The organism is Planococcus sp. SE5232, assembly GCF_050686535.1.
GTDB lineage: Bacteria > Bacillota > Bacilli > Bacillales_A > Planococcaceae > Planococcus.
Genome location: NZ_JBOGCP010000004.1, coordinates 113506 through 170911, shown reverse-complemented (window position 1 = coordinate 170911; position 57406 = coordinate 113506). Strand labels below are relative to the sequence as shown.

Annotated in this window: 57 protein-coding genes (1 of these 57 cut by a window edge); 40 read left to right on the top strand and 17 right to left on the bottom strand. The window is 45.5% G+C overall.

Annotated elements, in window-relative coordinates:
• Positions 1 to 224: the 5' portion of a hypothetical protein gene (locus ACRC6Q_RS14310; protein WP_223637224.1), read on the bottom strand. It extends 88 nt beyond the left edge of the window; the window shows 224 of its 312 coding nt (coding positions 1-224); its start codon is at positions 222 to 224; its stop codon lies off the left edge, out of view.
• A gap of 171 nt (positions 225 to 395) precedes the next feature.
• Between ACRC6Q_RS14310 and ACRC6Q_RS14305 the strand changes: the two genes are divergently transcribed.
• From ACRC6Q_RS14305 to ACRC6Q_RS14295, 3 genes are all read left to right on the top strand, one after another.
• Positions 396 to 533: a hypothetical protein gene (locus tag ACRC6Q_RS14305; RefSeq protein ID WP_298832805.1), complete on the top strand. Its 138-nt coding sequence runs from the start codon at positions 396 to 398 to the stop codon at positions 531 to 533.
• Positions 534 to 629: 96 nt separating this feature from the next.
• Positions 630 to 2261 (top strand): ribosomal protection-like ABC-F family protein, encoded by a 1632-nt coding sequence (abc-f, locus tag ACRC6Q_RS14300; protein ID WP_223637220.1) that lies wholly within the window; start codon positions 630 to 632, stop codon positions 2259 to 2261.
• Positions 2262 to 2349: 88 nt separating this feature from the next.
• Positions 2350 to 3111 carry an STAS domain-containing protein gene (locus tag ACRC6Q_RS14295; RefSeq protein ID WP_431466876.1) on the top strand — a complete coding sequence of 254 codons (762 nt, stop codon included), beginning with the start codon at positions 2350 to 2352 and terminating at the stop codon, positions 3109 to 3111.
• A 349-nt stretch (positions 3112 to 3460) separates the two neighbouring features.
• On the opposite strand, the gene ACRC6Q_RS14290 is transcribed toward ACRC6Q_RS14295, so the two are convergent.
• Positions 3461 to 3781 (bottom strand): winged helix-turn-helix transcriptional regulator, encoded by a 321-nt coding sequence (locus ACRC6Q_RS14290; protein ID WP_223637216.1) that lies wholly within the window; start codon positions 3779 to 3781, stop codon positions 3461 to 3463.
• 130 nt (positions 3782 to 3911) lie between these two features.
• On the opposite strand from ACRC6Q_RS14290, the gene ACRC6Q_RS14285 reads away from it, so the two are divergent.
• Positions 3912 to 4760 (top strand): VOC family protein, encoded by an 849-nt coding sequence (locus ACRC6Q_RS14285; RefSeq protein ID WP_431466875.1) that lies wholly within the window; start codon positions 3912 to 3914, stop codon positions 4758 to 4760.
• Positions 4761 to 4801: 41 nt separating this feature from the next.
• Here ACRC6Q_RS14285 and ACRC6Q_RS14280 read toward each other — a convergent pair whose 3' ends face one another.
• Entirely contained in the window at positions 4802 to 5062 is a 261-nt protein-coding gene (locus tag ACRC6Q_RS14280; protein WP_223637211.1) for a hypothetical protein, read from the bottom strand.
• 142 nt (positions 5063 to 5204) lie between these two features.
• Here ACRC6Q_RS14280 and ACRC6Q_RS14275 point away from each other — a divergent pair, with 142 nt between their 5' ends.
• From ACRC6Q_RS14275 to ACRC6Q_RS14265, 3 genes are all read left to right on the top strand, one after another.
• Complete coding sequence (locus tag ACRC6Q_RS14275; protein ID WP_223637208.1) at positions 5205 to 6275, top strand: NAD(P)H-dependent flavin oxidoreductase; 1071 nt, start codon at positions 5205 to 5207, stop codon at positions 6273 to 6275.
• Positions 6276 to 6372: 97 nt separating this feature from the next.
• Positions 6373 to 7209 (top strand): DUF368 domain-containing protein, encoded by an 837-nt coding sequence (locus tag ACRC6Q_RS14270; RefSeq protein ID WP_431466874.1) that lies wholly within the window; start codon positions 6373 to 6375, stop codon positions 7207 to 7209.
• Between the two features lie 254 nt (positions 7210 to 7463).
• Positions 7464 to 8591 carry a CAP-associated domain-containing protein gene (locus tag ACRC6Q_RS14265; protein ID WP_223637202.1) on the top strand — a complete coding sequence of 376 codons (1128 nt, stop codon included), beginning with the start codon at positions 7464 to 7466 and terminating at the stop codon, positions 8589 to 8591.
• Positions 8592 to 8635: 44 nt separating this feature from the next.
• On the opposite strand, the gene ACRC6Q_RS14260 is transcribed toward ACRC6Q_RS14265, so the two are convergent.
• Positions 8636 to 9466 (bottom strand): undecaprenyl-diphosphate phosphatase, encoded by an 831-nt coding sequence (locus ACRC6Q_RS14260; protein WP_431466873.1) that lies wholly within the window; start codon positions 9464 to 9466, stop codon positions 8636 to 8638.
• 146 nt (positions 9467 to 9612) lie between these two features.
• Here ACRC6Q_RS14260 and ACRC6Q_RS14255 point away from each other — a divergent pair, with 146 nt between their 5' ends.
• The 6 genes from ACRC6Q_RS14255 (at position 9613) to ACRC6Q_RS14230 (ending at position 16795) form a co-directional block, all read left to right on the top strand.
• A complete protein-coding gene (locus ACRC6Q_RS14255; protein ID WP_223637196.1) occupies positions 9613 to 10695 on the top strand; it encodes an AI-2E family transporter in 1083 nt (360 codons plus the stop codon).
• 112 nt (positions 10696 to 10807) lie between these two features.
• Positions 10808 to 11251: a MarR family winged helix-turn-helix transcriptional regulator gene (locus ACRC6Q_RS14250; protein ID WP_431466872.1), complete on the top strand. Its 444-nt coding sequence runs from the start codon at positions 10808 to 10810 to the stop codon at positions 11249 to 11251.
• A gap of 3 nt (positions 11252 to 11254) precedes the next feature.
• Positions 11255 to 13873, top strand: a complete 2619-nt coding sequence (locus ACRC6Q_RS14245; RefSeq protein ID WP_431466871.1) for an MMPL family transporter — start codon at positions 11255 to 11257, stop codon at positions 13871 to 13873.
• A gap of 251 nt (positions 13874 to 14124) precedes the next feature.
• Positions 14125 to 14577 (top strand): hypothetical protein, encoded by a 453-nt coding sequence (locus ACRC6Q_RS14240; RefSeq protein WP_223637688.1) that lies wholly within the window; start codon positions 14125 to 14127, stop codon positions 14575 to 14577.
• Complete coding sequence (locus ACRC6Q_RS14235) at positions 14577 to 15035, top strand: GNAT family N-acetyltransferase (protein ID WP_431466870.1); 459 nt, start codon at positions 14577 to 14579, stop codon at positions 15033 to 15035. The genes ACRC6Q_RS14240 and ACRC6Q_RS14235 overlap by 1 nt, the downstream gene beginning before the upstream one ends.
• Positions 15036 to 15145: 110 nt before the next feature.
• Positions 15146 to 16795, top strand: coding sequence for a serine hydrolase (locus ACRC6Q_RS14230; RefSeq protein ID WP_431466869.1), 1650 nt, complete (start codon positions 15146 to 15148; stop codon positions 16793 to 16795).
• Positions 16796 to 17096: 301 nt separating this feature from the next.
• On the opposite strand, the gene ACRC6Q_RS14225 is transcribed toward ACRC6Q_RS14230, so the two are convergent.
• The gene (locus ACRC6Q_RS14225; RefSeq protein WP_006830093.1) at positions 17097 to 17297 is read right to left on the bottom strand and encodes a cold-shock protein; all 201 of its coding nucleotides are present in this window, start codon (positions 17295 to 17297) and stop codon (positions 17097 to 17099) included.
• A gap of 235 nt (positions 17298 to 17532) precedes the next feature.
• On the opposite strand from ACRC6Q_RS14225, the gene ACRC6Q_RS14220 reads away from it, so the two are divergent.
• From ACRC6Q_RS14220 to fumC, 5 genes are all read left to right on the top strand, one after another.
• A complete protein-coding gene (locus ACRC6Q_RS14220; RefSeq protein ID WP_431466868.1) occupies positions 17533 to 18051 on the top strand; it encodes a topology modulation protein in 519 nt (172 codons plus the stop codon).
• A 109-nt stretch (positions 18052 to 18160) separates the two neighbouring features.
• A complete protein-coding gene (locus tag ACRC6Q_RS14215; protein ID WP_223637186.1) occupies positions 18161 to 18874 on the top strand; it encodes a hypothetical protein in 714 nt (237 codons plus the stop codon).
• 106 nt (positions 18875 to 18980) lie between these two features.
• Positions 18981 to 19541, top strand: a complete 561-nt coding sequence (locus tag ACRC6Q_RS14210; RefSeq protein ID WP_223637184.1) for a hypothetical protein — start codon at positions 18981 to 18983, stop codon at positions 19539 to 19541.
• Between the two features lie 324 nt (positions 19542 to 19865).
• Positions 19866 to 21365, top strand: a complete 1500-nt coding sequence (locus ACRC6Q_RS14205; RefSeq protein ID WP_431466867.1) for a UDP-N-acetylmuramoyl-L-alanyl-D-glutamate--2,6-diaminopimelate ligase — start codon at positions 19866 to 19868, stop codon at positions 21363 to 21365.
• 82 nt (positions 21366 to 21447) lie between these two features.
• Positions 21448 to 22833 carry a class II fumarate hydratase gene (gene fumC, locus ACRC6Q_RS14200; RefSeq protein WP_223637180.1) on the top strand — a complete coding sequence of 462 codons (1386 nt, stop codon included), beginning with the start codon at positions 21448 to 21450 and terminating at the stop codon, positions 22831 to 22833.
• 99 nt (positions 22834 to 22932) lie between these two features.
• Here fumC and aldA read toward each other — a convergent pair whose 3' ends face one another.
• A complete protein-coding gene (aldA, locus tag ACRC6Q_RS14195) occupies positions 22933 to 24381 on the bottom strand; it encodes an aldehyde dehydrogenase (protein ID WP_431466866.1) in 1449 nt (482 codons plus the stop codon).
• Positions 24382 to 24603: 222 nt separating this feature from the next.
• On the opposite strand from aldA, the gene ACRC6Q_RS14190 reads away from it, so the two are divergent.
• From ACRC6Q_RS14190 to ACRC6Q_RS14165, 6 genes are all read left to right on the top strand, one after another.
• Entirely contained in the window at positions 24604 to 25266 is a 663-nt protein-coding gene (locus tag ACRC6Q_RS14190; protein ID WP_431466865.1) for a diphthine--ammonia ligase, read from the top strand.
• 6 nt (positions 25267 to 25272) lie between these two features.
• Positions 25273 to 26265 carry a GNAT family N-acetyltransferase gene (locus ACRC6Q_RS14185; protein WP_431466864.1) on the top strand — a complete coding sequence of 331 codons (993 nt, stop codon included), beginning with the start codon at positions 25273 to 25275 and terminating at the stop codon, positions 26263 to 26265.
• A 285-nt stretch (positions 26266 to 26550) separates the two neighbouring features.
• Complete coding sequence (locus tag ACRC6Q_RS14180) at positions 26551 to 26736, top strand: hypothetical protein (protein ID WP_223637172.1); 186 nt, start codon at positions 26551 to 26553, stop codon at positions 26734 to 26736.
• Positions 26737 to 26781: 45 nt separating this feature from the next.
• Positions 26782 to 27054 (top strand): DUF4212 domain-containing protein, encoded by a 273-nt coding sequence (locus ACRC6Q_RS14175; RefSeq protein WP_223637170.1) that lies wholly within the window; start codon positions 26782 to 26784, stop codon positions 27052 to 27054.
• Between the two features lie 84 nt (positions 27055 to 27138).
• Positions 27139 to 28818 (top strand): sodium:solute symporter family protein, encoded by a 1680-nt coding sequence (locus tag ACRC6Q_RS14170; RefSeq protein ID WP_223637168.1) that lies wholly within the window; start codon positions 27139 to 27141, stop codon positions 28816 to 28818.
• Positions 28819 to 29200: 382 nt separating this feature from the next.
• Complete coding sequence (locus ACRC6Q_RS14165; protein WP_431466863.1) at positions 29201 to 29560, top strand: hypothetical protein; 360 nt, start codon at positions 29201 to 29203, stop codon at positions 29558 to 29560.
• A 57-nt stretch (positions 29561 to 29617) separates the two neighbouring features.
• On the opposite strand, the gene ACRC6Q_RS14160 is transcribed toward ACRC6Q_RS14165, so the two are convergent.
• Both ACRC6Q_RS14160 and ACRC6Q_RS14155 read right to left on the bottom strand, forming a co-directional pair.
• Complete coding sequence (locus ACRC6Q_RS14160; protein ID WP_431466862.1) at positions 29618 to 30193, bottom strand: hypothetical protein; 576 nt, start codon at positions 30191 to 30193, stop codon at positions 29618 to 29620.
• Positions 30194 to 30268: 75 nt separating this feature from the next.
• Entirely contained in the window at positions 30269 to 30823 is a 555-nt protein-coding gene (locus tag ACRC6Q_RS14155) for a M15 family metallopeptidase (protein WP_431466861.1), read from the bottom strand.
• A gap of 106 nt (positions 30824 to 30929) precedes the next feature.
• Here ACRC6Q_RS14155 and ACRC6Q_RS14150 point away from each other — a divergent pair, with 106 nt between their 5' ends.
• The 3 genes from ACRC6Q_RS14150 to ACRC6Q_RS14140 are packed head-to-tail and all read left to right on the top strand — an operon-like array spanning position 30930 to position 33071.
• Positions 30930 to 31661 (top strand): NADPH-dependent oxidoreductase, encoded by a 732-nt coding sequence (locus tag ACRC6Q_RS14150; RefSeq protein ID WP_223637163.1) that lies wholly within the window; start codon positions 30930 to 30932, stop codon positions 31659 to 31661.
• A gap of 48 nt (positions 31662 to 31709) precedes the next feature.
• Positions 31710 to 32324, top strand: a complete 615-nt coding sequence (locus ACRC6Q_RS14145; protein WP_431466860.1) for an NAD(P)-dependent oxidoreductase — start codon at positions 31710 to 31712, stop codon at positions 32322 to 32324.
• Between the two features lie 24 nt (positions 32325 to 32348).
• Positions 32349 to 33071, top strand: coding sequence for an alpha/beta hydrolase (locus ACRC6Q_RS14140; RefSeq protein ID WP_431466859.1), 723 nt, complete (start codon positions 32349 to 32351; stop codon positions 33069 to 33071).
• A 557-nt stretch (positions 33072 to 33628) separates the two neighbouring features.
• Here ACRC6Q_RS14140 and ACRC6Q_RS14135 read toward each other — a convergent pair.
• Both ACRC6Q_RS14135 and ACRC6Q_RS14130 read right to left on the bottom strand, forming a co-directional pair.
• A complete protein-coding gene (locus tag ACRC6Q_RS14135) occupies positions 33629 to 34573 on the bottom strand; it encodes an ABC transporter permease subunit (protein ID WP_431466858.1) in 945 nt (314 codons plus the stop codon).
• Positions 34551 to 35474: an ABC transporter ATP-binding protein gene (locus ACRC6Q_RS14130; RefSeq protein ID WP_223637152.1), complete on the bottom strand. Its 924-nt coding sequence runs from the start codon at positions 35472 to 35474 to the stop codon at positions 34551 to 34553. The genes ACRC6Q_RS14135 and ACRC6Q_RS14130 overlap by 23 nt, the downstream gene beginning before the upstream one ends.
• Positions 35475 to 35628: 154 nt before the next feature.
• On the opposite strand from ACRC6Q_RS14130, the gene ACRC6Q_RS14125 reads away from it, so the two are divergent.
• The gene (locus ACRC6Q_RS14125) at positions 35629 to 36048 is read left to right on the top strand and encodes a hypothetical protein (protein WP_431466857.1); all 420 of its coding nucleotides are present in this window, start codon (positions 35629 to 35631) and stop codon (positions 36046 to 36048) included.
• 52 nt (positions 36049 to 36100) lie between these two features.
• Here the strand turns inward: ACRC6Q_RS14125 and ACRC6Q_RS14120 are convergent, their stop codons facing one another.
• Positions 36101 to 36355 (bottom strand): hypothetical protein, encoded by a 255-nt coding sequence (locus tag ACRC6Q_RS14120; RefSeq protein ID WP_223637146.1) that lies wholly within the window; start codon positions 36353 to 36355, stop codon positions 36101 to 36103.
• A complete protein-coding gene (locus tag ACRC6Q_RS14115) occupies positions 36352 to 37509 on the bottom strand; it encodes a class I SAM-dependent methyltransferase (protein ID WP_223637143.1) in 1158 nt (385 codons plus the stop codon). Before ACRC6Q_RS14115 ends, ACRC6Q_RS14120 begins: the two co-directional genes overlap by 4 nt.
• Before the next feature lie 162 nt (positions 37510 to 37671).
• Here ACRC6Q_RS14115 and ACRC6Q_RS14110 point away from each other — a divergent pair, with 162 nt between their 5' ends.
• The 5 genes from ACRC6Q_RS14110 (at position 37672) to cydC (ending at position 44150) form a co-directional block, all read left to right on the top strand.
• Positions 37672 to 39315, top strand: a complete 1644-nt coding sequence (locus tag ACRC6Q_RS14110) for an AMP-binding protein (protein ID WP_431466856.1) — start codon at positions 37672 to 37674, stop codon at positions 39313 to 39315.
• A gap of 218 nt (positions 39316 to 39533) precedes the next feature.
• Positions 39534 to 40262: a hypothetical protein gene (locus tag ACRC6Q_RS14105; protein WP_431466855.1), complete on the top strand. Its 729-nt coding sequence runs from the start codon at positions 39534 to 39536 to the stop codon at positions 40260 to 40262.
• A 111-nt stretch (positions 40263 to 40373) separates the two neighbouring features.
• The gene (locus ACRC6Q_RS14100) at positions 40374 to 40547 is read left to right on the top strand and encodes a hypothetical protein (RefSeq protein ID WP_223637137.1); all 174 of its coding nucleotides are present in this window, start codon (positions 40374 to 40376) and stop codon (positions 40545 to 40547) included.
• 175 nt (positions 40548 to 40722) lie between these two features.
• A complete protein-coding gene (cydD, locus tag ACRC6Q_RS14095) occupies positions 40723 to 42447 on the top strand; it encodes a thiol reductant ABC exporter subunit CydD (protein ID WP_431466854.1) in 1725 nt (574 codons plus the stop codon).
• Positions 42444 to 44150 (top strand): thiol reductant ABC exporter subunit CydC, encoded by a 1707-nt coding sequence (gene cydC, locus ACRC6Q_RS14090; protein WP_431466853.1) that lies wholly within the window; start codon positions 42444 to 42446, stop codon positions 44148 to 44150. Before cydD ends, cydC begins: the two co-directional genes overlap by 4 nt.
• Before the next feature lie 481 nt (positions 44151 to 44631).
• On the opposite strand, the gene ACRC6Q_RS14085 is transcribed toward cydC, so the two are convergent.
• Positions 44632 to 44862 (bottom strand): hypothetical protein, encoded by a 231-nt coding sequence (locus tag ACRC6Q_RS14085; RefSeq protein ID WP_223637131.1) that lies wholly within the window; start codon positions 44860 to 44862, stop codon positions 44632 to 44634.
• Positions 44863 to 45070: 208 nt separating this feature from the next.
• Between ACRC6Q_RS14085 and ACRC6Q_RS14080 the strand changes: the two genes are divergently transcribed.
• The 3 genes from ACRC6Q_RS14080 to ACRC6Q_RS14070 all read left to right on the top strand — a co-directional run bounded on the left by ACRC6Q_RS14080 (position 45071) and on the right by ACRC6Q_RS14070 (position 47918).
• Entirely contained in the window at positions 45071 to 46090 is a 1020-nt protein-coding gene (locus tag ACRC6Q_RS14080; protein ID WP_223637129.1) for a fatty acid desaturase, read from the top strand.
• A gap of 95 nt (positions 46091 to 46185) precedes the next feature.
• Positions 46186 to 47322, top strand: a complete 1137-nt coding sequence (locus tag ACRC6Q_RS14075; RefSeq protein WP_223637127.1) for a sensor histidine kinase — start codon at positions 46186 to 46188, stop codon at positions 47320 to 47322.
• The gene (locus ACRC6Q_RS14070) at positions 47319 to 47918 is read left to right on the top strand and encodes a response regulator transcription factor (RefSeq protein ID WP_223637124.1); all 600 of its coding nucleotides are present in this window, start codon (positions 47319 to 47321) and stop codon (positions 47916 to 47918) included. The genes ACRC6Q_RS14075 and ACRC6Q_RS14070 overlap by 4 nt, the downstream gene beginning before the upstream one ends.
• 44 nt (positions 47919 to 47962) lie before the next feature.
• Here the strand turns inward: ACRC6Q_RS14070 and ACRC6Q_RS14065 are convergent, their stop codons facing one another.
• A complete protein-coding gene (locus tag ACRC6Q_RS14065; protein WP_223637121.1) occupies positions 47963 to 48325 on the bottom strand; it encodes a DUF2188 domain-containing protein in 363 nt (120 codons plus the stop codon).
• Positions 48326 to 48436: 111 nt separating this feature from the next.
• Between ACRC6Q_RS14065 and putP the strand changes: the two genes are divergently transcribed.
• Positions 48437 to 49957, top strand: a complete 1521-nt coding sequence (gene putP, locus ACRC6Q_RS14060) for a sodium/proline symporter PutP (protein ID WP_223637119.1) — start codon at positions 48437 to 48439, stop codon at positions 49955 to 49957.
• 69 nt (positions 49958 to 50026) lie between these two features.
• Here the strand turns inward: putP and ACRC6Q_RS14055 are convergent, their stop codons facing one another.
• On the bottom strand, positions 50027 to 51577 hold the full coding sequence (locus tag ACRC6Q_RS14055) for a BCCT family transporter (protein WP_223637116.1): 1551 nt from the start codon (positions 51575 to 51577) through the stop codon (positions 50027 to 50029).
• A gap of 194 nt (positions 51578 to 51771) precedes the next feature.
• Between ACRC6Q_RS14055 and ACRC6Q_RS14050 the strand changes: the two genes are divergently transcribed.
• On the top strand, positions 51772 to 52485 hold the full coding sequence (locus ACRC6Q_RS14050; RefSeq protein ID WP_223637113.1) for a VOC family protein: 714 nt from the start codon (positions 51772 to 51774) through the stop codon (positions 52483 to 52485).
• Between the two features lie 77 nt (positions 52486 to 52562).
• On the top strand, positions 52563 to 53834 hold the full coding sequence (hflX, locus tag ACRC6Q_RS14045; RefSeq protein ID WP_223637110.1) for a GTPase HflX: 1272 nt from the start codon (positions 52563 to 52565) through the stop codon (positions 53832 to 53834).
• Between the two features lie 226 nt (positions 53835 to 54060).
• Here hflX and ACRC6Q_RS14040 read toward each other — a convergent pair whose 3' ends face one another.
• Entirely contained in the window at positions 54061 to 54318 is a 258-nt protein-coding gene (locus tag ACRC6Q_RS14040) for a hypothetical protein (RefSeq protein ID WP_223637107.1), read from the bottom strand.
• Between the two features lie 63 nt (positions 54319 to 54381).
• Positions 54382 to 56106 carry an ABC transporter ATP-binding protein gene (locus ACRC6Q_RS14035; protein ID WP_223637104.1) on the bottom strand — a complete coding sequence of 575 codons (1725 nt, stop codon included), beginning with the start codon at positions 56104 to 56106 and terminating at the stop codon, positions 54382 to 54384.
• Between the two features lie 206 nt (positions 56107 to 56312).
• Here ACRC6Q_RS14035 and ACRC6Q_RS14030 point away from each other — a divergent pair, with 206 nt between their 5' ends.
• Positions 56313 to 57176 carry a DUF6612 family protein gene (locus ACRC6Q_RS14030; RefSeq protein ID WP_223637101.1) on the top strand — a complete coding sequence of 288 codons (864 nt, stop codon included), beginning with the start codon at positions 56313 to 56315 and terminating at the stop codon, positions 57174 to 57176.
• The last annotated feature ends 230 nt before the right edge of the window (positions 57177 to 57406 follow it).

Genomic DNA, 57406 nt, shown 5'->3' with positions numbered 1-57406 from the left:
ATCATTTCTTTTAAATCTCTTCGCTGGCGTTCTACGGTGACAAGTTTTTCTTTCATGGCTTGCCTTCTCCAAAGCTCTGCGTCTTCGACATCTTCCATTTTTTCAAGCATGTCTATTTCCGCAAGCAGAACCAGTGCCTCGGTTTTTTTGTTTTCGTACTTTTTCAATGCTTTCTCTACTTTTCGGGTATCGTTATCAAAAGTCAATTTAGAGTACATGGACATTTTCTGATCCCCCTTTCCGTTAAAATACCGTTACTTATCGTTACCCCGAATTGAAGGGATTTATACCTACTTTTTAATACGTGTGAATATAAAAAGAATATTCCAACAAAATATTGACGCTATTCTTGCGGAGTTGTATGATGTAGGAAATAGGTCAAGGAGGTGGGTAAGATGAATCGAACTGGTAAGCGCATGACAGAGTGTCAGGAATATCTATACATTCTTCATGGCGTTACTTTCACTGCAGCAGCTGGACGGGAGAAGTCTGTCCTTTTTCAACTAACTGCATCAAGTGGAAATTACCAGTAAGAGACATCTGCCTGCAAACGGATTGTAGCAAAGGCATGCCTCTTGGCGTGCCTTTTTTGCTGTGCATGCGTCTCTTCATCAGAGAGGAAGAGAGTCGTGATCATTAGCCAATTTCAACAAATCATGTGTCATTTTGCGACACAAAAACTATTCAACCAACTCAAAGGGGAAGTGATGCAAGACCAGCGAATCGGTCTTGTTGGAAGAAATGGAGAAGGGAAAACCACTCTATTGAATGTACTGGCTGGAACTTTACAGCCGACTGAAGGGCTCGTGACCTGGAAAAAAGGCTGTACCATTGGGTTGCTGGAGCAGTCGCCTGTTGAACAGGAAGAGCAGACTGTAGAGCAGCTGATGATTGCTGTATTTTCGGAATTGACTCTGTTGCAAGATGAGTTGACAAGGATGGAGCGGCAAATGGAAAATACTTCTCCTGAAGAGATGGAACGTCTGCTGCTGCGCTATGGCATGGTACAGGATGATTTTATTCAGCGCGGCGGCTATGATATAGATGTAAAAATCGATCAAGTACTGAATGGGTTGAAGATCAAGCAACTCAAATTTGAACAATGGGGACATTTAAGCGGGGGTGAAAAAACAAAGGTGGGCTTGGCGAAATTACTTTTGCAGAAGCCCGATTTGCTGCTGTTGGATGAACCGACAAATCACCTGGATCTGGAAGCGATTGAATGGTTAAGTTCATTCATCAGCCATTACAAAGGAACGATTGTCCTTGTTTCCCACGATCGTTATTTTCTGGACGAAACCGTGACGCATATTTGGGAACTGGACCAAGGAGACTTGATTCAATACACCGGCAACTACTCAAGCTATGTCAAAGAACGGGAAGCTCGCCTGCTGATCGAGTTCCAGCAGTACCAGGACCAGCAGAAGAAAATTCAAAAGATGAAAGAAACCATTAAAAGGTTGAAGGAATGGGCCAACAGGGCCAATCCACCGAACGCAGGAATGCATCGGCAGGCGAAAAGTATAGAAAAAGCCCTAAACCGGATCGAACTTCTCGACCGTCCAATGTTATCCAAAAAGCAGATGGCGCTGGATTTTAAAATAGATGGGCGCAGCGGAAAAGACGTCATTGTCCTGGACAGCGTCTGGAAAGGATTCGGGGATCGAATTTTGTTCCATGATGCCTCGATGCATATCCGTTACGGAGAACGAGTTGCGATTGTAGGGTCAAATGGCGCAGGGAAAACAACGCTGCTCAATATGATGATGGGAAAAATAGAGGCAGATGAAGGCGGAGTGAAAATGGGCAGTGGTTTATCGATCGGTTATCTATCCCAGCATACATTAGAGATGGACAGCGGCAGAACTATTCTCGAGGAGTTTCGTGATGCCGTTGCTGTTTCTGAATATGATGCGCGACCGATGCTGGCGAAATTCCTGTTTTTCGGCAATATGGTTTTCCAGCCGGTTCGGCAGCTCAGCGGGGGTGAACGGATGAGGCTTCGGCTAGCTCAGTTGATGCACCAAAACCACAATCTGCTGATTCTGGATGAGCCCACCAACCATCTCGACTTGGAAGCGAAAGAAGTGATGGAAGAGGCTTTAAGTGAATTTCCAGGTACCATTATCGCCGTTTCCCATGATCGGTACTTTCTCGACAAACTGTTTCCCATCACTTATTGGGTGAAAAATGAAACCATCGAACGCTTTAATGGAAACTATTCTATTGCACGGGAAAAAGGCATCGCTGTTATGAAATAATTTTTTTGAAAGAACAGTAATCCTGGTACGGCTGTGGCATAATGTATGAACACGAGTCAGTAAAAATCAGAGGATAAGGTGGAAACACATGCCAGCCATAGGAAAGATCCCGGAAAATATATTCTTACTCAATGCCCTGGATGTTATCGGGGAAACCATCATCATCGCAGATAGTTCTTATACCATCAGATGGATGAACACCGAAGCTTGCCGATTAATGAGTGAAGTTGCTCCTTTGTACGGCATGGCAGACTGCGAAGAAATGATCGGAATGAGTATGGACGCATTCCATGAACGCCCGCAACATCAGAAGCAAATTATGCAGAAGTTGACTGGAGTCCACCGGACGCGCATAACAATCCGTAACCAAGTGATGACCGATATCGTGATAACCCCCATCATGGGCAATGGAAGTGAAGCCGAAGGGTACATCGTCATGCTGATGGACGTCACGATGCAAGCTGAAGAACAGAAACGAAGTGCTCAATTGATCAAGGAATTGTCAATCCCCATCTTGAATATATGGGACAAAACGATTGCTTTGCCCCTAATTGGTGAGTTTGACCGGAGCCGGACAGATCAGTTGATTGCTACGGTTCTACTGGAATGTTCCGAGAAGAAAATCGAATACGTCTTAATCGACTTGAGCGGCATCAAAGAGTTTGAAAACCAGATCCGCTATCAAATCCAGATGATGACGGATACACTGAATTTGATCGGTGCCACATGCATTCTTGTGGGCATCAGTCCAAGACTGGCCATGTCCATTGTTGCATTGGACAATAAGACACGGACCTTCAGTTCAGCCCATGAAGGTTTGAAGCACATCATCCAGTTACAGGCAAACTAAATAAGAGCTTATCCAGTAAATTGGATAAGCTCTTATTTAGTTTAGAGAATTATGATTCAAATAGCTTTAGTGCTTGTCGAGCCTAAACGGCTGTCTACGCATTTCATGTTGTCCAGCTTCAGCGCACAGCTCTTCGGGTCATAAGCCACCCCGGCTATGCGGCACAAAACGCCACTTCGCCGGTCTGTCTTATGCCTGTCAGAGCTAAACTGGCGCTTACGCATTTCATGTTGTCCAGACTCCAACAGCCAGGCTCTCGAGTCGCTTCAGCCTTACCAGCAATGGCAAAGACTGCCATTACCAGCAAGGCTTCCAGCGCTTGTCGAGCCTAAACGGCTGTCTACGCATTTCATGTTTCAGTTGGTTCCACCCATACTTGTGACCAATTTTGGATTTCATCCATAACCGGTTTTAGGGAGAGGCCTTTGTCGGTCAATGCGTATTCAATCCGGACGGGTGTTTCGGGATAGACGGTCCGTGTAACCAGGCCTTGCGCCTCCAGATTTTTCAGGCGTTCAGACAATAGACGGCCGCTGATGCCGATCACTTCAGTTAAATGGCTGAAGCGTTGCGGTCCCGATAATAATTGATAAATAATCAGTCCAGTCCAGCGTTGGCTGAGAAGGGAAATAGCTGTCTCAAAACGGGGGCAAATGACGGAAGTATCCATACTCCTCACTCCTTTCCTATTATAATACCATATATACTAACTACTTTAAAAGAATTAAGTTACTTGACACAGTCTTGTTTTATAAATATAATTGGTTACATAAAGTAACTAAATGAAAAGAGGAATATAAATGAATTTTCATCAGAAACCTGTCACTTATGTAGGCGAAGTAGGACTAAAAGTAATGGACCTTAAAAAAATGAAGCAATTTTATCAGGAGATAATTGGGTTTGATGTTATTTCAGAAGAACAAAATTATGTGGAGTTGGGTTCAGGCGGTAAAGTCCTGGTCAAGCTGGAAGCGGTTGAAGGAGTTACGCCAAAACAAGGCCGTTACGCAGGGCTGTATCATTTTGCGATTCTATTGCCAACGAGAGAAGATTTAGGAAAAATTCTTGTTCATCTTCATCAGCAGGGAATCCAGTTGGGTTCTTCAGATCATTTGGTCAGTGAAGCCTTGTATCTGTCAGATCCGGAAGGCAATGGCATCGAAATCTATCGGGACCGTGAACCCGAACAATGGAACTGGAGCAATGATGAAGTTTCTATGACTGTAGATCCAATTAATGCGCAAGGATTAGTGGAAGCTGCCCAAAGTTCGTCAGAGCCATGGAAAGGAATGCCTGAAACTACTGTAATGGGGCATATTCATCTTCATGTTTCAAATTTAGTGGAGGCAAGAGATTTCTATGTAGAGGCACTTGGTTTTGAAGTGGTATCAAGTCTAGGCGGTCAGGCTCTATTCTTAGCTGATCAGAAGTATCATCACCATATCGGGATGAACGTCTGGAATGGCACCGGTATTCCAGCGTTGCCTGAGAAAGAAGCAGGCTTGCATTACTACACATTGATTATGGAAGAAGAAAAGCGCAAAGAGTTGGGCAAGAAGCTCCAAGCGATGGGAACCGAAATTGTAGAACAGGACAATTATTGGGAAGTCAAAGACCCATCCGGAAATGCTATCCGCCTGCTTGCTTAATAAGGATGAAAAAGCCGACTCGCAATTCGAGTCGGCTTTTGTCATTCCAAGGCTGCTCTGTCACAGCTGTTATCCATGGCGGTAAATGCTGTAGTCGTAAAAGCAGCCTGTGCCGGAATCTCTGCCGTCACCTGGTTTTGTTCCGGTATTTCCGGGAGGTCGTTCTGGCGTGTTTCAATATATGCGTACAGTCTTTCCTGGCTGATCGCTTTTTCCAAAGGATTGCCGTAAAAAGATAAGAGGATCAATCCGAATGCTCCAACAATTAAAGTGATGCCTAAAAGTGAAAGGAATCCCTTCATAGTAAATCCCGCCTTCTCATGTTTACTTACTATACAGAACGATGCGTTCTGCAGAAAAGTTCCCTATTGCTGTATATTACCGTTTACGGGATACTGAAGGCAACAGCAAAATTCAAACAAATCAAGGGCAGGGGGATTATACATGATTTCATTGAAAACACGTATCTGTCAGTTACTCGAAATTGAACATCCGATTATTCAAGCCGGTATGGCCGGGGGCCCAACGACTGTGGAACTGGTGGTGGAAGTCAGCAATGCAGGTGCACTTGGAACTTTAGGTGCGGCCTATATGGCGCCGGATGCGTTACGGAAAGCAATTAAAGAAATTCAGTCAAAAACTCAAAAACCGTTTGGTGTCAATATTTTTGCCGCTCCGGTAAAGGATGATTTTAGCCGTTTAGCAGAAGTGCAGAATGCATTAAGCCCTTTTCGTTCGCAATTGGATATTCTGGAAATACAGTCTTCGTATCAATCGCCGGATTGGAGCGAAGAGCAGTTCGCTATTTGCATTGAAGAAGGCGTCCCGATTATCAGCACAGCTTTCGGCTGTTTATCGGAAGAGCAGATGAAAGCAGCCAAAGAGCACCAGGTCAAAATCATAGCCATGGTCACTACAGTGGAAGAAGCAGAGCAGGCGGAAGCTTCGGGAGCTGATGCTGTCGTAGCTCAAGGGAGTGAAGCAGGAGGGCACCGCAGCACGTTTTCACTCGATAACCACCCGTCAGGTGCCCAGATTGGTACGATGGCATTGGTGCCGCAGACGGTGGATGCTGTTAAAATCCCGGTCATTGCGGCTGGAGGCCTTACTGATGGACGGGGTCTCGCTGCTTCCCTGGTTCTTGGTGCACATGGCGTCCAAATCGGCACCCGTTTTGTCGGTGCCAAAGAATCTGGAGCACATGATGTTTACAAGCAGGCAATATTCGAAAGCAACGAAGAAAGTACGGTAGTGACCAAAAGCTTTTCCGGACGCCCGGCGCGCGGCATCAAAAATCGCTTTATTCAGGAATTTGAAGAAACCGGCATTGCTCCTTTGCCATTTCCTTCTCAAAATACCATCACCAAAGATATTCGGGCAGCTGCCGCAAAAACTGATAATCCAGAGTTCATGTCGTTGTGGGCAGGTCAATCCACACGCGGCCTGACTGAAGAAATAGGGGCGGCTGAAATAGTAAAGACGATTATAGAAGAGGCAAAGAGGATCATAAACTAGTTTTGGCTACCAGGTAAATGCTGAATGTGAAGCTCGAGTTTCCATTTCACACATGCTATACTAGTTAAAGTGATTTTAAGACGAGGAGATTAGACGAATGGAATGGAAGAATATATACCGTGGTATTCTTATGGGAATCAGTGACCTGATCCCGGGAGTAAGCGGGGGGACGATTGCGTTTATTTTAGGGATTTACGACCGTTTATTGGAATCCATCAGCGGATTTTTCAGCCGCGAATGGAAAAAACATCTTGGATTTTTAGTGCCGCTTGGCATCGGGATCGTCATTACGCTGCTGTTATTCAGCCGGGTCATTGAGTATTTATTGGAACAGCATTACGAAGCGACTCAGTTTTTCTTTATGGGGCTGATCATCGGCGTTATTCCATACATTATGAAACAAGCGGAAGTCAAAAAGAACTTTACGGCACGCCACTTGGTTATTTTATTGGTCATTGGCGCAGCGCTAGCGGTCACTGCCTTTATCCCGACTGAGGAAGATTTAGCGCCGATTACATCACTCACGTTGCCGATTTTCTTTTTGCTGTTTTTCTCTGGCTGGTTGGCCAGTATGGCGATGTTATTGCCAGGAATCAGCGGATCGTTTATCCTGCTGTTATTGGGTGTCTATACGACAGCCATCAATGCGCTATCGACGTTGAACATACCGGTTGCTTTGGCTATCGGTGCCGGCGTTATCGTTGGATTCATTGTCAGCAGTAAAGCGATTCAGTATTTATTGGAGCACTTTACCTATGTTACCTACGCAGCGATCATCGGTTTGATTTTGGGATCCCTGTTTGTGGTATTCCCCGGCTTTTCGGCGGATCCAACCACGCTTATCACAAGCCTCGTGACATTCGCGCTGGGTCTGGTATTTACATTGCTTTTCAGTTCACCTAAAAAGACAGCTATTACAGAAGAATACAATTAAGTAAAAAGCGATGCCATCAATTTGATGGTATCGCTTTTTTGTTTGTGGCTGCCTTCGCTTTTCATGTGATCCAGCTGCAACGGCCAGCTCCTCGGGTCATAAGCCACTCTGACTATGCGGCAAAGGACGCCGCTTCGTCAGATCGTCTTATGCCTTTCGGAGCTGAACGGCCGTTTCCGCTTTTCTTTCACAAAGGCTTTTTGCTTTATGGATGATGCGTTTGCGATTAAACTGTAGGGTAAGAGGTGATGCGTGTGCGGAAACTGTTTTGGTTGATGGTTTTGTTGCTGGCCGTTTTTTTTGCGCGCCCGATTTGGGAGGAACCGGTTGGTGAATATGTCGATTTAAGTTTTTTGGATTCTGTTGATCGCACAATTGAGAACATCACCGAAGATCCGGAGGTGTCCCAGGCTTTGGATGGGGCACGCGACTTCACTTCGAGGATTGGCTCTCAACTGCAGTCTTTGGTTGCGTCCAACTCGCTCGAGTTGCCGGAAGCTGTAGCGAAACCGGAGCTGGTTGAAACGGATTCCTTGTTTGCCATCCACAATGTTACGCTTGGTATGGATAAGGACGAGGCTCAAGGGAAACTGGGTATGCCGCTTCGCTTGATGCTTAACGAGTATGGCACTGATTGGCATAGCTACCATCAGGATTATCAAAACTATGTATTATTATCGTATGATCAAGAAGGCAAAGTGAATGGAATGTTCACCAATCAGGATTTGATTTCCTCGACAGAAGGCATTACGATGAATTCCACAAAGTCCGAAGTCCGTTCCTTGCTTGGCGCTCCACTGAAAAGCCTTCAAAAAGGAAATGTTCAATATATACTCGATACCCGCGAAGAATATGATGTTTTTAAGATCGATAATACGTATACGACTATTTTTTATGATATCCACGAAGAGGATACTGTGACAGCGGTGCAGGTGATCCATGAAGATTTGGAAAAAGAACGTTCTGAAATTTACGCCGAGTCGAATGAGGAGTTAAGGGAAGGCTATGAATATCTGCTTTTTGAATTGACTAATTCAGCGCGTATCCAGCGTGACCTTCCACTATTGAAGTGGGACGGACAAGCAATGCTGACAGCCCGGAAGCACAGTGAGGACATGGCGGAAAATCAATACTTCAGCCATACCAATCTGGCGGGAGAGTCGCCGTTTGACCGGATGAATGAAGATGGCATCACATTTTATGTAGCCGGTGAAAATTTGGCATACGGGCAGTACAGCAGCATTTTTGCTCACGAAGGCCTAATGAATTCGATGGGCCACCGGGAAAATATCGTTAAACCGGAGTTTGGATTTTTAGGGATTGGCGCAGCGTTCAATTCAGAGAATCAACCGTATTACACGGCCAATTTCTTTAATCGATAAAAAAAGACGGACTTTCAATAAAATTGAAAGTCCGTCTTTTTTAATTAATTCAGTACGAGCCAGGCCAAAACGACAAGTGGCCCAACAATAAAGCAGTAAATGGCAAAGTACTTCAATTGGCCTTTAGCCATGATGTTCATGAACCATTTTAATGAAAAGTAAGAAGCGATCAGAGATCCAAGGAAAGCCATGGTGTAAGGGCCGGCCATGGTCGCCAAGTTAGCGTCATTGACGATATCCGTGATGCTGAGGACAGCACCGCCCAGACTGATCGGGATGAACAACAGGAAAGAGAAGCGCAAAGCTGTTTCCTGGTTGATGCCTCTGGCCATCGCTGCCACGATTGTCGCACCGCTTCGGCTGATGCCAGGAATAAGTGCCACTGCCTGGGCACCCCCGATAATGATAGCGTCTTTCATGGTCATGTTGCCATCTTTTCGCTGTCCGCGCATATTGCGAATCCACCAAAGGCCGAAACCTGTCACGATAAGGGTCAAGCCGACAGTCACGATCGTCGAAAGGTTATCATCGATTGCATCCTGGAACAAAACGCCTATGACTGCAGCGGGGATTGTCGCCACCACCAAGTAGACAACGAACATGAAATCCCGCTTGGTTTCAGCATTTTTCACCGTAAAGTATGTTAAGCCGTTCACGACAAGGCGTCTAATATCATCGCGGTAAATGATCAAAACAGCAATGAGAGATGCGCTGTTGACCAGCAAAGCAAAAGTGGAAACACTGCCTTCAATCTGAACATCAAGGAAATACTGGGCAATCAGCAAATGCCCGCTTGATGAGATGGGAATCGGTTCCGTGAGCCCTTGAAAGAGGCCGAGAAGCAGAAATTTGATAGTAAGCCATAATTGATCCATTAAAATAAATCCTCCATTGCACGTTCACTTATTTATCTGTCAGTAATGCCTTTTCCGCGTGGAAATTTCAAAACAACATAAAAATTATAATACCATATTTTCGTGGTAAACTGGGTATACTATTGAAAAGAAAGGAAGTGACGCGCTTGACGAACAAGCTTTGGTTTCAAGTGGGAGTAGGAATTATTCTAGCTTTAGTCATCATTCGATTGTTTATTGAAGTACAAGGAATTTTCGATCCCTTATTTATTATTGCAGGAACAATTTTTGTTCCCTTGTTGTTGGGAGGCGTCTTGTTCTACCTGACAAGGCCGATCCTGAACTTTCTGATGAAGAGAAAATTTCCGAAATGGGCTGCGGTTCTCACCGTCCTTCTGGCGATTGTCTTAGTGTTCTACTTGTTCTACATCATGATTGGGCCGATTGTCACTGACCAAATCAATGCATTGGTGGATAATGCACCTGAAATAATTGAAAGTGTAGAAGAGTACGGCCAATACATATTCGACCAACGTGATCGGCTTCCCGACTCGATTGAAGAACAGCTGGAGGGCATGACCGGCCAACTTGGTGATCGGCTTGGTGATGTTGGCGGATGGATTCTTTCCTTTATCGGCAGTTTCGTTTCCGGTGTTGTGACTTTGGTGTTGGTACCATTTTTCCTCGTCTACCTATTGGTTGACCACAAGAAATTTGTACCGTTTGTTTCTGGATTCTTTTCAGGAGAGCGGAAAAGATGGATCCGCAAAACATTGCATGATATCGATGAAACCTTACAGGCATATATTCAAGGCCAATTATTCGTCAGCTTTCTGGTTGGGATCATGCTGCTGATCGGGTATCTGATCATCGGTCTGGATTACGCTCTACTATTGGCATTGATCGGTATGGCCACCAACGTCATCCCGTTTTTAGGGCCTTATATCGCGGTCATTCCCGCAATTATCATCGCCTTGGTGCAGGATCCGATCATGGCAGTGTACGTAGCCATCATCATGCTTGTTGCCCAGCAGATTGAAAGTAATTTCATCACGCCGAATGTTATGGGGAAATCACTCGACGTTCACCCGTTGACTGTCATTACCCTGATACTCGCAGCGGGGAATATTGCTGGCTTATGGGGAATCATTCTAGCGATTCCCGTGTATGCCGTTATCAAGACCATCGCGAAAAATATCTATGCACGGCGTAGTGAAATCCGTAACACAGCTACACGTGAAATTGAATAACATCAAACCTGTGAACTTTGTTCACAGGTTTTTTTCTGGAGGAAACAATCTCTCTTGACCTTAAAAGGTTTACCCCCTAAACTATAAATATTGGTTGAGGGGGTGTACTACTTTGGATGGACGAATAAAAGAAGCGGTGGATCTTTTTCAGGAAGTGATGATTTATGGGACTGAGCGGGTCATCAAATCGGTCGATCATCCTTTATGGAAGGAATATTCACCTGAACAGATTCAAATGCTGAAGCTGATCGGCAAGGAAAAACGGATTACCTCAGCGAGACTCGCCGTACTGCAGGCAGTACATAAAAGTGCGATTTCCAGCCGAATAAAAAAGCTGCTCCAAAAAGAAGTGATCCAGGTGGTCCAGACATCAGATCGCCGGGAAAAAATGCTGGAGCTCACGGATAAAGGCCAGGAAGTTTTGGTGGAACTGGAAAAAGTATTGACCGATTATATTGAGAAGCTGATGTCTGAAAATATAGCGGATGAAGAAATAGATCAATTCCTGACGATTTTCCGGAAGCTGAAAACGATACTAAAAATGGACGGAGCGTAATATATGCATAGCGTATTGAAATTTAAATGGCCGATTGCCATCGGCTTGATCGTCTTGACGATCGTCTTATTCCTATTGGCGCCTAATTTAACGGAACAGGCAGAAGAGGCAGGTTCGTTTCAGTTATCCGATGAAGCTTCTTCGCAAATAGCATCAAGAATTTTGACGGATGCGGATGCTGCAGAACAAACCATTTCTCTTGTCATTCCATTGGAAAGTGAAATAACTGATTCGATGCGGGAAACGCTCGAGCAGATAGTAGTGGATATCGAAGCACTTGGAGATCCGGTGACGAGCGTATTAAATCCGGTTGAAAGTGAAGAATTGGAAGATCAACTGATTTCGGAAGATCGCCAAACCGTATTGATGCCGATTACGGTTGATGGCACGGACGAAGAAGTGAATGCCGTTGCCGACACCATCAGGGGAACCATCATTCCGGAAGATTTGACTGCTTATGTGACAGGAGAAGCCATCATCAACAATGATGTGAACATCAGTGCGCAAGAAGGCTTGAAGCGTACAGAAATCATTACAGTCATCTTGATTTTCGGGTTATTGCTGGCGGTGTTCCGTTCGATTGTGACACCGTTCATCCCGCTTGTTGCGGTCGGAATTTCTTATTTATTGAGCCAATCGGTCGTGGCATTTTTCATCGACTGGTTTGGATTCCCGGTTTCCAACTATACACAGATATTCCTGGTGGCGATTCTATTTGGAATTGGAACGGATTATTGTATCCTGCTGTTAAGCCGCTATAAAGAAGAATTATCGGCTGGACACGGAGTGGAACAATCAATCATCAACACGTATAAAACAGCGGGTAGAACTTTACTGATCAGCGGGATCGCCGTGTTTATCGGATTTTTCGCCATCGGCTTTGCTGAATTTCCGATATTCAAATCGGCAGTGGCTGTAGCGGTCGGCATATTTGTCCTGCTGCTGGTCCTTTATACGATCGTGCCATTCTTCATGTCTTTATTGAAAGAGAAATTATTCTGGCCAGCGAAAAAATCCGCTTCCCATAAAGACAGCAAATTATGGATCAATATGAGCAAGCTGTCGATCAACAGACCGTTGCTGTCGATGTTGGTGGTAGCTGTGATTACAGTTCCATTGCTCTTTACGTACGATAATTCCTTATCTTTTAACACGGTGGATGAAATCGGTTCGGAATATGAGTCAGTGAAAGGCCTGCGTGCTATTGAAGAAGGCTTTGGAAAAGGAGATTCGCTGCCCGTTCAAGTAATCGTCAAATCAGATGATTCCTTGACAGATCGGTCAACTGTCCCTTACTTCGAATCAGTAAGTGCTGAGATTGAAAAAATTGAGGGTGTCGAGACTGTCCGGTCGATTACACGACCAACAGGTGATGTCATTGACGAACTTTACGTGGACGAACAGCTCGGCCTTATGGCAGATGGACTTGGTGAAGCCCGCGATGGACTTGGTGAAGTGCAGGCAGGACTTACGGAAGTCCAGACCAACTTAACGGCTATCGGGGAACAGGCTGGAAATGCTGGAGGATTGAACGAAGCGGCCGCAGGTCTTGGACAGATCAACCAGCAACTGGGGCAGGTTTCGCAAGGCTTGCAACAAACAGGGAATATCCCGCAAACCGTCGGAGCTTTGACTCAAATCAGTGGTGGTTTGACAGAAATCCAGCAGGGATTGGCTGGAGCAGCTGGACAGACAGCAGAACTTAGTGCCGGGTTGACGCAATTGGCGGATGGCGTAGGTGCTTCAAATGACGGTTTGGCTGAAATCCAGACCGGATTGACGGAAGCTGTCGACATGATGCAGGAAATGAGCGACAGTGAAGCTGTACGTGACACTGGCCTATTCATTCCGGAAGGAACATTGGAGAGCGAAGACTTTGAACAGGTACTGGATCGCTATTCCTTTGCTGACGGTACAGGAATGATGATGGAAGTGGTGTTGTCAGAAGATCCGTATTCTCCTGAAGCAATCGACATTACCACTGAAATCAAAGAAACAGTCGAACGTACTGCAGCAGGAACGCCGCTAGAAGAAGCGGAAATTGCATTCAGCGGAATTTCCAGCATCAACAGCGATTTAGAAGAAGTGTCTTCCAGTGACTTTGCAAGTACAGTGGTCATCATGCTGATCAGCTTGTTCGTCGTTCTGGCGATTCTTTTCCGTTCATTGATTATGCCGCTGTATATGATCGGATCATTGCTGCTGACGTATTATACATCGATTTCCATTGCGGAATTGATCTTCGTCAATGGCCTGGGCTATGATGGCATCAGCTGGGCAGTACCGTTCTTCGGCTTCGTGATGCTGGTGGCACTGGGAGTCGATTACTCGATCTTCCTGCTCGATCGGTTCCGCGAAGAATCATTCAATGGCATCAGTGTTCGCGATGCAATGCGGACATCAATGGCGAAGATGGGGACTGTCATCATTACGGCAGCCATCATTTTGGCAGGTACATTCGGTGCTATGATGCCCTCCGGCGTCTTGAGCCTGGTGCAGATCGCGACTATCGTCATCACCGGATTGCTGCTGTATGGCCTGATCATCCTGCCGTTATTGATACCGGCAATTTCAGTGTCTTTCGACCGGGGTGTCTGGTGGCCGTTCGGCAAGAAGAAATAAATGTGATTAAGTGAATCTTTTATTTTAAAGGCGTTAATCAATTTTATAGCAAGGTGAGAAAAGCTGCGTTCGCGCAGCTTTTTCTATGGATGTGGGATTGGTCTTGGCGTGGTATACTAAATGGTAATTGAAAATGCGAAACGGGTGTAACCATATATCTGTGGGCTTAATATAAAGCTCCAGATCTATTGTCTTGGATCTTACTAATGTTTTTAATGAAATAAATGAAACTAAGAAATGAGGTAATGAGATTGTTGACATTTGAACAAAAGTTGGAAATCATTGAGTCTTTCCCGGAATTGACGAGAAAAGATGTATCGATGAAACGCGTGAATTTTCATTATGAAGAGAGCCTGTACGACAAGAAAATTGTGGTCTATCATTTACATCCGACTGGCAATGGCTTTGTCTATGTAGGAAACTTGCCGCATTATGAAGTGGATAAGAAAGGCTTCGTCAATATCCGTGACTTTTCCGAAAAGGAATTGCGCAGCGTTTTGGCAGACTCCCTCGATTACCTGTCTTTAGAGCCGGAACCGCCATATGACAAGACGTGGATAAACCGGGAAAATGTGAAATTGGACCTGGTCTATGAAGAGCCATTCTGGAATATCTATACAGGCAAAAACCTGGAGGAAAGCTTCGGCACTTTCGACAATGCTGAAGACTATCTGATCGATCAAGGTTTTAAAGAAATGAAGTAATGGAGTTCCATTTGCTGAGTGCGGATGAATCCTTGCCGATGGATTTACTTCTGGAAGCGGATCCTTCGGAAATATTGGTCCGGGCTTATTGTGACTCGGGCTGGTGTATGATCGGGAAGCAGGACGGTGTGTTAATTGGTGTGTATGTCCTGCTCGCCTTATCTGAAACAGTTGTAGAAATTAAGAATTTGGCGGTTTCCGAAAGCTTTCGAGACCGGGGCTATGGCCGTCAGCTTTTAGAGCATGCTCTGGCGCAAGCAGCGCAACGAGGTTTCCGGTTTGTGGAAATCGGTACCGGCAATTCTAGCCTTGGACAGCTGGCTCTTTACCAGAAATGCGGCTTCCGTTTGCAAGCGATCGATCCAGACTTTTTCAGAAGAAATTATCCAGAACCGATTTTTGAGAATGGTATCGAATGCCGCGACATGATCAGACTGCGGTATATGGTCAACGGATAATGACTTTGTTTATAGAGCCAAAAAAATGAGGAGCCTTTGGCTTCTTTTTTTGTGGTTAAAAGAGGAAAAAAATTGGATTTTTCGGTATGCTAAAGGCAAGGAGTGAGGACATGTTCAAAAAGGTGATCTTATACACAAACCAGTTAGAGGATATGAAGGGATTTTATGAATACCAACTGGGCTTCCGTATCGTGGAAGAAGATGAGGCCAGTTTTACATTGTCAATCGGTGAATCTCAATTGGTCTTCCGGGAATCGGAAAGGGCAGCTGTCTATCATTATGCTCTGAACATTCCAGGCAACCAGTTCACGCTGGCCAAATGGTGGGCCAGTGAACGGGTGACCTTGAATCGGCAAGAAGGCATGGATGAAGTGTTCTACGCCAATTTTGATGCGGATGCGTTTTATTTTCAGGATCCGGCCGGCAATGTTATTGAATTCATCGCGAGGCGCAGTGTTGACCGGATGGGGAATTTCACCGTCGATTCACTGCTCAACATCAGTGAAGTAAGTATCACTACCCCGTATGTTGAAGAAGTCGGGGAACGGATTGAAGAGATGGACATTCCAGTGCGCGGCAACAAAGGCATCGATGCGAAGTCGTTGAATTTCCTGGGAAGCGGACATGCTTATATCATTTTAGTGGCGCCGAAACGTACGTGGTATTTTTCGAAGCAAAAAAGCGAGACCCATCCCTTAGCAATCGAATTGACTGATGGCCGCCAGATCACTATTACAGAAGAAGGGCGATTCCAGCAGGAGAAGCCTGCCAATCCGATTATGGACAGGATGGAGGAAATCGATTTTTCGGGTGTTGCCTATCTGCAGAAAAAGGAAACCTGGACAGCAGCGAGAGGTTTTGCCAATCGTGCCGATGAAAGGCCGAATGCGGTTGATACCAGATTCGGCATTGCGTCTGGCAGCAAACTGTTCACCGCTGTTGCAGTTTGCCAATTGGTGGAGAGAGGGGAACTGGCTTTCGACGATAAGCTATCAGAGCTGTTGCCACAAGCTTTTCCGAATTTCGAAGTCACTGTCCATCAATTATTGACACACACGTCCGGCATTCCGGATTATTTTGATGAGCAGGTCATGGACGATTTCGAGGACTTATGGAGACAGCACCCGATGTATTTGATGCAAGCCGCTTCAGATTTTATTCCTTTGTTTAAAAATCAGCCGCCGATGTTCGAGCCAGGCGAAAGGTTCCACTACAATAACGCCGGCTTTATCGCACTCGGACTGATCGTTGAGCGAGTTACGGGAAAAGAGTTTGCAGAGGTGGTGGAGGAGCGGATTTTTGCTCCCGCCAAAATGCAGAACTCGGGGTATTTCCGCTTGGATCGGTTGCCAAGCCAAACAGCATTTGGCTATATTGAAGAAGAGGGAACGTGGCGGACAAATCAGTACGCCATTCCAATCCGTGGCGGTGCTGATGGAGGTGCTTATGTCACAGCGAATGATATGGCGAATTTCTGGCGCAGTCTGATGGACGGCACTTTGCTGGCGAAAGAAATAGTTGATAAAATGCTGCAAATCCACGCCTCTGGAGAAGACGGTGCGTATGGTTATGGTATATGGATACAACAAGGGAAAGATGATATTTTGAAGTATCATGTGATGGGCTATGATCCTGGTGTCAGTTTCCATTCGGCATTTTACCCTGCGGATGGCAGTGTGCTGACGGTCCTATCAAATAAAGGCACAGGCGCTCATGAGATCACAGGGATTATAGAAGAATTGAGAATTGAGAAGGAGTGAAAGTATGACCGGAAAGAAATTGGCACTGGGGATCGTCTTCGGCACGCTTGGTCTATGTATAGTTATTTTCGCAGTCTTTCAGCTGTATTTTTGGTTGAATTAACGCAGAGGAAAAGATGGTAGTTGCTGTTGGGGGCAACTACCGTCTTTTTTTGGTGGCAAGAAACTGTTCTTTAAAAAATGAGCAGTCCATAATATCGTAAAAGCCGCAGCCTGGAAGATTTTCCAGGTTGCGGCTTTATAAAAATGCACAAAAAATGAGCTCTTCCGAAGAAGAGCTCATTGATAAGTTAGCTTTAGATTAAGCTTTTTGAACGTTAGTAGCTTGAAGACCGCGTTGGCCTTGCTCGATATCAAACGTTACTTCTTGACCTTCGTCAAGTGATTTAAAGCCTTCGCTTTGGATTGCAGAGAAATGTACGAATACATCGTCGCCGCCTTCGCGTTCGATGAAGCCAAATCCTTTTTCTGAGTTAAACCATTTTACTTTACCTTGTTCCATGTGTGTTTCCTCCTCGTATGCGTAAGCATACATTGTATTACTATCCTTGCTCAAATCTTGCAGATGAACATCTGACACTTTGTAAAAAGTTATCCGAACAAAAATAATTCTTCCTTAGAATAACACGGGTATACAGATATTGCAAGTGATAATCGAATTTTCTTTTTGCTACTGCTTGATCTCCTGTTGGATTATAATAAAAAAACTGAAGGAAATAGAGGGGGAGGCAATGGTTTTGGAGAAGATAATGGTGCTCGGGGTGTCCTCAGGTGTTGGTAAATCAAGCTTTGCAAAAAAGCTGTCAGAAAAGACGGCTATTCCGGTCCATCATTTGGATACTTATTTCTGGAAGCCGGGATGGGTGGAAAGCACTCATGAAGAATTTAGCGAAAAACAGCAGCGGCTCGTTGAAAAGGACCGTTGGATCATTGAAGGCAACTACACAGCCACCTATGAAATCCGAAGACAAGAGGCGGATACCATCATCTACCTGGAACGCCCTTTAATCGTCTGCCTGTACCGTGTCGTTAAACGCCGAATCGTAAATCACGGAAAAACTCGTTCAGATATGGCGATTGGCTGTCTGGAAAAGTTGGATAAAGGATTTCTGACGTTCATCACTTCAACGTATCGGGCACGTAAAGTGAAGATGAGAAAACGGATGGAACACTTTATAGAAGAAAGTCCTCAACATACAGTTGTTTTTTTGCGTACTCAAAAAGAAATTGACGAATTTTTAAACAGTCTTTTTTAGACCGTTAAGAAGATCGTTTCAATTTATGAGGTAATTGAAAAAACGTGCAGACGTTCAAAGACGGAAGTGGTATCCTATAGCTACATAAATATACGGAGGAGAATGGCTGATGAAGTTACTGCATGAAGGCACGATAACCAATCAAGTGCTTCATAAAAAGTTGCCTTTTTCTATGAAGCGGCTGTATTTGGAGGATTTGCCCGTAATAGAACAAGTTCAAGCAAAAGTAATCGAATCACTCCCTGAAAAGGCTTCGCTTCAAGCTTTAACTACAGAGGAATTCCTGTTTATCCTAAATGAACGTGGTTTGCTGGTTGGTGCTTTTGTCGGAGATGAGTTGATCGGGTTCAGGGCATTGCTGATTCCAGAAATCGATGAAGAGCATTTGGGTTGGGATATCGGCCTGCCGCCTGAAGACTTGCGAAAAGTCATTTATCAGGAAATTTCAGTGGTTCTTCCCGAATACCGTGGAAATCGCCTTCAGCAGAAATTAGCTGAAGTCATTATGAAAGAACTTCCCAATCTTGACGAGGAATTTCGCTACGTTTGCTGCACCGTAGCTCCGCTGAATATCCCCAGTTTAAAAGATAAATTTACTCAAGCGATGTATATCGCGGCTCTAAAGGAAAAGTATGAAGGATTAAAGCGCTATATCCTGGTGAAGGACCTGGAAAATCAGACTGTTCATTATAATGGACACGTTACAGTGAAGTTGGATGACTTGGAAAAGCAACAGCAGTTGCTCAATGAAGGGTATGTGGGCATTGGTTTTCAGCTGGTGCATGGTTTTCACGAACTCCAATTTGCAAAACCCGTTCTGTAAAAGAACGGGTTTTTTTCTTTATTTCAAAGGATTCGGAAACTTCCGTCTATCGTATTCGTATTACTAAGAAGATGGAAAGATACTTACTGGAATGGGAGGTTTTGGAATGATGGTTTTTGGCTTGCCGATTGAAGAGCTCTATATGTATATTCTTCTTGCAGCAGGGGCGGTGACCGTGTTATATGTCTTTTTCGGAGACGTCACGGATTTTGGAGAGGCTTTGCCTGTACTAAATCCGACGGTGATTTTGGCATTCATTACATTTGGTGCCGCAATTGGCTTGTTATTGGAGAGTGCGACAAGCTTTAACGAATGGTCAGTATTAGGGATTGCGGTAATGGGTTCAGCTGTATTGGATCTGTTGCTTTACTTCTGCATCTTACTGCCCTTGTCTGCTGCTGGATCATCAATTGCCTATGCGGAAGAGCCTCTCCCTGGGCAAGTCGCGAATGTCGTCATTCCGATTCCTGTCGACGGTTATGGAGAAGTAGTTCTGGAGACATATACAGGTATGACTTCAAAGCGTGCCACTGGCTATGACAATGAAGCCATCGACCAAGACGAAAAAGTTTTGATCGTCGAGGTGAATGACGGCACCTTATATGTGCAGGCTTATAAACCATTGGGGTTTATAGAAAAAATAAAACCGGCCAGAGAAATACAATAGAGGATGGCAAAGTCGGATGATACGTTGGAGAACTTTACACGGAAATCGGAGTACGCTCAAACTATTGAATAATCACGATACGAGCCGGTTGAGAAAGAACGGCCTCCTAAAGAACTGGAAGTATAAGAAACTGAAAAGCCTTCTGCTCAATGCTGTTTTGAGCAAAGGTTTTTTTATGTCTTAAAAAAGTACAGAAAATAACCTCATTTCAGAAAAATTAGTCCGGAATGGTTTGCGCTGATAAACGAAAATGATAGAATAATGATACATCTTCCTGTGAAACTATAGGTATTTGATATAATTTCTTTCCTAAGGAGCCTTTAAATGGAGATACAACTCACCAGCATTCCTTCTTTCCCCATCACTACGCTATTTGGACCAGAAAAGCCGAAGGTCAGTTCAATCGAGTACAATTCTACGCAGATTACTCAAGACTGTGCTTTTTTTTGTGTGCCGGGTGAAAATACCGATGGACATTTATATATCGGTGAAGCCATCGCAAAGGGAGCGACAACAATTGTCGGCTCCGACGTACGTCTGCTGGCTGAATATGCGAAGAAGTATCCGAAACTCTCCTTTGCAGTGGTCACAAATGTCCGGACGGCACTTGCCCGCATGTCTGATTTCTTTTATGGTTCACCTCAACAAAGCTTACTTAAAATCGGCGTTACCGGAACTAATGGAAAAACAACCACAGCCACATATGTCTATAACCTGTTCAACCTACTTGGCATTTCCTGCGGGTTTATTGGAACAACAGGGGTTTTAGGGGCAAATGGCAAAATCCCATTCCATAAAAGCACTCCAACGACTCCAATCTCTTCCGACATCCATAAGATTTTTTCAAAGTTTGTAATGGAAAATGATCGTGCAGTGGCTATGGAGGTTTCTTCTATTGCATTGGACCAAAAACGCGTAGAAGGCATTCGCTTTGATGTAGCTATACACACCAATATTTCGGAAGAACATTTGGAGTACCATAAAATCTTCGAGCATTATCTTCAATCGAAATTATTATTGTTCAAGCAGTCTAATGCTGTGGTCGTGAATATAGATGATGAAGGAATGGCAAAGCAAATTTTGGAAGTCATCGAGTGTCCTCATCTGACATACAGCAGCCAGGTGAATTCCGATGCTGATTTGATCTGGACAGTCTGTGAATCTTCTGATACCGGATTGAAATTCGACTTGCATTATCTGGGGAAGCGGTGGCCTGTGCATGTACCGCTTTATGGTGAATATAATGCAGCTAATCTGACTGCAGCTATCGGTGCGGCATTGCTATCCGGCATCGGCATAGAAGCTATACTCGCTGTTGTGCCGAAAATGTCTCAAGTCGAAGGGCGTTTCCAGGTGATTCAGGGCCCAGAAAACCGGAAAATCATTCTGGATTATGCTCATACGCCAGTGGCATTGGCAGCAGTTCTGGAGGAAGTGAAAAAACTATCGCATAACCGACTCATAGCGCTCATCGCTGGCATTGGCATACGGGATTTCTCGAAAATGCCGAAGATGGCCAAAGCTGCTGAAGGGAAAGCGGATGTTCTTGTAGTAACCGTTGACCATCCTGGAGACAATGAACCCCGCACAGTGATTGATGCGGTGCTCAAGGGGTTTACTTTGCCGTACAAGCAGACGGTAGTGACTGCTGATTCCCGTCGTGAAGCAGTTCTCGCAGCACTGCAGGAAAGTGGACCGGACGATCTCGTTCTATTGTCCAGTGGGTCGATCAACGGTGCCCAAATTGTCAAAGGGGAGTATATCCCGCATTCTGATGAAGCCATCATAGAAGAATTTTTCAGTAGTAAAACCAGCGATTTTTAACCGCAAAGGTCGCTTTTTAGCGTCTGGATGTGGTTATAATAGAAAAGAAGAATACATAGACATCAGAATTGGAGTGAATGGAATGCAGTATCGTACAGAAAGAGATACCATCGGTGAAATTCAAGTTGAAGCGGATAAAATGTGGGGCGCTCAAACGCAGCGCAGCGTACAGAATTTTGAAATCGGTACAGAGCGTATGCCGCATGAGGTCGTCATGGCTTTTGCCGAGTTGAAAAAAGCGACAGCCAAAGCAAACCATAAACTGGGGAAACTGTCTGAAGCGAAGATGAAAGCCGTTGAACTTGCGGCAAATGAAGTGATCGAAGGCAAGTGGAACGATCATTTCCCATTGGTTGTATGGCAGACAGGGAGCGGTACGCAATCCAATATGAACATGAACGAAGTTCTGGCGCGCCGCGGCAATGAAATCCTGGCCGAACAGAATTCTGAGGAAAAACTTCATCCAAATGATGACGTGAATATGTCTCAAAGCTCAAATGATACTTATCCGACAGCTATGCATGTTGCTGGAGTTCTAGCAGTAACTGAAAAGCTTGTGCCGGCTGTTCAAAAGCTGAAGGCGACATTGGATGAAAAAGCGAAGCAATTCGATGAGGTCATCAAAATCGGACGTACCCATTTACAGGATGCGACGCCTTTGACACTTGGCCAGGAAATCAGCGGCTGGAAGCATATGCTTGAAAAAAGCGAGCGCATGATCCGTGAAAGCGTTGAACATATGCGTGAATTGGCTATCGGCGGTACAGCAGTTGGAACAGGCATCAACGCCGACCCGACTTTCGGCCCTTCAGTTGCTGAGTTCATCAGTGAAGCAGTTGGAACACCGTTCACTTCTGCAGAAAACAAATTCCATGCACTGACAAGCCATGACGAAATGGTATACACACATGGGGCGGTCAAAGCTTTAGCTGCAGATGCAATGAAAATTGCTAACGATGTACGCTGGTTGGCAAGCGGTCCCCGCAGCGGCATCGGCGAAATTACGATTCCTGCAAACGAGCCTGGAAGCTCCATCATGCCAGGAAAAGTGAATCCGACCCAAAGTGAAGCGTTGACGATGGTAGCGGCTCAAGTAATGGGCAACGACGCAACCATCGGCTTCTCGGCGAGCCAAGGGAACTTTGAATTGAATGTCTTTAAACCGGTTATCGCTTACAACTTCCTGCAGTCTGTCCGTCTGTTGACTGACAGCCTGATCAGCTTCAATGATCATTGTGCTGTGGGCATTGAAGCCAACTTGGATGTTATTCAAAACCATGTCAGCAATTCATTGATGCTGGTGACGGCATTAAATCCCCACATTGGATATGAGAAAGCGGCAGCAATTGCTAAACAAGCGCATAAAGACGGCACGACATTAAAAGAGTCTGCTGTAAACAGCGGTCATTTGACGGCTGACCAGTTTGACGAATGGGTTAAACCAGAGAACATGGTAGGAAAAAAATAAACTAAGATGGAAGCGGCCGGGACTTACTCGGCTGCAGAGAGGAAACGCTCTCTATCTAAAAAACTCTCTTCCTTTCTATAGGAAGAGAGTTTTTTTCGTTTAGTTATTGTTTTTATATTGCATGTAAACCACTTGCGTGACTAGAAAATCTTCCATGCCATGTTTGCCATCTGCACCGCCGAGTCCCGACTTGCGCATTCCGGCGTGATAACCCTGTATGGCTTCAAAGTTCTCGCGGTTCACATAGGTTTCGCCAAACTTCATTTCATTAACGACCTGCATGGCTTCGTTCAAATCATTTGTATAAACAGATGAGGATAGGCCGAATTCTGTGTCGTTCGCTTTTTCAATGGCTTCCTCCAGCGTGCTGTAAGTGGTGACCGGCAGCACAGGACCGAAAATTTCATCCCGGATGATCGCTGAATCGTGTACCACATTTGTCAGGATGGTGGGTTTGTAGAAAAATCCGGATTGGCTGCTGTCGCGTTCACCACCGATTGCCACAGTGGCACCTTCGGTTACGGCTTGTTTGACCATGTCATGGACAGTGTCGAGCCGGTCCTGGCTGACAAGAGGGCCCATGTCCGCTTCTTTGTCCTGACGCGGGTCTCCCATAACCTGTGATTCAAAAACAGCAGTGAGCTTTTTCGTGAATTCCTCTGCGACGCTATCGTGAACGTAGACCCTTTCTGCATTTGTGCAGGCTTGGCCATTGTTTGCGAGCCGTGAAGTGGCGATGGCTTGAGCTGCCAGATCAAGATCTGCGTTTTGAGTGACGATGGCGGGAGCTTTGCCTCCCAATTCCAAATTGACTTTGGTGATGTTTTTCGCGGCGGCCTCCATCACTTTCGTACCTGCTGGAACACTGCCGGTCATGGTGACCAGTTGCACTTTTTCATGTGAAGCGAGTGCGTTGCCGATTTCGGAGCCGGTTCCGGTTACTACATTATAGACACCTGCTGGAATCTCCTTCATCTCATCGATGATCTTTGTGAATTCCATAGCGGTATTGGGTGTTTGCTGACTTGGTTTCAGGACAAGCGTACAGCCGGTGACAAGAGCAGTCGCTACTTTTCTGGCGAGGATGAAGACCGGGAAGTTCCAGGGAACGATGCCGGCTACCACCCCGATCGGTTTTTTGTAGATGAAGATATTTTCATTTGGACGATCGCTCGGCAGGATTTCACCTTCGATCCGCCGTGCCCATTCAGACATGTAATGGAAATAATCAATGGCAAGATCGACTTCGCCGCTAGCCAGTTCATAGCTTTTTCCCTGTTCTTCCTGCAGCAGGTCAATAAATGTATCGCGTTTTTCAGCGATTTTGTCTCCAAGCTTGCGGACAATTTTGCCGCGTTCGATGTTCGGTGTGAGCTCCCATGCTTTTTGCGCCTTGAATGCGGCCTCTACTGCACGATCGACATCTTCTTTGGTTCCTTTAGGGATCTGCGATATAATCTCTTCTGTTGAAGGGTTGATAATGTCAATCCATTCTGTTCCTGTGGAGTCGGTATACTTGCCGTTCACATATAATCGATGCTGTTGCATTCATCTGCCTCCTTTGTATTTAATAAAGTTTTCCCTGTGCTTTCACATGTTAAACAGGTGAACAGAAGATAAAGGAGTTTGGCGGGGTAGAAGATAATTCTGTTCAGCTGAGAGGCCTGCCAGCAATTTCAAAACGTCAAAATCGTCCGCTGTAAAAGGGTTTTGATCAAGTAATGGCGAACTAGTTACAGCAATAGCGAATTAGAAAAGAAGAGGTGCATTATGCAAAAATCATTTGTAATGTCATGGAGCGGCGGAAAAGATTCAGCACTAGCTTATTACCGGGCGGTACTGCAAGGGCATGTGCCGATCGCCTTATTCACCATGTTTGAAGAAGATGGCACCAAATCACGATCGCACGGGCTGCCGATGGAAGTCATGGAAGCGCAGGCTGAGCGGATGGGTTTGCCTTTGGTTATCGGAAAGGCCAGTTGGTCGGGATATGAAAAGGAATTCATCGAGCAGTTGAAGAACTTTAAAACGCAAGGCATCGATATGGGCGTTTATGGCGACATCGATTTGCAGGACCATTTAGAATGGGTGCAAAAAGTCAGTGCAGAAGCTGATATGGGCGTCAGTCATCCGTTGTGGCAGGAGCCGCGCAAAAAAATATTGCAGGAATTGATTGATGAAGGTTTTCGGGCTGTCATCACCGTAGTCGATACCAAGCGGCTGGATGAGAAGTTTTTGGGACGGGAATTTACACACGGGTTAATCGATGAACTGGAAGCTGCAGGCGTGGATGCCTGTGGAGAAGAAGGGGAGTTCCATACGATGATCGTCGATGGACCGATTTTTGTAGAGCCGGTTCCGGTTCGGTTTGGTGAAAAGGTGAGAGCCGGTAATTACGGGATATTGGAAGTGAAACTTCATTCAGAGGAGTGATCGTGGATGATTCAAATTACAGGGATGGAAGAAAAACATATTCGGCAGATGTCCGTACTGCTCGCGAAGCGGCATGAACGGGAGCGGAAAATCTTCAACTTTCTACCTTCAAGATTTGAAGAGATTGATGATACGGAAGCGGTCCTGAGAAAAATATTGGAACGTCCTTTCATCAGCGGCATTGTTGCAGTCAGGGGCATCGATGTCATCGGTTATTTGCTTTATGAATTCAAGGAGGATGCCAAGCATGGCCGCTATGTCTGGATGGATTATGAATCCATCGTCATCAGCGAACATGAAAATCCCCGGCTATTGAGGCTGCTGTACGCTGATGCCGGCGCTGAATGGGTCAAGCACGGTTATTTCCATCACATGCTGATGGCTCCTCTCGGCAATGAAGCGGTAATCGATCAGTGGCTGGATCAGTCTTTCAGTTTTGATCAGAAGTACGGGATACTGTCCCTTGATGATTTTGAACCGGAAAATGGAACTCTTCCAAATCTGGAATTCCGAAAAGGCAGTAAGGAAGATGCACCGCTGCTGAAGAAAATGGGCATGTGGAACAGCATTCATCAGGCAGCGGCTCCTTCATGGCTGCCCATCACAAGAGAAACATTGGAAGACGTCAAAAAAAACTACGAGGCATTAACCGAGAATCAGGATGCTTATCTTTGGATGGCGGAGCAAGGAGACCGAATTGCCGGCTTCCATGTTTATTTCAGGAAAGACGAACCAATGAGTCTGGTGATGCCTGAGAATTGTGCGGAGCTTCCTGCCGCATCGACAAACCCGGATCTACGGGGAAAAGGAGTGGGGCGTGCGTTAGCCAATCACTGCTTCAATGAAATGAAGAAACAGGGATATGAATATATATATGCGGATTGGCATACACCTAACCAATTGGCCTCATACTTTTGGCCAAGAATGGGCTTTCAGCCAGTTATGGTTCGTATGACAAGAAAAATCGACCCACGCATTGCCTGGGCACATGGCGAATAAAGAGAAAGACCAGCTTAGGTCAGTTTAATGTGTTGGCTGTAAATTAGAAGAACGTCCGATTAAGTGAGTGGTTGCTTAAACGGCCGTTCTTTTTAATTGTTTGGAGCATTCTCTATATCCTTTCGTACCAAAAAAACTGTTGACAATAGTTAGAAAGTTTAGAATAATTAAAACTTGGAAGTGCTAAAAAATACTAAAAATGGTAAGGAGGAGTGAGAAAGATAATTTTAACAAAGCTGTGCATATTTAAAATGAAGACGCTTTCAAATTTAAAGGGGGATTAAAATGATCTGGGTAATCGCTTTTGGTTTGATTACGGTGCTTTCTGTCGTGACAGGGTTAAAAAAGCGGAAACCGCTTTTTTTCCTAGTACCTTTCGGGTCAATTTTTGCCTTTATGCTGGTAAAGGTCATTATGGTTCCTTTACCGTTCATGGAAACAATCCGATTCATTTTTTACTTGAAAGGCTGAACGACAAAGCAGTCGGCTCATCATTAAAAGAATGGGGTGAAGCTCTTGAGAAAGATTGATAAAAAAGATGCAGATGCTTATTTCCGTATCCGTACAACCTTAGTGGTCATTTATTTACTTATCGGATTTAGTGCTTCCTTCGTGGTAGTCTTTTTTGCAGAAGAACTTTCCGGTTTCAGCATAAACGGATTTCCTTTCCATTATTTCATGGGAGCGCAGGGAGCCGTATTGATCTTCATCTTCTTATTATTCATCAATGCCATAATCAATGACCGCATCGATAAAAAATTCGGCCTGGATCAAGGCAAAAAGAAATAATCGCCAGCTGCATAAGTACTTCAAAAAAGAAGGCGAAAAAGCATCCAGGTAAAATTTCTTATGACTTGAAAAGGGGGAAACGCAATGGATACACAATTTCTTGTATCACTGGGCCTTATATTAGCGACTTTCGGGCTGTATATCGGAATCGCTTTCTATAACTTAGCCAAAAAAACATCGGACTTTTATGTAGCAGGACGAAATGTGCCGGCTGTCTTCAACGGGATGGCAATCGGTGCCGACTGGATGAGTGCTGCCTCCTTTATTGGGATGGCAGGGACAGTCATGCTTCTGGGCTATGATGGGCTTGCTTATATTATGGGTTGGACAGGCGGATATTTGCTGTTGACCTTCCTGCTCGCTCCCCAATTGAGAAAGTCTGGCCGTTATACGGTACCAGAGTTTATCGGGGATCGGTATAATAGCAGCACAGCTCGCCTGATTGCGGCTGTAGCTACAATCATCATCAGTTTCACTTATTCCATCGGTCAGCTTTCAGGTTCTGGGGTGGTAATCGGCCGTCTGCTGGAAGTGGATACGGCGATTGGAACGATGATTGGTGTGGCACTAATCGCATTCTACTCAGCTTTGGGTGGGATGAAGGGAATCACTTGGACACAGGTGGCTCAATACCTTGTGTTGATTACTGCCTACCTGATCCCCGTCATCTTCATGTCACTGCAGCTGACGAACAATCCATTGCCATGGCTGTCTTATGGTCAAATTGTCAGTGAACTTCAAGTACTGGATGTTCAATTAGGCATTTCAGAGTACGTTGTGCCTTTCACTGAAGCGACGCGTTGGCAGTTTTTAGCTTTAATGTTTACTTTGATGGCCGGAACAGCGGGACTTCCGCACGTTATTGTCCGTTTTTATACAGTTCCGACCATGAAAGCAGCACGTTGGAGTGGAGCATGGGCATTATTGTTCATCGGTTTGCTTTACCTTTCAGCTCCTGCTTATGCCGCATTTTCCCGTTTTATCCTGATGACGCAAGTCGCAGGTTCATCGATTGCGGATCTGCCGGCATGGACCACGTCTTGGGTCAATACGGGACAGCTTTCTATAGCGGATGCAAATGGAGATGGCATACTGCAATGGGCTGAGTTGGTTATCAGCCGTGATATCGTTGTTATGGCCACCCCTGAAATTGCTAATCTCGGAGTCTTCGTCGTCGGATTGATGGCGGCAGGCGCAATGGCCGCCGCCCTTTCTACCGCGGGTGGTTTAATGATTGCTATTTCAGCAGCCCTTTCACAGGATATTTACTACCGTTCGATCAATCCACAGGCGACTGAAAGAAAACGCCTACTGGTTGGCCGCTGGTCCATCATTATTGCAACTGTCGCAGCTGGGATTGTGGCTTTGGATCCTCCAGGCGCCATTACCCAAATTGTTGCATGGGCATTTGCCTTGGCTTCCGGAACATTCTTCCCAGCACTCATTTTAGGGGTGTGGTGGAAACGGGCGAACGGTCCGGGTGTAATTGCCGGAATGTTGGTCGGATTGACCGTCACACTGATTTATATTTTCTCTGCCCAATACGGCGGCTTTACATTATTCGGCATCATCGACACAGGTGCAGGAGTATTTGGGGCTGCAGCGGCAATCATCACCATCATCGTAGTCTCATTGGCTACTAAAGCACCTTCGAAAGAAACACAGGAAGAAGTTATGGATCTTCGCTATCCAGAGGAAATGGTCTATAGAGATGGAGAAGTTTGGCTGAAAGAAACTCCGGAAGAGACCAAAGTGACAAAGTAATCAAACAAATAATTCACTAATTCGGTGAGATTAACAGGAAGAGAGAATCTCAGATTCTTTCTTCCTGTTTTGGTGTGCTGAAAATATCCTAATAGGAAAGCAGCCCGTTTGAATTGAAAGACTATTCGGACAAGAATCTTTACTAATTCTGAAAATTCCAGTAAGCTAGAAGCAACAGGAAAACAATAGCGTTTCCGCATAATCGTTTCTAAACAAACATTTCTTTTTTTACCCTAGTAGACAATTGAATCACTTGGTCAAATGCTGCAGAGACTAGAGCTGTCAGTAAAGCCGAAAAGCAACTCTCCGAGGGAGGGCTTTTCGGCTTTTTTGTTTGTTCATTTTGATCAATATCTTTAAAAACAGAGAGGATGATAGAGTCATGTCAAAAAATCCATCTGCTGATCAAAAAGATGTCCGTTTTTATTTTTCAAGGTCCAAGGGTTCTCATGAAGAAGCTGGAGAATGTTTTGTGACGTTATTTGCACGATTAAGTGTAGAGGTTTTTTATGCAGGAGAACCGGGAGATAAAGGTGAGCACAAAACGGTTTGGGTGGATATAGAAGAACTGAAGGTCGATCAGGCTGCCTCGAAGATAAAGAAAATGCCGGATTCGATAAACCGGTATGAAATTTCCGAAGAATTGTTTTGGGACCTATTTAAAGTGTCCCAAAGATGTCCGGAAGAGCTTTACTGCTTGACGCCGTTGTCTTACCTGAATGACTACAGCAGCAATAGATAAGGTTGCCGCTTTGGCAACAGATAAAAAGCAGCGCGGCCCAACTGGGCTGCGCTGCTTTCAAATTTCCGGAACTACTTTAAAGTCGATTTGTGCATGGATTTCGTAAGGAGCAGCTGAGCCATTGGCAGCTTCCACTATGAAATCTGCATAACCATTTACTTTATAGTAGCCAGCAGGAAAGTCCTGCTCCATAATGCGCTGAACAAATTCGACATAGGCCACATCTTCTGCTTCACTGTATCCGCCGCTGCCGGAATAGGATTCCTGCAGCGGTTCACCTTGTATCAAGCGGGTAGTCAAAAGTGGTTCGTTCATAGCATATTCGACGGCATAATTCCTTGTTTCTTCGTAAAGAGGAAAATAGAAAGGAGAAGCGGCGTGAGAAATTTCAATGCTTTCCTGTTCACCGGTATACTCCAACTCGGCGTAAATCTCTACTTTCTCACCTTCGGTATATTGTTCTTTTTCGGTAGCTAAGCGGTAGATGAAATCACCTTTTGCCGACTCGGCCTGTGAAGCAGCTACAGTGAAATCAGATAAATCATCTGCTGGCTGTTTTCCTGCCTCATCATTTCCACAGGCTGTCAGCAATAGGGCAGGAATGAGGGTACAGGCTGCTATAATCGTTTTCATCACCTTCTGCCTCCTTTGTACATATGACGGGACAACGGGGCTATCTGTTACAAAAGATACACGGGCAGCGCGGGGTTACTCCATCTTATCTTCGGGGCGCCACCCTTGCTGCAGCTCGCGAATCGACAAACCGAAAGTCATTTCCAAGTGAGGATAATCTTTAAAGCGCTGCCAGTCGCCTCCCCAGTCAAAGCCGAGGCTTTTGCCGATGGCGGCGACTTCAAACCAATCTCTTTCACCGTTGCCATTGTCATCGCGTGTAATATCCCACACCACCGAACCGTCATCAAGACGCAGTGCATAATCGATAGCGAGTCCGTAATTATGATAGGATTCGCCACCTTCCGCGTGCGTAACAATAGATCCCGACGCACTGCGGCCCTGTCTGTGCAGACCGTCCTGTTCTTCAGGAGATCGGTAGCCGTCTGTAATCAGGATGTCAATGCCGATCTCAGCAGCACGAGCAACCAGCAAGTCGCTTTTTTCTTCCACAATGGGGTGCAAGCCAGAGGGCAAAGGACGCTGTTCCAGCTCTTCACGGAACGCCAATTCCTTTTCCAGCCATATGAACAAAAAACCGCCAAGAACAAGCAAGAAAAGGATGGAAAAAGCGGTCTTCGTATTTTTCAAGTCGGTTCACCTCTATTAAGTTCTATTGTAGCAAAAATCATTAAAAGAGTATCGTGGCAAAGAATTTGGTACGATAGATGAAATGAACAGAGAGGGGATACAATCAATGGTTATCGAATTAATGAAAGCACATGCATCTGTCCGAGATTATAAAGAAAAGCAATTATCACGGGAGGAAGTCAGTGAACTGGTCGAAGCAGCACAGCATGCAGCCACTTCCCATTTTGTCCAGGCGTATTCAATCGTTTGGGTAACAGATCCTGAAAAACGGAAAAAGTTAGGCGAACTATCCAAGAATGCCAAACAAATGGAAGGTGCAGGAGCAGTCTTTCTGATGTGCGCCGACTATAATCGCCTTCAGCACGCAGGTAAAATACAGGGACGGGATATCGTCTTCGATCGGGCGGAAAATTTGATTGTGGCGGTGACAGATGTCGGTTTGCTGGCCCAGAACCTGTCGCTTGCTGCTGAGTCGAAAGGCTACGGCATCTGTTATATCGGAGGAGTGCGGAACAACATGGAAGCCATCAGTGAGTTGGTTGGTTTGCCGGATGGCGTCTTCCCGGTTTATGGCCTGACGGTTGGGGTGCCAAATGAAGCGAATGGCGTCAAACCGCGTTTGCCGGTTGAAGCCATCTTGCACGAAAATAACTACGATGAAGCCAAATACGAAACAATTCTGCCGGAATACGACAACACGATCCAATCCTATTATACAAGCAGAGGCTCGAACCAGAAGACGGCCACCTGGACACAACAAATGGCAGACTTTCTTGGCAAGCCTCGTCGTGAAGATATCAAAGAGGTATTGGCGAAAAAAGGCTATCATTTCAAGTAATCGATAGGAAACTTCTTTTCTATAGATTGAACACAAGGGGGAAGCACAATGAAATTGGCAATTTTCGGAGCGACTGGCCGTGTGGGAGGAGAGATTCTTAAGCGTGCGCTGGCAGACGGCCATTATGTAAAAGCATTGGTCCGTTCAGAAAAATTGGAATCACATCCGAATTTGGAAGTCATTCTGGGAGATGTGCGGAATGCGATAGACGTTGAAAACACCGTAGCAGGAGTCGATGCGGTGTTTAGTGCGATTGGTACAGACCGTTCGACTACCTTGTCTGATGCGGCGCCTTTGATTGTAAAGACAATGGAGAACCATCATGTGAAACGGGTGATCACAATCGGAACGGCTGGAATTTTGGACAGCCGCTTGAGTCCGGGCCTGCTTCGCTATGAAGGCGGGGATTCGAAACGCAAAATGACTTTTGCTGCAGAAGAGCACGAAACGGTCTACCGCTTGTTTGAAAAAACAGATCTTGATTGGACGATTGTTTGCCCTACATATTTGCCGGATGGGGAAGCCCGCGGCAATTACCGGGCAGAAAAAAATTTACTGCCTGAAGAAGGAAAAGAAATAACAGTTGGCGATACAGCGGAATTCGCTTATCGACAATTGGAATCACCGGAATTCATCCAGAGTCGTGTAGGCCTGGCTTACTAATAGGCTCAGATAGAGGGTAAATCTATGAAGAGATGGCTATTGCGTATGTTAATGAGTATTTTCGCATTATTGGTGATTGTGGTCACAGGCTTTGTTATTTACGCACAATTCGATTATGGACCCAGTGGTGTATTGGGTGACAATATGGATTTGTCAGCGGTTGAAAGTGATGGGGAAGGGCTGATTTTCCGTCCAGAATCACCGAATGGCAAAGGAGTCATCCTATATCAGGGTGCCAAAGTCGAAAAAGAAGCTTACGCTTATCTTGGGCAATCCCTGAGTGAGCAAGGTTTTGTAGTATCGATTCCTCATTTGCCATTGAATTTCGGGATTCTTGGTTCTGGAACAGCAGACAAAGTGATTGAAGAGTATCCGGATGTGCAAGAGTGGTTTCTCGGCGGGCACTCTTTAGGTGGAGTAGCTGCTTCTTTTTATGCAGAAGACCCTTCCCCGAAACTTGCCGGACTCTATTTTCTGGGTGCTTATCCAGCGAGTGATTTTTCGGAAAGCGATTTACCGATGCTGTCGATCTATGGGGAGCGGGATGGCTTGTCCACTGTCGAAGATATTGAAGAAAGCCGTGGATTATTTCCTGCCGACAGTGTCTTCGTGGAAATCAAAGGAGGCAACCATGCGCAATTCGGATTGTACGGCGAACAAAAAGGGGATAATCCTGCTGAAATAACTCCGATTGAGCAGCAGGATCTTGTAGTAGAAGCGTTAACGGAGTGGATAAACGAAAACTGACCAAAATGTATAGCGGTGCATAATCCCCAACCGGTCCGGCCACTTCGCTTTCCGTGGGCTCAGCTTCAGCCTCCTCGTCACTGAAAGCCATGCTCCTGCATCGCTGCGCTAGCTTCGTCGCAAAGGCTTGGCCTCACAAGTTTCGGCCAATGCCTTTCCTGCGGGGTCTTCAGCTTTCGCTAATTCCACAGGTGTCTTCGTGGCCAGCCCGGTTAGGAGCGTGTTGCTTCAATCAAAGGAAGAAGCCTGCTAGTAAAAATAGTCCTAACAAATTTGGTAGAACCTTCACTCAAGGATCCGTAGCGCAAGGCGGCGACTCCTGCGGGAGCAGCGAAGCGACGAAGTGCCGAAATCCACTCGGGCGCCAGTCCGAGTTAGTTCGGCGCGAGCCCGTGGAAAGCGTCCGCCTGAAGCGCAGGATCCGGTATAAACAGGATAAAATGTGTATTCACTATTTAAATGACATCAATATTCTTTTGTCTACAAGCTCAAACAAAAACTGACCCGGAGATTCCGGGTCAGTTTTTGTTTTTTTAATAAAATTGGAAAGTAAGCTTTCAGCTTGTAACGTCTCTTCTTCCGAATGTCCAATAGCTGATAACCATGAATACCAGGAAGTAAGCAGTCAGGACTAAGATGGACATTGACATTGTAATTCCCGGAATCAGGATGTTGCCGGTGTAGAATTGTGTCAGATCCGTATGAGTGAACAAATAGTATTTGACGACTTCGTAATTCTGTAAAAAGAAGACCGCTTGTATGCCTGTGAACATCAGGAAAATCGATAAGCCGATCGCTAGAGAACTGGATCGGAATACGGTGCCCAGCATGAATGCGAACGTACTGATCATCCAGACACTTGAAAATTTAAGTGCTGCCAGTTTGAGGGCTTCCAGCCAGAACGACGTTTCCACCACTTCGGATCCATTCCACACAAGTGGTGTACCTTCGCCGATGCCGAAAAAGATCAGTCCGGCAAGTGCAGTTGAAGCCAATAGGGTCAAAGTCAATAAAACAGCGAACAGCAAAATCGTGATGTATTTGGAGGTGAGGATTTTCCAGCGCTTCACGGGACGCGTGAGCAACATTTTGATTGTCCCTTGCGAAAACTCGGAAGCGACAATGCCGGCTGCTGCAACGACTGCGAGCAGGGTGACGATCGACATCAACATGTGGGTGTCAATTACCTGCTGCTGCATGCTGGCATACTCCAATGAAGGAATATCATTTTCCAGGCGATGCTCTGCGATAGCGATTTGCCCCTCATGGTAGTCGATTTGTGTTTCACTGAGACCAGGTTCTGCCAGCATAATGGTACTGTTTTCGATTTCTGCCTGCGCAAGATCCTGCCAATTCTCATCGAGGTTTTCATTCGCTGTGGAATTCAGCCATTTTGTGATGCCGAGGCCGGAAAAGACCACAAATACCAGCAACAAGACCATAATCCAAGTCATTTTTCGGCTCCATAATTTCATCCATTCATTTTGTATGAGCTTGAGCAATTTCGCCGCCTCCTGTCATTTCAAGGAATTGGGATTCAAGGGTTTCGCGGTATGGTTGGACGGCAAAAATTCTGGCGCCGGCGCCGACCAGCAAGTTGATGGCCCCTGGAATATGTTCAGCTCCGGAATCGATCAAATAGCCATTGGCATGCAAGACTGTCGGAAACCCGGCACCAGTCAGCACTTCCCCGACAAGCTCCAATGGTTCTGCTTGAATATAGTAGCGGGATTGCTGAAGCTCATTGACATCTTTTATATCGATCAATTCGCCATTTTGGATAATGGCGATCCGATCGCATAATAATTCGATTTCAGACAAAAGGTGGCTTGAGACAAAAATCGCTACCCCATTTTCACGGGCGATTTTCTGCAAGTAAATCCGGAACTCCCGGATACCGGCAGGGTCGAGGCCGTTAGTGGGTTCATCAAGAATGAGGAACTTCGGATCATGCAAAAGTGCTTGGGCGAGACCCAGGCGCTGACGCATGCCGAGTGAATAAGAGCTGACTTTTTCGTTGATGCGATTCTGCATACCGATCTGTTTGACGACTTCGTCAATCCGTTCTTTTGAAACGCCTTTATGCATTCTGGAAAAATGAAGCAGATTCTTGTACCCGGACATGTATTTATACATTTCTGGGTTCTCCACAATCACGCCAACTTTCTGGATGCTGCCTTCAAAATCTGCTTGTACGGATTGGCCATCGATCCAAACTTCCCCATCAGTTGGGCGCATCAAGCCAACCATCATCCGGATGGTCGTCGTCTTTCCAGCTCCATTGGGTCCAAGAAATCCTGTGATTTCCCCTTTATGCAAATCAAGATTCAGGTTCTTGATGATTTTCTTATTGCCGATCGTTTTCGACAGATTTTTTATTTGAACGATCGCTTGTTTAGCCATTTAATGCACCTGCTTTCTCTCATTGTCTCTGTAGTAATAACGAACCACAAAGGCTAAAGTTTCAGTTATTTCCTGTAATTTTCAGCAACAATGCATATTGCACTCAGGAAAAGGGAATAATAAAAGCAACAGCGAAATGATGGAGGGATTGGCGATGAAAGAGATGGAGGACAAAGAGCAGGTGCTGATGGCGTTCTATACCCAATACTATAAAGGTGCGGATTTTGATGACATCAAACAACTGGATCAGCAGCTGTCACAGGAAATTGGAGAAGAGCGGTATGCCGAGTTGATGAAAAACTTGGAAGACGAGGGACTGATTTTCGGTATGGAGCAGGTGGAATCACGTGAGAAGGCAGGAGAGGACAGTCCAATGGCAACGAATGAAGGGATGCTTTATGTCAACGATATCCTGAACCTGCCATCGGAGGCGGTAGAAGACCATCAATTGGATTATTTGGAAAACCATCTGAAGACCAGTAAACTGAATTTCACTTTAGAGCCAGTAGAAACCTATATATATAAAACAATCGAGGAACAGGCACAGCAAAAACCCAATGAAAATTCTCCATAAATAGAAAAAAGCGATGGTCCAATTTCTGGCCATCGCTTTTTTTCATGTTTTCCTAAAGTTTAAAGATAAAGAACGCCAAAAAGATGGCGATGATGACAAGCGTGTTGACCGCGAACGACGCCCGCTTGCTGACCGGCTGATCGAGAGATGGAAAACGTTCGACAATCCGCATGGCTCCATAAATAAGAGCAACTAGAATCAGCAATGTCACAACCAGGTTCATGTCATAAATACGGACATCGATAAAGCGAATCAGAACGACGGAGAAGGCCAAAATCATGCCATTCACCAGATTTTTTCGTTTCATAAGTACTCCCCTAATTCATTTTCCAAAAACGGTTTGGCTGACAGCAAAGCGGTGAATTGCTTGTAGCGCTCAAATTGCCCGACCGCCGGTTTTCGTCCGGTTTTATAAGCGCGGATCAAAATGTTTTTGGGCGTGTGTTCCATATCGATAAATTCCATCAATTGCGTTTCGTAGCCGACCAGCGACAGCAGTTCTGCCCGAATCGAGTCGGTGGCCAAAGCACTGAAGCGTTCTTTGATCAGGCCGTGCTGCAGCATAATCCCAAGCTCCGGAGCATCGATTTGGCTGTTCAATTCATGCTGGCAGCAAGGGACACTCAAAATTACTTTGGCATCCCATTTGACTGCGCGCGATAAAGCCATATCAGTTGCCACGTCGCAGGCATGCAGGGTGACAACCATGTCGACAGCCGATTCTTCGTTGTAATCATTGATGTCGCCCACCAGGAATTCAAGCTGTTCATAGCGAAGATCTTCGGCAATCTGCTGGCATTCCTCGATTACCTCTTTTTTTAGATCGAGGCCGGTAACGCGGAGGTCCAACCCTTTTTCGATGCGCAAATAATGATAGAGCGCAAAGGTCAAATACGATTTTCCTGAGCCGAAATCGAGGATGCGGACAGTCCGGTCCTGCGGCAGATACGCAAGTGAGTCATCAATAAATTCGATAAAACGATTGATTTGGCGGAACTTATCGTATTTCTGCTTTTTGACTTTTCCGTCCGGACTTTGCACGCCAAGGCGTACAAGGAATGGATAGGGAATCCCATCTTCCAGCAAATACTGCTTTTTACGATTATGCGACAGCTCCACCTTTTTTTCTACGGTCTGCTCTGTTTTCCAGCTGACTTTGAATTTCTTGGAAAGCTGGATTTGCACTTTCTCGTCTGTAAATTGGAACATTGCCTGACGGAAATCATTGAAAAGAGAAGTCAATTTGCTAGCTGCTTCCTCGAGTGGCAAATTTTCATGTTTCAGGACATGCTCATGCTGGTACTCGAATTGAATCAGGTATTCCTTTTTTATCTCAACCGGCTTCAGCTTGATTCGTTTGATGTCATTGGATTTTAACCGTGGCTGGCTGATGGTGGCTGACACCAGTTGTTGCTGCAAAAGGCGTTCTGTTAGTTGGTCCTGCATTGTTTGTAATTCCATGGATTATCCCTTCCATTGTACATAATAAGTTTAGTTTATCATGCGGTGCATAAAAAGAGCGAGCTGATGGTTTTATGCCATGCCAAAAGCAGGTTCCGTTTATTTGGAATTTTGTGATAATATATAGGGGACTGAAAACGTTTTCAATTAGGGGGATGGGAAATGGTGATTTTGCAGAAGACAGTTGGCCAAGTGGTGAAAGAACAGGCCACGCGAAACCCGGATACAGAGGCTTATGTCTATCCGGAACATGGAATCCGAAAAACGTATAAGGAATTTGATGAAGAAACAGATCGCCTGGCAAAGGCATTTATCGGAATCGGCATTGAAAAAGGGGAACATGTGGCGATTTGGTCGGATAATAAGCGCGAATGGCTGTTGAGCCAATTTGCAACCGGAAAAATGGGCGGTGTGCTGGTAACAGTCAACACCAGCTACCAGTCGAGTGAGTTGGAGTATTTATTGGAGCAGTCGGACGCGACCACTTTGATATTAGGGGAGGAATTTAAAGGAGCGAACTACATAGACATTCTCAACACGGTTTGTCCGGAGTTGGCAACAGCTGATAAGGGGGACATTGTCAGCGAAAAACTGCCTCATTTCAAACGGGTGATTGTCATGAGCGGCAACAATTATCCGGGAATCTACACGTGGGATGAATTTGAGGCTTTTGCTGAAAACGTCAGTGAGTCTGAATATGAAGAACGCTTCCGGTCGATGGACCCGGACGATGTCATCAATATCCAATATACATCCGGCACTACTGGATTTCCGAAAGGGGTCATGTTGACGCACCTGAATATCGTCAATAACGGCAAATTGATCGGTGATACGATGAACTTGACGGAAACCGATCGGCTCTGCATCCCGGTCCCGTTCTTTCATTGCTTCGGCTGCGTCCTCGGAACGATGGCAGCAGTCACACATTCCACAACGATGGTCATTGCAGAACAATTTGAACCGAAACGGGTGCTGCAGATGGTACAGGATGAGAAATGCACAGGACTTCATGGAGTGCCGACCATGTTCATCGCGGAATTGAACCATCCGGATTTCGCGTCTTTCGATACATCTACGCTCCGGACAGGCATTATGGCAGGATCGCCTTGCCCAATTGAAGTGATGAAAAAAGTCATCAACGATATGGGGGCATCGGAAATCACCATTGCATACGGACAAACTGAATCGTCACCGGTCATTACGCAGACACGGGCAGACGATGATATTGAAAAGCGGGTATCGACAGTCGGCAAACCGCATACCGGCGTGGAAGTGAAGATCATCGATCCCGCAACAGGCGAAAAGGTCGACACAGGTGTTCCCGGAGAACTTTGTACAAGAGGGTATCACGTCATGAAAGGTTATTATAAAAACGAAGAAGCAACAAAAGATGCCATTGATCTGGAAGGCTGGCTCCATACCGGTGATATTGCTATTGAAGATGAAGCTGGTTATATTGCCATCACCGGACGCATCAAGGATATGGTGATCCGTGGAGGCGAAAATATCTACCCGCGTGAAATCGAAGAATTCCTTTATCAGCACCCTTCGGTCCAGGATGTCCAAGTGGTGGGGGTGCCGGATCCGAAATACGGAGAAGAGCTGATGGCATGGGTGATCCTCAAAGAAGGAGAGCAGCTGAACGCTGAGGAATTGAAGGCTTATTGTACGGGGAAAATTTCCCGTCATAAAATTCCGCGTTATATCGAGTTCACTAAAGAATACCCGATGACAGCTTCAGGGAAAATACAGAAATTCAAGCTGCGTGAGTTATCTGTCGAGCACAGCCGGAAAACGGAAGTTTAAGAAACTTGAATAGGAAAAAGGAAAGCGTCTTCCGGGGCGCTTTTTTTGTACTTTATAGAAGAAACCCAAGTCGGTCATTCGGTTAGTTTACGGATCTTCAACTAAGGGGACATACATAAAAAGAATGATTATCTTGAATGGAGGATATCCGTTGGCTCCAAACAGTGATCCAGAAAATTTTGTAGTACAGCATTCATGCCTAAAGGAGGAGCTTGAAGGTGGTTTGGCTTAGCTTTATTTTTGCCGTTGGATTTATATTGATCCATCTTTTTTCAAAACGTCTAAAGTTCCTGAAAGTTTTGCCGCGCAGTCGATTCCTTTCCATTGCAGGCGGGATATCGGTCGCTTATGTATTTTTGCATTTATTGCCGGAGCTCAGCGTTTTTCAGGATGAATTGCAGGGCGAGCTTGAAAATAGCAGTCTGCAGTTTTTGGAAAATCATATTTACCTGGTAGCCATGGCTGGTCTGGTCATTTTTTATGCTTTAGAGAGTTCAGTCAAAGCTTCGAAAAGAAAACCCGAGCGAGAAGCGTCCAAAAATGCATCAGGTCTTTTTTGGATTCACATCGTCACTTTTGCTCTTTACAATGGAGTCATCGCCTATTTGCTTGTCAGGGAGGAGTACGGAGATGCGTTGGGTATGACCTTGTTCTTCATTGCGATGGGTGTCCATTTTATCACCAATGACAAAGCCTTGCGTGCCACTCATGCGGAGGATTACGATCGATACGGCAGATGGATGTTAGCCGTTGCTATTCTGATCGGCTGGGGAATTGGAGCTTTTGCTGAAGTCCACGAATGGATTATTTCGGTGTTGACTGCTTTCTTGGCAGGCGGGGTAATTTTGAATGTCCTAAAAGAAGAACTGCCGGAAGACAGAGACAGCAGCTTGTTGGCCTTTTGTACTGGGTTAATTTCTTACGCTGTCTTATTGCTACTTTTGTAAAATAAAAAATTGTTTTTATGGCAAAAAAATAAATCTTTTGGTACAATATACTTATAACAGTAGGTAATAAAGCACAGCGCGCAAAACGGCTTACCTAAGAGGGTGTTTGCAGTGATCACAGATGAAGAGTTAGCCATTTTCGAATACGAACTAATGAAGCTGATGGATGAATATCGAAAATGCGTTGATCAATCCTTGAAACTGAAAATACAGGAAGATATGGCTTGGTTAAAAACGGCCATTTTTTCAACAGGCTCGTATGAACAAACAATTGAAAACCAGTGATTCCAAACCTGCAGAGAATGCCGTCTGCAGGTTTTTGTGTGTGCAAAAAGCGAGGTAATTTGTGAACAGAACTGTAACAAACCCCTCTCTAAATCCTCAAGCCATGGGCACCTGACGGGGGTTTCAACAGTGGATGCTTTATAATGGAAGGAGGTAAAGTGAAGGAGAGAATGGCATGAACGATCTAAAACAGCTGGCGTTTCAACGAAAAAAAAGTATGCTCTTCCTGGCCGTAGCGTCGTTTTTAAAAGGGGTTGCGACAATCGGGCAAGCCTTATTTTTCGTGTTTATTGCGGATCGCGTTTTTCTTCAAGATGCTTCATTCGAAAGCTTACTGCCTTTGTTTGGCGGCTTGTTCGCAGCGATACTGCTGCGTGTAGGAGCCGGTTATGCAATTGGCCGGGCGGGTGTCAATCTGGCTGCTGACGTTAAGAATGAGTTTCGAAATAATTTGATAAAGTCGTTTGCTGAAAATCCATTGCTGTCAGCGTCTCAAGGCCAATCCGGCCAGAAGGTCAGCTTGCTGATGGATGCAGTGGATGAAGTCGACGGCTTTTTCAGTAAATATATTCCGCAAATGATTCAAACCTATATCATCCCAATACTGTTGTTGGGTGTTATTTTCACTCAAAATTGGACATCGGCGGCCATCATTTTAATTACGGCCCCGTTCATTCCGGTGTTCATGGCTATGGTCGGAAAAGGGACAAAGAAAAAAGCGGACGAAAAAATGGAGCAGCTCAGTCAGTTTTCCGGTACATTCCTGGATATATTGCAGGGGCTGTCCACGCTTAAATTATTCGGACAAGCTGAAAAGCAGCAAAAGGCCATCCGCAAAAGCAGTTTAAGCTTTCGCGATTCGACGATGGAAGTATTGAAATCAGCGTTTTTATCTTCATTGATGCTGGAGTATATTTCAATGCTGAGCATCGGCATCATCGCGTTGGAGATTGGTCTTCGCCTGGTAGTGTTCGATAGTATCAGTTTTTTCACTGCGTTTTTTATTTTGATTTTAGTACCGGATTTCTTCAATCTGTTGAAGGATTTCGGAAGCGCCTTTCACACGGCACGCGGCAGCGTATCGGCGGCCAACCAGATATCGGCTGAACTTGAGAAAAGCCGTTCTCCATTGATATGGGGCAGTGAAACCATTGCATCTGAGCCGCCGCATCTTTCATTGGAGGGACTTTCTTTCCAGTATGGAGAAGGTTTTTCACTGGCTCCACTCGCTGGAGAAATTCCTCCCTACAGCCAAGTGGCGATTGTCGGCAAGAGCGGTTCTGGTAAAACCACGTTTATGCACTTGCTGGCAGGTCTTTTTCCACAAACTGAAGGCCGGTTGATGATCAATGGAGTACCACGGGAGAACATTGCTGAGAAGTCCTGGTTCGACCAATTAAGTTATATTTCACAAAACCCGTATCTTTTCGCTGGGACCATCCGCGAAAACATGGAAATCGGAGCGGACCGGCCGATCAGTGATGAAGAAATGCTGGCAGCGGCTGAAAAGGCGGGCATTGCGGAAATGGTATTAACGCTTGAGCAAGGTTTTGAAACACGGATCGGTGAGGCTGGACGTGGATTGTCGGGGGGCGAGAAACAGCGGATTGCGTTGGTTCGTGCCTTCCTGAAGAGACCATCGCTGATTCTGTTTGATGAGCCGACGACTGGCTTGGATCTTCGGACTGAACAGATCCTGCAAAACTCGCTTCGTGAGCTGCAAAAAACATCGACGGTCATTACGGTGGCTCACCGTCTGCATACCATTAAGCAGGCGGACCTGATTTTCTTCCTGGAAGACGGCAAGCTCGAAGCCGCAGGAAACCATGATCAATTACTGCAGAATTATCGTCCGTACGGAGAAATGCTTGCTGCGCAGCAAGGAGGTGGCGTACGATGAATGAATTGAAGCATGTGTTAAAACTTACGCTTATGGAAAAGAAGGATGTCTCCATTGCTATCCTCTTTGGTTTTTTAGCTGGAATCGCCAGTGTGGCATTAATGGGGTCAAGTGGTTATTTAATCTCCAAAGCAGCGTTGACCACTCAAATGACGACACTCGTAGTCATGGCTGCCTGTCTGAAGCTATTCGGCTTTGCTTCGGCATTGAGCCGTTACGGGGAGCGCTTGTATTCCCACCGGGCAACATTCACCATGCTAAGCCATTTAAGAGTGTCGTTTTTTGAACGCCTCGCACCGCTAGCTCCTGGAATATTCGGCAAGTACCGGAGTGGAGACCTGCTATCGCGAATTGTTGGGGATGTCGAAAGCCTGCAGAACTTTCTGCTGCGTGTTTTTTATCCGCCCGTGGTACTGGGCATCGTCTTGTTAAGCACCATTTTCTTCAGCTCGTTTTTCTCAATGGGAATCGCTGTTGTTATGCTGATTGGACTGCTGTTGACAGTGGTTGCAGTCCCTGCGCTTTTTTCCATCAGAAAACGGCGTACGGATGGAAAGCTCAGAGCTGACCGGGGAAATCTGGCTGTGGAGGCCACTGAATTCCTTTATGGTTTTCGCGATCTGAAAATCCATCAAAAGCTCGATGCGAAAGAACAGCAATTGAAAAGCGATGCTGCCTATTACAATGAAGGACAGAAAAAAGAGGGGCTGGAAGAAAACCTGGCTCAATCCATCAATTCATTAGTGGCATTGCTGGTTTCATTTTTCGTGTTGGGCGTTGGAGCGTATTTTGTAGCGGCAGGCGAACTTAATGGCTTGTATTTGGCGATGCTTGTCATGATTTCCATTGCCGCTTTTGAAAATGTGGCCCCAATGGCTGCATTCCCCTCTTATTTTGAAGAAAGCCGTAAAGCTGCTGTTCGATTAGAGGAAATTGTAGCGGAGCCGGCTTTGCAGCAAGGAATAGTTAAGCTGCCGAGCGGACCGCTTGATATCAAGCTGACGGGAGCGTCTTTCAGCTATCCGGGAGAAAAGAGCTTAGCAGTTGATGATGTTTCGGTCCACTTGAAACCAGGTACAAAGACGGCGATTGTCGGACCAAGCGGTTCAGGCAAGTCAACGCTTATGCAGTTGATGTTGAATGTGTTCCCGCTTGACCATGGACGATTGTCGATCGGGGGGGAGCCTGTCGAAACGCTCGCACAGGAAAGCATTTGGCAGGAAATGAATGTAGTGCTGCAGGAGAACCATTTCTTTTACGGAACCATCCGCAGCAACTTATTGATCGCTGACCCTAAAGCAAGCGATGAGCAGATGGAGCAGGCGTTGGCCAAAGTTCAGCTGGAGTTGTTTCCGCTGGAGATGAATGTCGAGGAAAAAGGACAAAATTTATCAGGTGGGCAGAAGCAGCGGCTGGCAATTGCACGCGCTCTGCTGAAAGGGAAGTCACTGTGGCTTCTCGACGAGCCGGTCTCTTCAGTCGATAGCCTCACTGGCCACACCATCTATCAGGAATTATTCCAACAGGGCGAGAACGATCTATTCGTCATCATCAGCCATGACTTGGCAGGACTTGAAAAGATGGATCAAATCATCGTAATGGAAAACGGCCGCATCGTGGAAACCGGATCCTACTTAGAACTGATGAAGAAAAAATCATATTTCCACCAACTAAAGCAAATCGAGAATAGTGTATTTGCATAAGAAAAGCGGAAGCGCCCGTGTAGCTCTGCCGGGCATAAGACAGACTGGCGAAGTGGCGTCTTTTCAGCCGCACAGCCAGGTTGGCTTATGACCCAAAGAGCTGGGCGCTGGAGCCTGGACAACAAGAAAAGTGAAAGTGCCTGTTCAGCTCTGACAGGTGTAAGACGCTCTGGCGAAGCGGCATCTCTTCAGCCGCACAGCCAGAGTGGCTTACATCCCGAAGAGCTAGGCGCTTGCAACTGGACAAAGAAAAGCGGAAGCGCCTGTTTAGAACCGACAGGCTTAAGGCAGTTTGCCGAAGCGGCGTTCCTTCAGCCGCACAGGCAAGCGGACTTAAGACCCCGAGGTTCTAGGCGCTGAAGCCTGGACAAAAAGAAAAGCGGAAGCGCCCAAAAGCAGATGCTAACCTAAAAGCACAAAAAAGACCCTGCACCTAATCGTGTGCAGGGTCTTTTCCATACTTGCGGCATTCTCCACCGCCTTACTTCAGCAGCAAGTGTTCATCTTTTTTGGCATCTTCCAACTTCAATTGTTCCAATTCGAGACGCATCTTCTGTGTCTCGATGACAAAATTCTCGTGTTTTAACTTTTCGAGTTCTAACTCCGTGCTGATCATCTTATGCTTAAGTTTGGTCTGTGTTTGAAGATGCGAAGTGATGATACCTGCCAGTGGAATTGAAAAGATCATAATGACGGCAACAAGACCGGTCATATGCCTCACTCCGTTCTGATTTTTCTGATTACTCTCAGTATACACATATCGCTTGTAATTTTAAAGAAGTAGATTTCTTGAAATACATGACACCTGTCATATAGAAAGATAGACGTTTATGTCTTATTGCCATATAATTTTTCCTTTATGATTAGGTTAATAAGTTATCCGGGCTGAAATAGTCCGTATAGAGGAGGAAGACGAAAGCATGAGCAGAGAAAAAACAGCACAGTTACGTAAATTTATCGCTCCTTTTGAAAAAGCCGATGTTAAATCAAGTGTAAGACAATTAGTGAATACAATCCCACCTTTTATTTTGGCATGGTTCCTGGCTTATCAGGCACTTGATGTCTCTATCTGGTTGACCATTGCATTATCAGTAGTAGCGGCCGCATTCGTTATCCGCACGTTCATCATCTTCCATGACTGTACGCACGGATCGTTCTTCAAGAACAAAAAAGCAAATGCAGTTGTCGGTACGATTACCGGCATCATGACACTTTTCGCTTATGAGAAGTGGAAACGCGAGCATTCGATCCACCATGCTTCAAGTGGTAATCTTGATAAACGCGGAGTTGGCGATATCTGGGTTATGACAATTGAAGAATATGTAGAAGCTTCTAAGTGGGAACGCTTCAAATACCGCATGTACCGCAATCCATTGGTCATGTTTGGATTTGGCCCATTATTCCTGGTCTTGATTTCAAGCCGTTTCAACCGCAAAGATGCGCGTAAAAAAGAACGTAATAACACGTATTTGATCAATATCTCCCTTGTGGTCATCTACTCGCTCTTGATTTGGGCAATCGGCTGGCAGGCATTCCTGATCGTTCAGGGAACTACCATGTTCGTAGCTGGAGCATTTGGTATTTGGTTATTCTATGTCCAGCATACATTCGAAGATTCGTATTTTGAAGACGAAAACGAATGGGATTATGTAAAAGCGGCTGTAGAAGGAAGCTCGTATTACCAGCTTCCAAAAGTATTGCAATGGGTAACCGGCAATATCGGTTTCCACCATGTGCATCACTTAAGCCCGCGAGTTCCAAACTACAACCTGGAAAAAGCGCATGTTTCTACGCCACCGCTTCAACAGGCAACAACAATCAATATTAAATCGAGCCTTAAATCATTGCGCTACAAATTGTATGATGCACCAAACAAAACATTCGTTACATTTGGTGATATCAAACACTTGCTTGGCAATTCGAAAACGGCTGAACAATAAGAACCAAACAGAAAAGCCATTCTTAGCGGAATGGTTTTTTCTTTTGCTTATTTTTTGCTATGATTGGGTTACATAGTAAGAAAGAGGAGGCCCTTATGCAAAGCTGGTATCAAATATTTCCTAAAAACCCGTGGTTGAGTCTTTACGCTTGGGTTATCTTTTGTATTTTGCCGTTCTTCTTTATCTTTCGTTCTTCTTCACTGCCTGAAATTATTTTTGGCATTTTTCTGCTATTGCTGTTCTTCATTGCTTACCGGCTGTCTTTCAATTCAAGGACCGGCTTTGTGTATGTTTGGGTAAGTCTGGAGATGGCCATTAACATTGGTATGATCCTGTTGTTCGGTTATGTGTACCTTGCTATCTTTGTTGCTTTCTTCATCGGGAATCTGCGCAATAAAGTCGGTTTCTTCATCGTCTATGGCCTCCATATCGGAACGACGATAATGGCTTTGGTATTCGGTTTTCTCGATCATAATGAATTGTATATTTCGGAGTTGCCGTTCATTGTGCTCAGCATATTGGGTGTGATTCTTCTGCCTTTCAATACCTACAACCGCAATAAGAGAGAGAAATTAGAAGGTCAGCTTGAAGATGCCAATAAACGGATTTCTCAACTGGTCATCATTGAAGAACGCGAACGGATTGCACGTGATCTTCATGATACGCTAGGCCAAAAGCTCTCGTTGATCGGGTTGAAAAGTGATTTAGCTGGAAAGTTGATTTACCGAAATCCAGAATCTGCTTTAAGTGAAATAAATGATGTCCGCCAAACTGCCCGCACTGCATTAAAGGAAGTGAGGGAACTGGTTTCCAATATGCGTGGCACCAAGTTGGACGAAGAGTTATTACGTATTCAACAGATTTTAAAAGCGGCTGAAATTGATTTTGTGTTCTATGGTTCTCCGCAGCTGACCAATACACCACTTTTGGTGGAGAATGTTTTGAGCATGTGCTTGAAAGAAGCCGTGACAAATGTCGTCAAACATAGCAGTGCTACGCGCTGCAGCGTCTTGATCAAGCAAAATCCTGAAGAAATCCTTGTTCAGGTACAGGATGATGGCAAAGGGTTCCCGGAAGGCAATACTTTCCTGCAAGGGAACGGACTGGCAGGTATGCGGGAACGGCTCGAATTTGTGAATGGTTCAGTGGATATTAAGGAAATGGAAGGCACCACCTTGAACATCCGGGTGCCAAACGTGATTCTCTATAGTTCAAAGGAGGCGGTCGAATGATACGGATCGTATTAGCTGAAGATCAGCGGATGATGCTTGGAGCTTTGGGTTCGTTACTGGATTTGGAAGAGGACATGGAAGTTGTCGGTAAAGCATCAAACGGTGAAGAGGCGATTGAGCTTGTCGAAAAACTGCAGCCGGATGTTTGCATCATGGACATCGAGATGCCATTAAAGAGTGGATTGGATGCTGCGGAAATTCTTAAAGATCAGCCGTGCAAGATTATTATTTTGACGACTTTTGCCCGTTCAGGTTATTTTGAGCGCGCTAGAAAAGCGGGAGTCAGCGGATATTTGCTGAAGGACAGCCCAAGTGAAGATTTGGCTACGTCCATCCGGTCGATCATGGATGGGCGCCGGATCTATGCACCGGAATTAGTGGATCTGGCGTATGCTGATGAAAATCCATTGACCGACCGGGAGAGTCAGGTAATGGAATTGATTGCGGAAGGACGAAGCACGAAAGAGATTGCCAAAGAGCTGTTCATCACGACTGGCACAGTGCGGAATTACATTTCGACGATTCTGGATAAACTGGAAGTTGGAAACAGGATCGAAGCCATTTCGCGTTTCAAAGAAAAAGGCTGGTTCAAATAAAAATGCTGCTGTCAGAAGCGACAGCAGCATTTTCTTGTTTATAGTTATTCGTAGAGCGTGTCCGACAAGGAACCATCTTCAGTGTAAATATGCAGTTCTCCATGGTTTTTGTTGACGTAGCGCTTGGCTTCTCCCATCAGGCTCTCTTTGGTATCTTCGATTAGAATCGCTTTCTTGCTGTCTCTTTTCTTTAACTGCCATCCTTCATCATGTTTTCTGATTTCATAGACTGGCCGCTCTTCATCACCTTCCACATTTCGTTTTGCCTGTTCTAAAGCGATCGGGATTGCCCGGCCTTCTTCATAGCCATCACGAAGCAGCGCATTGGCAATTTCAATGGCTTTATTGCGCACAGAATTGTCGAGATTTTTGAACGAATCCGGGTAATCATTTTTGCTCCATGGCATAATAATCGCCTCCTTGACACTCTTTTCCCCGCTTGTATCAACTGTAAAACCGAAAATGGGACTTTTAATATGTGTCAAGAATGTTACACTGTTAAACAAGGAGGGGATAGAATGACAGATACAACCTATCAAATCATTGCTTTAACGATCTATCTGGCAGCCATGCTATTCATCGGCTGGTACGCATATCGGAAAACAGTAAATTTATCCGACTACATGCTTGGTGGAAGGGGGCTTGGACCAGCAGTCGCCGCACTTAGTGCAGGTGCTTCGGATATGTCTGGCTGGCTATTGCTCGGCTTGCCGGGTGCTATTTACCTCGGTGGATTAGTTGAGGTGTGGATCGCAATCGGATTGACAATCGGTGCCTTTTTAAACTGGTTCTTCGTTGCGCCGAGACTACGGATTTACTCGTTCGTTACCAGTGACTCTATCACGATTCCAAGTTTCCTGGAAAATCGTTTGAAAGACAAATCACGGTTATTAAGAATTGTTTCAGGTATTATCATTTTGATCTTTTTCACATTCTACGTATCATCAGGAATGGTAGCTTCTGGATTATTCTTCCAAAGTTCATTCGGAATGGATTATCATCTGGGGCTTGTCCTGGGATCGGTAGTCGTCGTAGCCTATACATTATTTGGTGGATTCCTGGCGGTCAGTTACACGGATTTTGTCCAGGGCATCATGATGGTGCTGGCGTTGATCGCAGTACCGGCAATTGGGATTTTCGCTACAGGCGGATTTAGCGAAACCGCTGCAAGTATTCGTGAAGTTGACCCGAATATGTTAAGCCTGGTTTCCGGAGCTTCGACAGTGGGAGTTATTTCTGCGGTGGCCTGGGGTCTTGGTTACTTTGGCCAGCCGCACATCATCGTCCGCTTTATGGCGATCAAGACCTTGAAGGAAGTACGCATAGCCCGCCGCATCGGTATGGGCTGGATGATTTTCAGCCTTCTTGGAGCAACTGCGACAGCGCTTATCGGGATCGCTTACTTCCAGCAGAACCCTGGAGCAACTTTAGTGGATCCTGAATCGGTCTTTCTTGACTTGAGCCAGATCCTGTTCCACCCATTGATTGCCGGATTTGTACTGGCTGCTGTTTTGGCTGCAGTAATGAGTACAATTTCTTCTCAGCTTTTGGTGAGTTCATCTGCGTTAATCGAAGATTTATACAAAATCGCATTCAAAAAAGAATCTTCGCCAAAAGGCTATGTAAACTTGGGGCGGATTGCTGTAGCATTGATTGCAGTTATTGCCGCTTACCTGGCATGGGAACAGAACAACACCATTCTCGGCTTGGTTGCTTATGCTTGGGCAGGGTTTGGTGCCGCTTTTGGACCCATCATCTTGTTATCTTTGTTCTGGCGCAAACTGACTTCAAAAGGCGCTTTAGCGGGTATGATCGTTGGTGCTGTCACAGTCATTATCTGGGATCTCATCGGTACGGCTGCAGATGATCCTGGAGCTACTGAGATGACGAATTTCATCGGCAGTGTCTACGAAATCATTCCAGGATTCTTCCTGTGTTTGCTAGTCACTTGGCTAGTTAGCCTTGTTACTTACAAACCGGATGCACAGATTGAGAAAGAATTCGACGAAACAGTTCGTTTGATCAACGAAGACAAATAATTCTCCGAGCAAAAAGGCGTACAGCTCTTTCCAAATGGAAAGGTTGTACGCCTTTTGTCGGTCATTCGATTATTTATCGCTTTGTTTTTTGTTTTCTTTTTCCATAAGCTTGAATCGCTGTAAATCGGATTCCCGAATAGGCAGTGATTCTTTACGGATGATTTTAGTGAAGGACCACAGCATGATTATCAGCAATACCGTGAACGGCAGGGCGGATATCAGAGAAGCGGTTTGCAGGGCTCCCAGTCCACCTGCATACAGCAAAACTGCCGCAATCGCAGCCATCAGCACACCCCAAACAACTTTAAAGATTGTAGGTGGATTCAGGCTTCCGTAACTAGTCATCGACGCCAGAATATATGTAGCGGAGTCGGCAGAAGTCACGAGGAAGGTAAAGATCAGCAAGATTGCAAGAATGGACATGATCGGTGTAAATGGCAGCACTTCGAAAGTTTGGAACAACGCCGAGGTCAGATCGTTATTGACAGCTTCGGCAATTCCTGTGCCCTGATTCAAATCGTACCAAAGTGCCGTGCCGCCGAACACGGCGATCCAAACGCAGGCAATGGCCGGTGGAATGACAAGAACCCCCACGACAAATTCGCGGATGGTCCGCCCTTTGGATACGCGTGCAACAAACGCGCCGACAAACGGAGACCAGGCAGTTGACCAGGCCCAATAGAAGATGGTCCAGCCCTGAACCCATTCGCCATTTTCATAAGGTTCAAGGCGCAAACTGTAGGAGATGAATTTGGTGATGTAGTCGCCGGTCGCTAAAGTGAAAGTCTCCATGATAAAGACGGTCGGCCCTGCAATAAAGACGAATATCATGAGAACCAAAGCCAAACCAAGGTTTAAATTACTTAAGTACGCAATACCCTTTTTTAGGCCGGTGGAAGAAGATATGGTATAAGCGATGAACATGACAATGATAATCCCTAATTGTATCGGGAAAGCGTTTTCAATGCCGAATACCGCATTTAGCCCACCGTTCATTTGAAGCACGCCCAAGCCGAGGGATGTGGCAATCCCCATGACTGTAGCAATAACAGCAAGGGAATCAATCGAGTGTTTGACTAAGGGCTTTCTGCCGAGCACCGGTTCAAGGGCCGTAGAGACCAAGCCCGGTTTCTCTTTACGAAACTGGAGAAATCCGATGACGAGGCCAACAATGGCGAAGACCGACCACTGGCTGATGCCCCAATGGAAAAACGAATAGCCCATGGCAACTCTTGCTGCTTCCGGCGTTTGTGCTTCAGCGCCGAAAGGGGTGGTGAAAAAATGGCTCATCGGTTCAGCTACGCCCCAAAACACAAGGCCGGCTCCGAAACCGGCAGAAAACAACATGCCGACCCATGTAAAGAATGGGAATTCCGGACGGTCATTATCGGCGCCAAGCCGGATGCTCCCATATTTGGATATGGCGATGATGATGAGAAAAAGTGTAATGATAAAAATTGCGAGTAAATAGAACCAGCCGAAATTCAGGGTTGTGAAACTGAATAGGTTTCCTGCTACTTCTCCGAATTGAATGGGTGTGGTTGCACCGAAGATAACAAGTACAATAATGACGGCGGCGGATACTATAAATACAGGATTTAAAAACAGTTTTTTATCCATCACGACCTCCTATAAACTTTTATATAGTTACCCTACCGAATATTCAGAAAAAATACCACCCATTTTGGTAAAAAAATCAAATTAATAGTTTGAATAATCAGAAAACTTCGGATTTGGTTTTTCTACTCCGATAAAAAGGGAAGAGAGGAAGCAATAGCGAACGGTTAGATAAAGTAGAAAAAGTGAGGTGCTTTATGGAATTGGATCACATTGTTCATTTTGTCCGCCAAACTCCCCAAAAGGCGACAGCCGAGTGGCAGCAAAAAGGATTTCATGCAGCTATTGGCGGCCGGCACGAGAAATGGGGAACTTTTAATGCACTGCTGTATTTGAAAGACTGCTATATTGAGTGGCTGACAGTCGAAAAAGCAGAAATTGCGTCTCAGGCAAATCATCCGCTCACCCGATTGCTGTTGCATGACCAAGTCGGTTTTGGGACGATTTGTGTACGAACTGCTGCTATCAAAAAACTGGATGAAGAATTGCGAGACCGAGGGGTCAAGACATCAGGAGTGTTGGATGCGGAGCGCCGGACAGAAGCCGGACAGCTGATCAAGTGGAAGATGCTGTTCATTGAAGAAGAGATATCCGCACGGCTGCCTTGTCCGTTTTTCATTGAATGGCAGGAAACAGATGAACAACGCTACAGAAAATTACGGGATACGGGAGCTATTGAAGCTTCAAACGAAACATTGGCAATCGGCCGTTGCGTATTTGGAGTAAGGGATCCGGAAGAAACCGCAGCTGCTTGGCGGAAGATTCTCGGCGGCAGCCTGGAATTGGAGAATTGCCGGATTGAATTCAGAAAAACCGATCAGCCGCAGGAACGTCTGGAAGAAGTGCATTTTGCGGACGGCGAAAATAAAGTGGAATTTGAGCATGGCCAGTACTGGTTGCCCCGTCTGTAGGGGGCAGCAAAGAAACTGTGGTAAAATGGAGGAATCGAATAGGAATTTTCCTTTCCTGAAATAGGAGGACAACATAAATGGATGAATTACAAGAAAGAGCGGTCATTGTCGGTGTCCAGCTCCAAAAAGATCTGCATTTCACTTACGGAATGGAAGAACTGCATAACTTGGCGGAAGCCTGCAATGTGGAAGTAGTAGGAGAAGTTACACAAAATCTGGACCGCATTAATCCTTCGCATTATGTGGGGAGCGGAAAAGTAGAAGAAATTAAAGCCTTTTATGAAGAATCGGACGCAAACTTGGTGATTTTCAACGATGAACTGTCGCCCTCGCAGATCCGGAATTTGGAAGAAGACTTGGAATGTAAAGTTATCGACCGGACCATGCTGATTTTGGATATCTTCTCGCGGCGTGCAAAAACACGTGAAGCACAGGTGCAGGTGGAATTGGCGCAGCTTCAATATATGTTGCCCCGTTTGATCGGCCTGCGCGCATCGCTTGGCCGCCAAGGAGGCAGCAGTAGCGGTGGCGTAGCCAACCGTGGAGCCGGGGAGACGAAGCTTGAGCTGGACCGCCGAAAAATTGAAGATCAGATTTCAAAGCTTCATAAAGAGCTGGAGCATATCAAGGATCAGCGCGTCACACAGCGCAAGCAGCGCACCAAAAAAGGCATGCCAGTCGTATCACTGGTCGGCTATACAAATGCCGGAAAATCAACTGTCATGAATGGCTTATTGGCGAAAACCGGACAGAATGAGGAAAAGCAGGTATTTGAAAAAGATATGCTGTTTGCCACACTCGAGACCTCTGTCCGCCAGATCCGTCTTGAGGACAACAAAAGCTTCCTGCTGACGGATACGGTCGGATTTGTCAGCAAACTGCCGCATCACCTGGTAAAAGCTTTCCGCTCCACATTAGAGGAAGCCCGAAATGCGGATCTATTACTGCACGTCGTCGATGTTTCAAACGAAGAGCACCGCTATATGATGGAAGTGACCAATCTGACGCTGCAGGCTGTTGGAGTGGAGAACGTCCCGACTCTGTATGTCTACAACAAATCAGATCTGGCAGGCGTCCGTTACCCGACCGTAAATGGGGACGGCTTATGGATTGCGGCAAAAGAAGGCAAGGGTCTGGATGAACTGCTGGAAGTCATCAAGAAACGGATTTTTGCAGATTACGTCACTTGCCGGATGGTCATTCCATTCGATCGAGGAGACATCGTCGCTTACCTGAACGAACAAGCAAGTATTCTGGAAACGGAATACGAAGAAGAAGGCACTTTGCTGAAAGTGGAAATGAGCCATGCGGATTATGACCGCTACCAAGAGTTTGTCATCGGGAAATAGAAAGTCAAAAAGGGGCTGTCCCATAAGTCCCTAAACTAAAACCGCTGGAGAAAAATCATTGATTTTTCTCCAGCGGTTTTTGCTTTGTATGCAGTTTTTGGGGGTTTTATTTGAAAAAAAGAATGGTTTTGTTCCATTAATAGAGCTTACTATCCAAGTTGGATAAAATACTTTCTGTTTGGGTTCAAATACTTTCCGTAAACGGCTGAATACTTTCTAATAAGCTCTAAATACTTTCCATGCCTTCAAAAAGTTCAGAAATGGGATATATTCGATCTTTATAACTCCCGGCGAATGGCATATTTGCCGATTTCAACATCTTGGAGGCGGTAGTAGTGGAATGAGTTCCAGTGAATTCCCACTTGCTCATGGTCGTTTTGGCCAAGGGATGGTAATGCACCAATGCATCGAGATGAGCGGCCGGATCACAATGGCCACAAATTCTGATACGCCACATTCCCCGGCGGTAATTCCAGTCACGCATGACGCAATACACCTCTCATAAATGAATCGGACAGCCTCTATTTTTACTTGTTGGTGTGATTTCTTATTGCTGAAACTGAATGCGGTGCAGATTTGCAAAAATGCCGTCAGTTTCCAGTAATTCGCTGTAGCCACCCTGTTCGGCAATGCCGTCTTCCGTAACGACGATCACACGATCTGCATCACGGATTGTGGCCAGGCGATGGGCGATGATCAAAGTCGTCCGGTTTTCAGCGAGCGCTGCCAAAGCTTCCTGGATGACACGCTCTGTTTGGGTATCGAGTGCAGAAGTGGCTTCGTCCAATATGAGGATCGGCGGATTTTTCAGGAACATGCGGGCGATAGCCAGGCGCTGTTTTTGGCCGCCTGACAATTTCAAGCCGCGTTCCCCGATCTGTGTATCATAGCCATGCGGCAATTTTTGGACGAAATCCTCTAAATGCGCTTTTTTGGCAGCAGCAAGAATTTCGTCTTCAGTGGCATGCCGCTTGCCGTAAGCGATGTTCTCGCGGATCGTTCCGGTAAACAGGAAAACATCCTGCTGGACGATGCCGATCTGCGAGCGCAGGGAATGCATGGTCATATCCCGGATATCCATGCCATCGATGGAAATGGAACCTTGCTGGATATCGTAGAATCGGGGGATCAATGAACAAATCGTCGTTTTTCCGGCACCTGATGGCCCGACAAACGCAACGGTCTCTCCGGCGCGCAATTTCAAATCAATCCCTGATAAAACAGGTTTGTTGTCGTCATAGCCGAAATGGACATTATCAAAACGGATGTCTCCATTTAATCCTTCAACGGCAACGGCATCTTTCCGGTCATTGATGTCGGGTGCCTGTTCGATCAAATCACGGAAACGGCTGAAACCTGCCATGCCTTTCGGATAAAGTTCAAGCAATGCACTGATTTTGTCGATCGGTTTGATCAAAACATTCAGGAACAGCACAAAACTGACAAGTTCCCCGTACGATAATTCACCTTGAAAATTAAGCCAGGCTCCATAAACCAAGACAACCAGAGTCAACAGACGGGTCATCATATAGATGCTGGAATGTGTTGCTGCCATGACTTTGTAAGCGACCATCTTCGCCAGGCGGAAACGGTCATTGTCTGATTTGAAGCGTTCGATTTCAAACTCTTCATTTGTAAACGATTGGACTACACGTGCTCCAGAGACGCTGTCTTCCACGCGGCCGTTGACGTCAGCGATTTTTCCATACATGTTGCCCCAGGCTTGGTTCATCTTGATATTACAGAACGTAATGAGCCAGATCAGGAACGGAATGACGATTAATGTGACCAATGCCAGTTTCGGGTTTATCCAGAACATGATGCCGAAAGCCCCGAAAAATGTCATGATGGCGATAAAAAAGTCTTCCGGTCCGTGGTGGGCGAGTTCGCCAATGTCGAACAGGTCGTTGGTCACGCGGCTCATGATGTGGCCGGTCTTGGTGTTATCGAAGAAGCGGAAAGACTGTCGTTGGACGTGGGTAAACAGCTCTTCCCTCATATCGGTTTCGATATTGATGCCCAGTTTATGGCCCAGATAGCTGACGATATACTGTAATAACGTACTTAATAGGAAGACGGCCAACAACAGGAAGCTGACAGTAGTGATCGTTCCCCAGTTTCCACTTGGAAGCAGGTCGTCGATGAACCATTGGACAGCGACCGGAAATGCCAGTTCCAAAATAGCCACAAAGACGGCGCTGGAAAAATCAATGATAAACAGCCGTTTATGCGGCTTGTAGTACTTAAAAAATTGCTTTAATTTCAAAAACATCCACCTCGTTTTTTTCTCACAATGAAAAGTATAATCGAAAATGGAGAAATAGACGAATGGTATTTGGGTATATAATGAATATGGAACCTTTTTCAAGGGCTTACGTAAGTATAGAAACAACTAAAAACAATGGGCTATTTTTCAATACACTCCATTGAACGGCAAAATCGGAAAGAAGGATAAAAACCAACAAGGGGGCGAATACTTTGAAGAAATGGATATTGTTTATGAGCACAGCTACTTTGGCGATTGGCCTCTCCGCTTGTGGAGAAACAGCGGAACCGGCGTCTGGAGATGTAACGGCAAAAGGTGAAAACAGCGATTTGACGGCAAAAGAGGTGTATACCAAATCGGTAGAGGCTTCTGAGGGCATTAACAGTCTTCATGCAGATATTGAAACAGATCAGGTGATGGCGATGCAGCCTGATGGCATGGTGATCAATATGAAAGTGGATTCTTCCATGGACATGACGGCTGAACCGCTGGCTTTCCACCAGACGGCCGAAACTTCCATCGTGTCTGAGGAGATCGACAATACAAATCCGATGACGATGGAAATGTATTTCACGGAACAAGGAATGTATATGTATGAAGAAACAATGGCGACTTGGCTGAAGATGCCAGATGAAAGTATTGATGACCTGAAAGGCTTGGCTGATCAACAGACAGCTGATCCTTCTCAACAGCTTGAAGAATTAGCTGAATTCCAGGAAGATTTTACATTTGAACAGACAGCAGATGAGTATATCTTGACACTGGATGCTTCTGGAGAAAAATTTAAAAAATTGATGGATCAGCAGTTGGAGAAAACTTTAGGCCAAATGGAAATTGAAGCGCAAATGGCACTTGAAGACATGACCATCCATTCAGTGAACTACATTCTCACGATCGATAAAGAAACTTTCCTGACAAACAGCATGAATATGCAAATGGACATGGATATGAATATAGAAGGCGACATGATGAACATCAAGTCGGATGTACAGGCCGATTACAGCCAGTACAATAAAATCGAAGCCATCACCATACCAGCTGAAGTCGTGGAGCAGGCACAGGAAATAGCAGGTTGATAGTACTGGTTGAGAAATTAAGCGTTCAATAAGGATGAAGAGATAAGAAAGCAAAGAGCACGCCACATTGGTGTGCTCTTTGCCTTATGTTCTGACTATTTGACGAACTTTTGACAAATGCTCACAATTCTCATCTAAATGAAAATTATTCTCAATTATTCATTGACTCTTCTTTTCATCATGCTATACTGAAATCTGTAAGCAGTGATAATGATTATCACTATCGAATA

Coding starts and splice junctions, on each gene's coding strand:
- fumC (WP_223637180.1), top strand. CDS start 21,448: ATGCAGTATCGTACAGAAAGAGATACCATCGGTGAAATTCAAGTTGAA.
- ACRC6Q_RS14305 (WP_298832805.1), top strand. CDS start 396: ATGAATCGAACTGGTAAGCGCATGACAGAGTGTCAGGAATATCTATAC.
- ACRC6Q_RS14210 (WP_223637184.1), top strand. CDS start 18,981: ATGATGGTTTTTGGCTTGCCGATTGAAGAGCTCTATATGTATATTCTT.
- ACRC6Q_RS14180 (WP_223637172.1), top strand. CDS start 26,551: ATGATCTGGGTAATCGCTTTTGGTTTGATTACGGTGCTTTCTGTCGTG.
- ACRC6Q_RS14215 (WP_223637186.1), top strand. CDS start 18,161: ATGAAGTTACTGCATGAAGGCACGATAACCAATCAAGTGCTTCATAAA.
- cydC (WP_431466853.1), top strand. CDS start 42,444: ATGAATGAATTGAAGCATGTGTTAAAACTTACGCTTATGGAAAAGAAG.
- ACRC6Q_RS14065 (WP_223637121.1), bottom strand. CDS start 48,325: ATGCCATGGAGCAAAAATGATTACCCGGATTCGTTCAAAAATCTCGAC.
- ACRC6Q_RS14125 (WP_431466857.1), top strand. CDS start 35,629: ATGAAAGAGATGGAGGACAAAGAGCAGGTGCTGATGGCGTTCTATACC.
- ACRC6Q_RS14245 (WP_431466871.1), top strand. CDS start 11,255: ATGCATAGCGTATTGAAATTTAAATGGCCGATTGCCATCGGCTTGATC.
- ACRC6Q_RS14140 (WP_431466859.1), top strand. CDS start 32,349: ATGAAGAGATGGCTATTGCGTATGTTAATGAGTATTTTCGCATTATTG.
- ACRC6Q_RS14130 (WP_223637152.1), bottom strand. CDS start 35,474: ATGGCTAAACAAGCGATCGTTCAAATAAAAAATCTGTCGAAAACGATC.
- ACRC6Q_RS14225 (WP_006830093.1), bottom strand. CDS start 17,297: ATGGAACAAGGTAAAGTAAAATGGTTTAACTCAGAAAAAGGATTTGGC.
- ACRC6Q_RS14080 (WP_223637129.1), top strand. CDS start 45,071: ATGAGCAGAGAAAAAACAGCACAGTTACGTAAATTTATCGCTCCTTTT.
- ACRC6Q_RS14190 (WP_431466865.1), top strand. CDS start 24,604: ATGCAAAAATCATTTGTAATGTCATGGAGCGGCGGAAAAGATTCAGCA.
- ACRC6Q_RS14285 (WP_431466875.1), top strand. CDS start 3,912: ATGAATTTTCATCAGAAACCTGTCACTTATGTAGGCGAAGTAGGACTA.
- ACRC6Q_RS14075 (WP_223637127.1), top strand. CDS start 46,186: ATGCAAAGCTGGTATCAAATATTTCCTAAAAACCCGTGGTTGAGTCTT.
- putP (WP_223637119.1), top strand. CDS start 48,437: ATGACAGATACAACCTATCAAATCATTGCTTTAACGATCTATCTGGCA.
- hflX (WP_223637110.1), top strand. CDS start 52,563: ATGGATGAATTACAAGAAAGAGCGGTCATTGTCGGTGTCCAGCTCCAA.
- ACRC6Q_RS14170 (WP_223637168.1), top strand. CDS start 27,139: ATGGATACACAATTTCTTGTATCACTGGGCCTTATATTAGCGACTTTC.
- ACRC6Q_RS14230 (WP_431466869.1), top strand. CDS start 15,146: ATGTTCAAAAAGGTGATCTTATACACAAACCAGTTAGAGGATATGAAG.
- ACRC6Q_RS14110 (WP_431466856.1), top strand. CDS start 37,672: ATGGTGATTTTGCAGAAGACAGTTGGCCAAGTGGTGAAAGAACAGGCC.
- ACRC6Q_RS14235 (WP_431466870.1), top strand. CDS start 14,577: ATGGAGTTCCATTTGCTGAGTGCGGATGAATCCTTGCCGATGGATTTA.
- ACRC6Q_RS14280 (WP_223637211.1), bottom strand. CDS start 5,062: ATGAAGGGATTCCTTTCACTTTTAGGCATCACTTTAATTGTTGGAGCA.
- ACRC6Q_RS14050 (WP_223637113.1), top strand. CDS start 51,772: ATGGAATTGGATCACATTGTTCATTTTGTCCGCCAAACTCCCCAAAAG.
- ACRC6Q_RS14035 (WP_223637104.1), bottom strand. CDS start 56,106: ATGTTTTTGAAATTAAAGCAATTTTTTAAGTACTACAAGCCGCATAAA.
- ACRC6Q_RS14150 (WP_223637163.1), top strand. CDS start 30,930: ATGGTTATCGAATTAATGAAAGCACATGCATCTGTCCGAGATTATAAA.
- ACRC6Q_RS14290 (WP_223637216.1), bottom strand. CDS start 3,781: ATGGATACTTCCGTCATTTGCCCCCGTTTTGAGACAGCTATTTCCCTT.
- ACRC6Q_RS14040 (WP_223637107.1), bottom strand. CDS start 54,318: ATGCGTGACTGGAATTACCGCCGGGGAATGTGGCGTATCAGAATTTGT.
- ACRC6Q_RS14055 (WP_223637116.1), bottom strand. CDS start 51,577: ATGGATAAAAAACTGTTTTTAAATCCTGTATTTATAGTATCCGCCGCC.
- ACRC6Q_RS14145 (WP_431466860.1), top strand. CDS start 31,710: ATGAAATTGGCAATTTTCGGAGCGACTGGCCGTGTGGGAGGAGAGATT.
- ACRC6Q_RS14270 (WP_431466874.1), top strand. CDS start 6,373: ATGGAATGGAAGAATATATACCGTGGTATTCTTATGGGAATCAGTGAC.
- cydD (WP_431466854.1), top strand. CDS start 40,723: ATGAACGATCTAAAACAGCTGGCGTTTCAACGAAAAAAAAGTATGCTC.
- ACRC6Q_RS14085 (WP_223637131.1), bottom strand. CDS start 44,862: ATGACCGGTCTTGTTGCCGTCATTATGATCTTTTCAATTCCACTGGCA.
- ACRC6Q_RS14260 (WP_431466873.1), bottom strand. CDS start 9,466: ATGGATCAATTATGGCTTACTATCAAATTTCTGCTTCTCGGCCTCTTT.
- ACRC6Q_RS14070 (WP_223637124.1), top strand. CDS start 47,319: ATGATACGGATCGTATTAGCTGAAGATCAGCGGATGATGCTTGGAGCT.
- ACRC6Q_RS14160 (WP_431466862.1), bottom strand. CDS start 30,193: ATGAAAACGATTATAGCAGCCTGTACCCTCATTCCTGCCCTATTGCTG.
- ACRC6Q_RS14185 (WP_431466864.1), top strand. CDS start 25,273: ATGATTCAAATTACAGGGATGGAAGAAAAACATATTCGGCAGATGTCC.
- aldA (WP_431466866.1), bottom strand. CDS start 24,381: ATGCAACAGCATCGATTATATGTGAACGGCAAGTATACCGACTCCACA.
- ACRC6Q_RS14115 (WP_223637143.1), bottom strand. CDS start 37,509: ATGGAATTACAAACAATGCAGGACCAACTAACAGAACGCCTTTTGCAG.
- ACRC6Q_RS14205 (WP_431466867.1), top strand. CDS start 19,866: ATGGAGATACAACTCACCAGCATTCCTTCTTTCCCCATCACTACGCTA.
- ACRC6Q_RS14165 (WP_431466863.1), top strand. CDS start 29,201: ATGTCAAAAAATCCATCTGCTGATCAAAAAGATGTCCGTTTTTATTTT.
- ACRC6Q_RS14275 (WP_223637208.1), top strand. CDS start 5,205: ATGATTTCATTGAAAACACGTATCTGTCAGTTACTCGAAATTGAACAT.
- ACRC6Q_RS14295 (WP_431466876.1), top strand. CDS start 2,350: ATGCCAGCCATAGGAAAGATCCCGGAAAATATATTCTTACTCAATGCC.
- ACRC6Q_RS14120 (WP_223637146.1), bottom strand. CDS start 36,355: ATGAAACGAAAAAATCTGGTGAATGGCATGATTTTGGCCTTCTCCGTC.